The 55,310-nt window shown below is 70.2% G+C and carries 53 protein-coding genes and 1 pseudogene (2 of these 54 running past the window's edge); 27 read left to right on the top strand and 27 right to left on the bottom strand.

Annotated elements, in window-relative coordinates:
- Positions 1-646, bottom strand: the start of a protein-coding gene (gcl, locus tag FFK22_RS01015) for a glyoxylate carboligase (RefSeq protein ID WP_138892797.1). The gene continues 1,112 nt to the left of window position 1, outside the view; the window shows 646 of its 1,758 coding nt (coding positions 1-646); its start codon is at positions 644-646; its stop codon lies beyond the left edge, outside the window.
- Positions 647-849: 203 nt separating this feature from the next.
- On the opposite strand from gcl, the gene FFK22_RS01010 reads away from it, so the two are divergent.
- The gene (locus FFK22_RS01010; protein ID WP_138892796.1) at positions 850-1,104 is read left to right on the top strand and encodes a type II toxin-antitoxin system Phd/YefM family antitoxin; all 255 of its coding nucleotides are present in this window, start codon (positions 850-852) and stop codon (positions 1,102-1,104) included.
- Positions 1,101-1,373 (top strand): Txe/YoeB family addiction module toxin, encoded by a 273-nt coding sequence (locus tag FFK22_RS01005; protein WP_138892795.1) that lies wholly within the window; start codon positions 1,101-1,103, stop codon positions 1,371-1,373. The genes FFK22_RS01010 and FFK22_RS01005 overlap by 4 nt, the downstream gene beginning before the upstream one ends.
- 22 nt (positions 1,374-1,395) lie before the next feature.
- Here the strand turns inward: FFK22_RS01005 and FFK22_RS01000 are convergent, their stop codons facing one another.
- Genes FFK22_RS01000 through FFK22_RS00990 form a run of 3 tightly spaced genes read right to left on the bottom strand, consistent with a single transcriptional unit; the run spans position 1,396 to position 4,853 of the window.
- On the bottom strand, positions 1,396-2,196 hold the full coding sequence (locus FFK22_RS01000; RefSeq protein WP_138892794.1) for an IclR family transcriptional regulator: 801 nt from the start codon (positions 2,194-2,196) through the stop codon (positions 1,396-1,398).
- 19 nt (positions 2,197-2,215) lie between these two features.
- Complete coding sequence (gene guaD / locus FFK22_RS00995; protein WP_138892793.1) at positions 2,216-3,580, bottom strand: guanine deaminase; 1,365 nt, start codon at positions 3,578-3,580, stop codon at positions 2,216-2,218.
- A 13-nt stretch (positions 3,581-3,593) separates the two neighbouring features.
- Complete coding sequence (locus FFK22_RS00990) at positions 3,594-4,853, bottom strand: urate hydroxylase PuuD (RefSeq protein WP_138892792.1); 1,260 nt, start codon at positions 4,851-4,853, stop codon at positions 3,594-3,596.
- Positions 4,854-5,014: 161 nt separating this feature from the next.
- Between FFK22_RS00990 and FFK22_RS00985 the strand changes: the two genes are divergently transcribed.
- Positions 5,015-5,926, top strand: a complete 912-nt coding sequence (locus FFK22_RS00985) for a LysR family transcriptional regulator (RefSeq protein ID WP_138892791.1) — start codon at positions 5,015-5,017, stop codon at positions 5,924-5,926.
- On the opposite strand, the gene FFK22_RS00980 is transcribed toward FFK22_RS00985, so the two are convergent.
- From FFK22_RS00980 to uraH, 9 genes are all read right to left on the bottom strand, one after another.
- Positions 5,904-7,037: a cysteine desulfurase family protein gene (locus tag FFK22_RS00980; protein ID WP_138892790.1), complete on the bottom strand. Its 1,134-nt coding sequence runs from the start codon at positions 7,035-7,037 to the stop codon at positions 5,904-5,906. The genes FFK22_RS00985 and FFK22_RS00980 overlap by 23 nt on opposite strands.
- A gap of 411 nt (positions 7,038-7,448) precedes the next feature.
- Positions 7,449-8,528 carry a BMP family ABC transporter substrate-binding protein gene (locus FFK22_RS00975; RefSeq protein ID WP_306770057.1) on the bottom strand — a complete coding sequence of 360 codons (1,080 nt, stop codon included), beginning with the start codon at positions 8,526-8,528 and terminating at the stop codon, positions 7,449-7,451.
- An 81-nt stretch (positions 8,529-8,609) separates the two neighbouring features.
- Complete coding sequence (locus tag FFK22_RS00970) at positions 8,610-9,533, bottom strand: ABC transporter permease (protein WP_138887591.1); 924 nt, start codon at positions 9,531-9,533, stop codon at positions 8,610-8,612.
- Positions 9,533-10,618 (bottom strand): ABC transporter permease, encoded by a 1,086-nt coding sequence (locus tag FFK22_RS00965; protein WP_138887592.1) that lies wholly within the window; start codon positions 10,616-10,618, stop codon positions 9,533-9,535. Before FFK22_RS00965 ends, FFK22_RS00970 begins: the two co-directional genes overlap by 1 nt.
- Positions 10,608-12,179 (bottom strand): ABC transporter ATP-binding protein, encoded by a 1,572-nt coding sequence (locus FFK22_RS00960; RefSeq protein ID WP_138887593.1) that lies wholly within the window; start codon positions 12,177-12,179, stop codon positions 10,608-10,610. Before FFK22_RS00960 ends, FFK22_RS00965 begins: the two co-directional genes overlap by 11 nt.
- Positions 12,089-13,048 (bottom strand): xanthine dehydrogenase accessory protein XdhC, encoded by a 960-nt coding sequence (gene xdhC / locus FFK22_RS00955; RefSeq protein WP_138887594.1) that lies wholly within the window; start codon positions 13,046-13,048, stop codon positions 12,089-12,091. Before xdhC ends, FFK22_RS00960 begins: the two co-directional genes overlap by 91 nt.
- Positions 13,049-13,448: 400 nt before the next feature.
- A complete protein-coding gene (gene xdhB / locus FFK22_RS00950; protein ID WP_138887595.1) occupies positions 13,449-15,803 on the bottom strand; it encodes a xanthine dehydrogenase molybdopterin binding subunit in 2,355 nt (784 codons plus the stop codon).
- The gene (gene xdhA, locus FFK22_RS00945; protein WP_138887596.1) at positions 15,796-17,268 is read right to left on the bottom strand and encodes a xanthine dehydrogenase small subunit; all 1,473 of its coding nucleotides are present in this window, start codon (positions 17,266-17,268) and stop codon (positions 15,796-15,798) included. Before xdhA ends, xdhB begins: the two co-directional genes overlap by 8 nt.
- Positions 17,269-17,271: 3 nt before the next feature.
- A complete protein-coding gene (gene uraH / locus FFK22_RS00940; RefSeq protein ID WP_138887597.1) occupies positions 17,272-17,649 on the bottom strand; it encodes a hydroxyisourate hydrolase in 378 nt (125 codons plus the stop codon).
- A 222-nt stretch (positions 17,650-17,871) separates the two neighbouring features.
- Between uraH and puuE the strand changes: the two genes are divergently transcribed.
- From puuE to FFK22_RS00920, 4 genes are read left to right on the top strand one after another with little or no spacing between them, the layout of a single operon-like run.
- Positions 17,872-18,789: an allantoinase PuuE gene (gene puuE, locus FFK22_RS00935; protein ID WP_306770056.1), complete on the top strand. Its 918-nt coding sequence runs from the start codon at positions 17,872-17,874 to the stop codon at positions 18,787-18,789.
- Positions 18,786-19,298, top strand: a complete 513-nt coding sequence (uraD, locus tag FFK22_RS00930) for a 2-oxo-4-hydroxy-4-carboxy-5-ureidoimidazoline decarboxylase (RefSeq protein ID WP_221938295.1) — start codon at positions 18,786-18,788, stop codon at positions 19,296-19,298. The genes puuE and uraD overlap by 4 nt, the downstream gene beginning before the upstream one ends.
- Complete coding sequence (locus tag FFK22_RS00925) at positions 19,295-20,551, top strand: allantoate amidohydrolase (protein ID WP_221938294.1); 1,257 nt, start codon at positions 19,295-19,297, stop codon at positions 20,549-20,551. Before uraD ends, FFK22_RS00925 begins: the two co-directional genes overlap by 4 nt.
- Before the next feature lie 16 nt (positions 20,552-20,567).
- Entirely contained in the window at positions 20,568-21,800 is a 1,233-nt protein-coding gene (locus tag FFK22_RS00920) for an ArgE/DapE family deacylase (protein WP_221938293.1), read from the top strand.
- Between the two features lie 74 nt (positions 21,801-21,874).
- Here the strand turns inward: FFK22_RS00920 and FFK22_RS00915 are convergent, their stop codons facing one another.
- A complete protein-coding gene (locus tag FFK22_RS00915) occupies positions 21,875-22,519 on the bottom strand; it encodes a TerC family protein (RefSeq protein WP_138887599.1) in 645 nt (214 codons plus the stop codon).
- A 239-nt stretch (positions 22,520-22,758) separates the two neighbouring features.
- Here FFK22_RS00915 and FFK22_RS00910 point away from each other — a divergent pair, with 239 nt between their 5' ends.
- The 4 genes and pseudogenes from FFK22_RS00910 to FFK22_RS00900 all read left to right on the top strand — a co-directional run bounded on the left by FFK22_RS00910 (position 22,759) and on the right by FFK22_RS00900 (position 25,579).
- Positions 22,759-23,619, top strand: coding sequence for a helix-turn-helix transcriptional regulator (locus tag FFK22_RS00910; RefSeq protein ID WP_186002237.1), 861 nt, complete (start codon positions 22,759-22,761; stop codon positions 23,617-23,619).
- Positions 23,620-23,741: 122 nt separating this feature from the next.
- Positions 23,742-24,110 (top strand): annotated as a pseudogene (locus tag FFK22_RS44745) (NYN domain-containing protein); the annotation flags it as partial.
- Positions 23,995-24,531, top strand: coding sequence for an OST-HTH/LOTUS domain-containing protein (locus tag FFK22_RS44740; RefSeq protein ID WP_373683743.1), 537 nt, complete (start codon positions 23,995-23,997; stop codon positions 24,529-24,531). The pseudogene FFK22_RS44745 and the gene FFK22_RS44740, both read left to right, overlap by 116 nt.
- Positions 24,532-24,709: 178 nt before the next feature.
- Positions 24,710-25,579, top strand: coding sequence for an NAD(P)H-binding protein (locus FFK22_RS00900; RefSeq protein WP_138887601.1), 870 nt, complete (start codon positions 24,710-24,712; stop codon positions 25,577-25,579).
- Here the strand turns inward: FFK22_RS00900 and FFK22_RS00895 are convergent.
- Positions 25,576-25,986, bottom strand: coding sequence for a GFA family protein (locus tag FFK22_RS00895; RefSeq protein WP_138887602.1), 411 nt, complete (start codon positions 25,984-25,986; stop codon positions 25,576-25,578). The two genes, FFK22_RS00900 and FFK22_RS00895, sit on opposite strands and share 4 nt — an antisense overlap.
- Before the next feature lie 131 nt (positions 25,987-26,117).
- On the opposite strand from FFK22_RS00895, the gene FFK22_RS00890 reads away from it, so the two are divergent.
- The 5 genes from FFK22_RS00890 (at position 26,118) to FFK22_RS00870 (ending at position 31,853) form a co-directional block, all read left to right on the top strand.
- Complete coding sequence (locus tag FFK22_RS00890) at positions 26,118-27,122, top strand: sugar-binding transcriptional regulator (RefSeq protein ID WP_221938291.1); 1,005 nt, start codon at positions 26,118-26,120, stop codon at positions 27,120-27,122.
- The gene (gene deoC, locus FFK22_RS00885) at positions 27,115-28,104 is read left to right on the top strand and encodes a deoxyribose-phosphate aldolase (RefSeq protein ID WP_221938290.1); all 990 of its coding nucleotides are present in this window, start codon (positions 27,115-27,117) and stop codon (positions 28,102-28,104) included. The genes FFK22_RS00890 and deoC overlap by 8 nt, the downstream gene beginning before the upstream one ends.
- Positions 28,105-28,116: 12 nt before the next feature.
- A complete protein-coding gene (locus tag FFK22_RS00880) occupies positions 28,117-30,510 on the top strand; it encodes an aldehyde dehydrogenase family protein (RefSeq protein WP_138887603.1) in 2,394 nt (797 codons plus the stop codon).
- Positions 30,511-30,729: 219 nt separating this feature from the next.
- Entirely contained in the window at positions 30,730-31,461 is a 732-nt protein-coding gene (locus FFK22_RS00875) for a 4'-phosphopantetheinyl transferase superfamily protein (RefSeq protein WP_138887604.1), read from the top strand.
- A 23-nt stretch (positions 31,462-31,484) separates the two neighbouring features.
- Positions 31,485-31,853, top strand: coding sequence for a VOC family protein (locus FFK22_RS00870; RefSeq protein ID WP_138887605.1), 369 nt, complete (start codon positions 31,485-31,487; stop codon positions 31,851-31,853).
- A 4-nt stretch (positions 31,854-31,857) separates the two neighbouring features.
- Here the strand turns inward: FFK22_RS00870 and FFK22_RS00865 are convergent, their stop codons facing one another.
- Entirely contained in the window at positions 31,858-32,592 is a 735-nt protein-coding gene (locus FFK22_RS00865; RefSeq protein WP_138887606.1) for an SDR family oxidoreductase, read from the bottom strand.
- Positions 32,593-32,679: 87 nt separating this feature from the next.
- Here FFK22_RS00865 and msrB point away from each other — a divergent pair, with 87 nt between their 5' ends.
- From msrB to FFK22_RS00850, 3 genes are all read left to right on the top strand, one after another.
- Positions 32,680-33,078 (top strand): peptide-methionine (R)-S-oxide reductase MsrB, encoded by a 399-nt coding sequence (gene msrB / locus FFK22_RS00860; protein WP_138887607.1) that lies wholly within the window; start codon positions 32,680-32,682, stop codon positions 33,076-33,078.
- Positions 33,079-33,194: 116 nt separating this feature from the next.
- The gene (locus FFK22_RS00855; RefSeq protein WP_138887608.1) at positions 33,195-33,572 is read left to right on the top strand and encodes a PRC-barrel domain-containing protein; all 378 of its coding nucleotides are present in this window, start codon (positions 33,195-33,197) and stop codon (positions 33,570-33,572) included.
- 19 nt (positions 33,573-33,591) lie between these two features.
- Positions 33,592-33,774 carry a hypothetical protein gene (locus FFK22_RS00850; RefSeq protein WP_138887609.1) on the top strand — a complete coding sequence of 61 codons (183 nt, stop codon included), beginning with the start codon at positions 33,592-33,594 and terminating at the stop codon, positions 33,772-33,774.
- Between the two features lie 435 nt (positions 33,775-34,209).
- On the opposite strand, the gene FFK22_RS00845 is transcribed toward FFK22_RS00850, so the two are convergent.
- The 5 genes from FFK22_RS00845 to msrA form a co-directional block, all read right to left on the bottom strand.
- Positions 34,210-34,434, bottom strand: a complete 225-nt coding sequence (locus FFK22_RS00845; protein ID WP_221938289.1) for a hypothetical protein — start codon at positions 34,432-34,434, stop codon at positions 34,210-34,212.
- A gap of 102 nt (positions 34,435-34,536) precedes the next feature.
- Positions 34,537-36,768 carry a molybdopterin cofactor-binding domain-containing protein gene (locus tag FFK22_RS00840; RefSeq protein ID WP_221938288.1) on the bottom strand — a complete coding sequence of 744 codons (2,232 nt, stop codon included), beginning with the start codon at positions 36,766-36,768 and terminating at the stop codon, positions 34,537-34,539.
- The gene (locus FFK22_RS00835) at positions 36,765-37,271 is read right to left on the bottom strand and encodes a (2Fe-2S)-binding protein (protein WP_138887610.1); all 507 of its coding nucleotides are present in this window, start codon (positions 37,269-37,271) and stop codon (positions 36,765-36,767) included. The genes FFK22_RS00840 and FFK22_RS00835 overlap by 4 nt, the downstream gene beginning before the upstream one ends.
- A 9-nt stretch (positions 37,272-37,280) precedes the next feature.
- On the bottom strand, positions 37,281-38,651 hold the full coding sequence (locus tag FFK22_RS00830; RefSeq protein WP_221938287.1) for a cytochrome c: 1,371 nt from the start codon (positions 38,649-38,651) through the stop codon (positions 37,281-37,283).
- A 117-nt stretch (positions 38,652-38,768) separates the two neighbouring features.
- On the bottom strand, positions 38,769-39,479 hold the full coding sequence (gene msrA / locus FFK22_RS00825) for a peptide-methionine (S)-S-oxide reductase MsrA (RefSeq protein ID WP_138887611.1): 711 nt from the start codon (positions 39,477-39,479) through the stop codon (positions 38,769-38,771).
- Positions 39,480-39,665: 186 nt separating this feature from the next.
- Here msrA and FFK22_RS00820 point away from each other — a divergent pair, with 186 nt between their 5' ends.
- Complete coding sequence (locus FFK22_RS00820) at positions 39,666-40,406, top strand: phosphotransferase enzyme family protein (RefSeq protein ID WP_138887612.1); 741 nt, start codon at positions 39,666-39,668, stop codon at positions 40,404-40,406.
- Between the two features lie 100 nt (positions 40,407-40,506).
- On the opposite strand, the gene FFK22_RS00815 is transcribed toward FFK22_RS00820, so the two are convergent.
- Positions 40,507-41,493, bottom strand: coding sequence for a methyltransferase (locus FFK22_RS00815; protein WP_138887613.1), 987 nt, complete (start codon positions 41,491-41,493; stop codon positions 40,507-40,509).
- A gap of 187 nt (positions 41,494-41,680) precedes the next feature.
- Here FFK22_RS00815 and FFK22_RS00810 point away from each other — a divergent pair, with 187 nt between their 5' ends.
- The 4 genes from FFK22_RS00810 to FFK22_RS00795 all read left to right on the top strand — a co-directional run bounded on the left by FFK22_RS00810 (position 41,681) and on the right by FFK22_RS00795 (position 44,966).
- Complete coding sequence (locus tag FFK22_RS00810) at positions 41,681-42,592, top strand: helix-turn-helix transcriptional regulator (RefSeq protein WP_138887614.1); 912 nt, start codon at positions 41,681-41,683, stop codon at positions 42,590-42,592.
- 131 nt (positions 42,593-42,723) lie between these two features.
- Positions 42,724-43,638, top strand: coding sequence for an NADP-dependent oxidoreductase (locus tag FFK22_RS00805; RefSeq protein WP_138887615.1), 915 nt, complete (start codon positions 42,724-42,726; stop codon positions 43,636-43,638).
- A 111-nt stretch (positions 43,639-43,749) separates the two neighbouring features.
- Positions 43,750-44,385 (top strand): nitroreductase family protein, encoded by a 636-nt coding sequence (locus FFK22_RS00800; protein WP_138887616.1) that lies wholly within the window; start codon positions 43,750-43,752, stop codon positions 44,383-44,385.
- Between the two features lie 35 nt (positions 44,386-44,420).
- Entirely contained in the window at positions 44,421-44,966 is a 546-nt protein-coding gene (locus tag FFK22_RS00795) for a carboxymuconolactone decarboxylase family protein (protein ID WP_138887617.1), read from the top strand.
- Positions 44,967-45,280: 314 nt separating this feature from the next.
- Here the strand turns inward: FFK22_RS00795 and FFK22_RS00790 are convergent, their stop codons facing one another.
- Complete coding sequence (locus tag FFK22_RS00790; RefSeq protein WP_221938286.1) at positions 45,281-46,828, bottom strand: PBSX family phage terminase large subunit; 1,548 nt, start codon at positions 46,826-46,828, stop codon at positions 45,281-45,283.
- A gap of 305 nt (positions 46,829-47,133) precedes the next feature.
- Here FFK22_RS00790 and FFK22_RS00785 point away from each other — a divergent pair, with 305 nt between their 5' ends.
- From FFK22_RS00785 to FFK22_RS00775, 3 genes are all read left to right on the top strand, one after another.
- Entirely contained in the window at positions 47,134-48,120 is a 987-nt protein-coding gene (locus FFK22_RS00785; RefSeq protein ID WP_138887618.1) for a sensor histidine kinase, read from the top strand.
- Positions 48,117-48,437 (top strand): hypothetical protein, encoded by a 321-nt coding sequence (locus FFK22_RS00780; RefSeq protein ID WP_221938285.1) that lies wholly within the window; start codon positions 48,117-48,119, stop codon positions 48,435-48,437. Before FFK22_RS00785 ends, FFK22_RS00780 begins: the two co-directional genes overlap by 4 nt.
- A gap of 234 nt (positions 48,438-48,671) precedes the next feature.
- Positions 48,672-49,283: a hypothetical protein gene (locus tag FFK22_RS00775; protein WP_138887619.1), complete on the top strand. Its 612-nt coding sequence runs from the start codon at positions 48,672-48,674 to the stop codon at positions 49,281-49,283.
- Positions 49,284-49,523: 240 nt separating this feature from the next.
- On the opposite strand, the gene gyrB is transcribed toward FFK22_RS00775, so the two are convergent.
- The 4 genes from gyrB to dnaA form a co-directional block, all read right to left on the bottom strand.
- A complete protein-coding gene (gene gyrB, locus FFK22_RS00770) occupies positions 49,524-51,983 on the bottom strand; it encodes a DNA topoisomerase (ATP-hydrolyzing) subunit B (protein ID WP_138887620.1) in 2,460 nt (819 codons plus the stop codon).
- A gap of 15 nt (positions 51,984-51,998) precedes the next feature.
- Entirely contained in the window at positions 51,999-53,201 is a 1,203-nt protein-coding gene (gene recF / locus FFK22_RS00765; protein ID WP_221938284.1) for a DNA replication/repair protein RecF, read from the bottom strand.
- Positions 53,202-53,264: 63 nt separating this feature from the next.
- Entirely contained in the window at positions 53,265-54,398 is a 1,134-nt protein-coding gene (gene dnaN / locus FFK22_RS00760; protein ID WP_138887621.1) for a DNA polymerase III subunit beta, read from the bottom strand.
- A gap of 183 nt (positions 54,399-54,581) precedes the next feature.
- A protein-coding gene (dnaA, locus tag FFK22_RS00755) for a chromosomal replication initiator protein DnaA (RefSeq protein WP_138887622.1) crosses the window boundary here: on the bottom strand, positions 54,582-55,310 show its 3' portion. 663 nt of this gene lie beyond the right edge of the window; the window shows 729 of its 1,392 coding nt (coding positions 664-1,392); its start codon lies beyond the right edge, outside the window; it ends in the stop codon at positions 54,582-54,584.

Raw genomic sequence — 55,310 nt, 5'->3', positions numbered from 1 at the left:
CATTGATGATGCCGCCGCCGGCGACGATCAGCGGCTTCTCCGCCGCCAGCAGCATGTCGATGGCGCGGGCGATGGCGCTGGGGTTCGGCGCGGGCCGCGACACCGGCAGCGGCGCGTCGGTCTCGGGATCGTAGTCGATGATCTCCTTCTGCACGTCGATCGGCAGGTCGATATGCACCGGGCCGGGCCGGTCGGAGCGCATGATCTGGAAGGCGCGGCGGAACACCCAGGGCACTTGCGCGCCCTCCATCACCGTGATCGCCCATTTGGTCACCGGCCGGGCGATGGCGGCGATATCGACCGCCTGGAAATCCTCCTTGTGCAGCTTGGCGCGCGGCGCCTGCCCGGTGATGCACAGGATCGGGATCGAATCCGCGATGGCGGAGTACAGGCCGGTGATCATGTTGGTGCCGGCCGGGCCGGAGGTGCCGATGCAGACGCCGATCGCCCCGGCCCGGGCGCGGGTATAGCCCTCGGCGGCATGGGTGCCGCCCTCCTCGTGCCGCACCAGCACATGGCGGATGCCGCTGTCCTTCAGCGCCTCGTAGAAGGGCAGGATCGCAGCACCCGGCACGCCGAACGCCACCTCCACGCCCTCGCTGCGCAACACATGCACCGCCGCTTCCATCGCCGTCATCTTGGGCATCATGCCCTCCCGTTCGAAGGTTCTCGGGAGGATGGTGGCGGGCGGAGCGGGGCGGGGCCAGCGGCGGCCCGAAACATTCCAGGGCGTGGAAATCGGCAGTTAGGAACGGTCTTTTTCACCTGGTGGAAGCCGCGTCCCCGTATATGGAGGGATTGCGGAGACCGTCTCTGTACATATATATGTACAGATTATTGGAGATGCTCATGACCCACGTCACCCTCACCGAGCTGCGGGCCAACATGGCCAAGCACCTGGATCAGATCGAGGCCGACCGGACGGAGCTGGTCGTGACCCGCCAGAACCACGAGCCGGTGGTCATTCTGCCGCTCTCCGAGTTCGAGGGGATGCGGGAGACGCTTCATCTCCTCAGCACGCCCGCCAATGCCGATCACCTGCGCCGTTCGATCGCCGAGCTGGATGCGGGCAAGGGAATTGAGCGGACCCTGATCGAGGAATGAAGCTCGTCTTCTCCGAGACCGCGTGGGCCGACTACCTGTTCTGGCAGCAGAACGACAAGGCGGTCCTGGGACGGGTGAACGAGCTCGTCAAAGACGCGTCGCGCTCCCCCTTCACCGGCATCGGCAAGCCCGAACCGCTGGGCGGCGATTTCAAGGGCTGGTGGTCGAGGCGCATCACCCGCGAACATCGTCTCGTCTATCGCCTGGCCGGATCGGGCGATACCCAGGTGCTCGAGATCGCCAGCTGCCGCTTCCACTATCACCGCTGAGTCAAAGACGCCGCAGAGACTCTCAGTGTGGCCGGCCGCCGAGCTGCAGGGTCACCTTCTCGGCCGCCTGGCGCACCAGCATGCCGATCTGGCCGATGCGGTCGTCGCCCATGCGCTCGCGCGGGGCGGAGATCGACAGCGCGGCCACCGGGCGGCCGCCGCGGTCGAGGATCGGCGCGGCGACGCAGCGCACGCCGGACAGGTGCTCCTCGTCGTCGATGGCGTAGCCGGAACGGCGGGCGCGGCTGATCTGGTCGCGCAGGCTGGGCAGGTCCGGCACCGTCTTCTCGGTCAGCCGGGTCAGGGCGAGCGCGGGCAGGGTGCGCGACAGCACCGGGTCGGTCTTGGCCGACAAGAGGGCCTTGCCGACGCCCGAGCCATGCACCGGCAAGGGCGTCGACCCCGGCAGGCTGGCCCCCGGGTCGCCGAGCTGGTGCAGGTAGAGGATGGTTCCGCGCTCTTCCACCGCCAGGTTCACCGTCTCGTGGCACAGGCCGAACAGGGTGCGCATCGGTGGGTCGGCCAGGCGGCGCAGCCCCATGCCGTCGGCATAGGCGAGGCCGGACAGGAAGGCCTGCAGCCCGACCATCCAGCGCCGCGTCGCCGGGTCGAAGCGCACGTAATGCGCCTCCTCCAGCGTGGTCAGCAGGCGGTGGACCGTGGGGGCGGACAGGTCGGTGGCCCGGGCCAGCTCGGTCAGGCTCATGCCCTCGGCCCGGCCGGCCACGGTGTCGAGCAGCCGCAGGGCACGAAGCAGGGACCGGACCTGCCCGGTCTTCGGCTCGTCGATGCTGGGGTCGGCGTCGCGATCGATCTCAGCCATGGCGCTCCTGACTGGACGCTCAGGCCGGTGACCGGCTGCGCGTTCCCTCCCGTTCGTGCATGCGGCGCCCCTGGATGTAGGTCGCCTTCACCGACCGATCATCCCCCAAAGTCATGAGGATGAACAGTTCTTCCTCGAGATCGGCCTCGACCGCCTCCATCCGGTGCGCCATGGCGGCGGTGGCGCGGGCATCCAGCACCACCAGGTCGGCGCAGCGGCCGGGGGCGATGGTGCCGATCTCGTGCTGCAGGCCCAGCGCCTCGGCATTGCCGGCGGTGACCAGGTGGAAGGCCTCCAGCGCCGACAGGTTGGTGCCCTGCAGCTGCTGCACCTTGTAGCCCTCGCCGAGCGTGCGCAGCATCGAATAGCTGGTGCCGCCGCCGACATCCGTCGCCGCCGCGATCCGCACCGGCGGGTCGCGCCGCGCCAGCTCGCGCCCCTGTAAAACGCGTAGGGGGAACAGGCCGCTGCCGATGAACAGGTTCGAGGTCGGGCAGAACACCGCGACCGAGCCGGTCTCGGCCATGCGCCGGCGCTCGCGCTCCTCGAGATGGATGCAGTGGCCGAACAGGGTCTTCGGCCCGAGCAGGCCGTATGTGTCATAGACGTCGAGATAGTCGCGGCTGTCCGGGAACAGTTCGCGCACCGCCGCGACCTCCTTCAGGTTCTCGGCGATGTGGGTCTGGACATAGGCGTCCGGGAATTCCCGCGCCAGCGCGCCCGCCGCCTCCAGCTGCGCCTCGGTCGAGGTGATGGCGAAGCGCGGGGTGACGGCATAGCGCTGGCGCCCTTTGCCGTGCCAGCGTTCCAGCAGGGCGCGGCTGTCGTCATAGGAGGATTGGGCTGTGTCCAGCAGGCCGGACGGCGCGTTGCGGTCCATCATCACCTTGCCGGCGATCATGGCAGTGCCCAGCCGCTCGGATTCGGCGAAGAAGGCCTCGGCCGACCCGGGATGGACCGAGCCATAGACCGCGGCGGTGGTGGTGCCGTTGGCCAGCAGCTCCCCCAGGAACCACTTGGCCTGACGCTCGGCATAAGCCTGGTCGGCGTAACGCTGCTCGGCGACGAAGGTGTATTTCTGCAGCCAGTCCAGCAGCTGCGCGCCGTAGGAGGCGATCACCTGGGTCTGTGGGAAATGCAGATGCGCGTCGATGAAGCCGGGCAGGATCAGCTCGTCCGGGTAATGGTCGACCGCGGTGCCGGCCGGCAGCGCCGGCAGCACCTCGGCCGCTGGGCCGACCCGAGCGATCCGGCCGGCCTCGACCACCACCACGCCGTCGGGGATATAGCGATAGCTGGCGGCATCGCCGGCGCCCTTCGGGGCGGCGAGGAAGCTCAGCAGGCGCCCTCGTAGTGCAGTGGGGGGCAGGGCGGTGGTGGTCATATCGAAGCTCCTGTTACTGCACGGCCTGGTCGGGATCGGCCGTCCAGCGCCCGAGGAGGTCGCGCTCCTCCGGGGTGATCTGGCTGACATTGGCCGGCGGCATGGCGTGGGTCAGCACCGCCTGCAGGCGGATCAGGCTGGCGTGGCGGCGGATCTCCTCCGGCGAGTCCAGCAGCACGCCGCGCGGCGCCTCGTTGATGCCCTCCCAGCCCGGCATGGTCGAGTGGCACATGCTGCAGCGGGACACGACGACGTCCGTCACCTGGGCGAAGGACACCGGCTTCGGGTCCGCCGCGGCCGCCTGGACCGAAGCCTCGGGCTGCGTCGAGATCCAGGGCTTGGTCGCGGTCGCGACCTCGTGCTCGCGCGGCGGCGGCAGGGACGACAGCCAGATGATCGCCGCCATGCAGGCCGCGGCCGCGGCCCAGGTCCACCACGGGGTGACCTTGCCGGCGTGGCGCGAATTGAAGAAGTGGCGGATCACCCCGCCCATCACCAGCACCAGCGCTGTCATCACCCAGGCCCAGTGCGACCCGAAGGCCAGCGGGTAGTGGTTGCTGAGCATCAGGAACAGCACCGGCAGGGTCAGGTAGTTGTTGTGCAGCGACCGCTGCTTGGCCTGCCGGCCCAGCTTCGGGTCGGGCGTCTGCCCGGCGATCAGGGCGTCGACCACCTTGCGCTGGTTCGGGATGATCAGGAAGAAGACGTTGGCCACCATCATCGTGCCGATCAGCGCGCCCATCTGCAGCATGGCGCCGCGGCCGCTGAACACCTGGGCGAAGCCGTAGGCCGCCGCGACCAGCACAAGGAAGCCCGCGGCGGCCAGCTTGACGTCGCTGTCGCCCAGAGGCGACTTGCACAACAGATCGTAGGCCAGCCAGCCGAGGGCCAGGCTGATCACGCTGATCGCGATCGCCTCTTTCGGCGAGAACGGTGACACCTGCGGGTCGATCAGGAACAGGTCGGCGCCGCGGTAGTACAGCACGCAGAGCAGGAAGAAGCCGCTGATCCAGGTGGAGTAGGCCTCCCATTTGAACCAGGTCAGCTCCTTCGGCAGCCGGTCCGGCGCCACCAGGTACTTGACCATGTTGTAGAAGCCGCCGCCATGGATCTGCCAGGCTTCGCCGCCGGCGCCCTTCGGCAGGTCCTCGCGCTTCTTCAGGCTGAGGTCCAGCGCGACGAAATAGAAGGACGAGCCGATCCAGGCGATCGCGGTGATCACGTGCACCCAGCGGGCCACGAGGTTGATCCATTCCCAGATGATCGGCTCCATGCCCTCGCCTCCGCCGCCTTGGCTGATTATCCGTTCCCGCCAGCCTAATGGCCATCGCCGCGGCGGGGGAAGCGATGCGGCTACGCAGCACTTTCAAAAGAAAGGCTATAATCCTGCCCGGTGGATGCGCCAGAATCGCCTCCAGGAACAGGGAGCATGGATTGGCGCTGCTGGAGAACATGCGGGTCTTCGTGCGCGTGGTCGAGCTCGGCAGCCTGTCGGCCGCCGGCCGGCAGGTGCGCATGTCGCCGGCCGTGGTCAGCCACCGCATCCAGCAGCTGGAGCAGCATCTCGGCGTCCGCCTGCTGAACCGCACCACCCGCCAGGTGCAGACCACCGAGCACGGCCAGACCTTCTACCGCCACTGCCTGGTGGTGCTGGACGCGATGGAGCGGGCCGAGACCAGCGTCGCCACCACCAGCGGCGTGCCCTCGGGCAGCCTGCGGGTGACGGCGCCGCTCGGCTTCGGCCGCCGCATCCTGGCGCCGCTGGTGCCGCAGTTCCACGAGCTGTACCCGCGGGTCGAGGTCCGGCTGCGCCTGTCCGACCACCTGCTCGACCTGCTGGGCGAGGCGGTGGATTTGGCGATCCGCATGGCGGAGATGAAGGATTCCAGCTTCGTGCTGCGCAAGATCGCCGATTGCCGGCGGGTGCTCTGCGCGGCGCCGTCCTATCTCGAGGCCCATGGCAACCCGAAGGCGCCGGAGGAGCTGGTGGGCCACAACTGCCTGCTGCTGCGCTTCCCGGGGTCGCGGCAGTACCAGTGGACGCTGGAGGGCAGGGACGGCCCATCCAAGGTGCCGGTGCGCGGCAGCTTCGATGCCGATGACGGCGACGTGCTGACGCAATGGGCCGTCGACGGCCGCGGCATCGTCATGAAGCCGGTGTGGGAGGTGGCGGCGCATCTGCGCAGCGGTACGCTGCAGATCGTGCTGCCCGATCATCCGCCGGAGCCGGTGGTGCTGGCGGTGCTGTACCCGCATCGCAGCTTCCTGCCGGCCAAGGTGCGGGTGTTCTCCGATTATCTGGTGGAGCACACGCGGGCGCTGCTCAGCCCCGACCTCGTGCCCTGATCGCCGCGACCAGCCGCGTCGCCGCACGGTCGATATCGGCTTCGGTGGTGCCGCGGCCGAGGCCGAAGCGCAGGCTGCCATGGGCCTCCTCCGGCGCCAGGCCGATGGCGCGCAGCACATGCGACGGCTCCGGGCTGCCGGTGGAGCAGGCCGAGCCGGTGGACAGCGCCAGCTCCGGCAGGTCGAGCAGCAGGTCGGCCGCGTCCAGCCCCGGCACGCTGACATTGAGGCAGCCGGGCAGGCCGTGATCGGCGGAGCCGTTGCGGCGCAGGCCGGGCAGGGCTTGCTGCAGCGCTTGGAACAGCCGCTCGCGCAGCGCGGCCAGGCGCTGCGCATCGGCCGAGCGACGCTGCCGGGCGATGCTGCAGGCGGCGCCGAGCCCGACGCAGAGCGCGGTCGGCAGGGTCCCGGCGCGGCGCCCCTGCTGCTGGCCGCCGCCAAGGAGGAGGGGGCGCAGCGCCGCGCCCTCGCGCACGAACAGCGCGCCGATGCCCATCGGGCCGTACAGCTTGTGGCCGGACAGGCTGAGGAAGGCGAGGTCGAGGGCGCGGACATCGACCGCGCCGGTCGACAGGATCTGCACGGCGTCCGTGTGCAGCAGGGCCCCGGCCGTGACGCAGATCCGCGCCGCCTCGGCCAGCGGCTGGATCGTGCCGATCTCGTTGTTGGCCGCCATCAGCGAGACCAGGGCCGGGCGCCCGGCCAGCAGCGTCTCCAGCGCGGCGAGATCGGCGGTGCCGTCCGGCCCGACCGGCAGGGTGGCGGTACGATGGCCTCGCGCGGCGAGCTCCGGCAGGCAGGCCAGAACGCTGGGGTGTTCGGTCGCCGAGGCGATCACGGGCCAGCCCTCGGGCGTACCGCCCAGCAGGGCCAGGTTGTTGGCCTCGGTGGCGCCGCCGGTGAACAGGATCTCGCCCGGCCGGGCCCCGACCAGCGCCGCCACCTCGGCCCGCGCCGCCTCGATCGCCTCCGCCGCCCGCCAGCCCGGCCGGTGCCGCGCCGCATGCGGATTGCCCACCGCCGCCGGATCGAGCCAGGCCCGCATGGCGTCGAGCACCTCCGGATCCAGCGGGGTGGAGGCGAGGTGGTCGAGATAGAGCGGGGCGGTCATGACGACTCCCCAATCCTGGCTCCGCCGTTCGGGCCACTGCACAATGGAGTCCCCCCTCCCCTCGCGGGAGGGCGTCTACACATCTGCCCGGCGTCATCGGATTGCCTCTCCCGCTTGCGGGAGAGGTCGGGCTCGCGCAGCGAGACCGGGTGAGGGCGGTTCGGCCTCGACACCAGGAGCGGCGTTTCAGGACCGGCCAGATCACATGCTCGCTCGCGGCAAAGCTGTGCTTGCGGCGAGACCGCGATCCCCTCACCCGGACATCCTTCGGATGTCCGACCTCTCCCGCAAGCGGGAGAGGCAATCTGTTCGTAAGCCCGACGCGAGGGGAGGGGGGACTCAAGGGGGGTGCGCATCGGCCACAGGCCGTGTTGGGTTCGCTCGTCGCGAACCCAACCTACGGAGTGCGGCTTAAGCCTCCACGCCCTCGACATACCAATCCATCTTGGCGATCTCGTCGTCGCTCAGGGCCTTGCCCTCGGGCACGACCAGCTCGCCCTTCTGGTTCTTGATCGGGCCGGCGAAGGGGTCGAGCGTGCCGGCGATGATGTCGGCCTTGGTCTTCTCCGCCGCGGCCACGACATCGGCCGGGATCGCCTCATTGTACGGCGCCAGCGTGACCATGCCGTGCTTGAAGCCCCACCAGATGCTCGAGGTCTTCCAGGTGCCGTCGAGCACGGCCTGCACCCGCTCGACATAATACGGGCCCCAATTGTCGACGATCGAGGTCAGCTGCGCCTTGGGCGCGAAGTTGCGCATGTCCGACGCCTGGCCGAAGCCGTGGATGCCACGCGCCTCCGCCACCTGGATCGCCGCCGGGCTGTCGGTGTGCTGGCATAGGATGTCGGCGCCGCCGTCGATCAGGGCCTTGGCGCCGTCGCTCTCCTTGCCCGGGTCGTACCAGCTGTTGACCCAGATCACCTTCACCTTCATGTCCGGCCGGATCTTCTGCGCCGCCAGCGTGTAGGCGTTGATGCCCATCACCACCTCGGGGATCGGCACCGAGCCGATATAGCCGGTGATGCCCGACTTGGTCATGTGGCCGGCGATGGTGCCGCACACCGCGCGCCCCTCATGGAACCGGGCGTTGTAGGTGCTGACGTTGGGCGCGGTCTGGTAGCCGGTGGCGTGCTCGAACTTCACCTTCGGCAGCGACTTGGCGGCCCGGATCGTCGGGTTCATGTAGCCGAACGACGTCGTAAAGATCAGCTCGTTGCCGGCCTGGGCCAGCTGGCGCAGCACGCGCTCGGCGTCCGGGCCCTCCGGCACGCTCTCGACATAGCTGGTCTTCACCTTGTCGCCGAAATGCGCGTCGATCTCGCGGCGGGCGATGTCGTGGCCGTGGGTCCAGCCATAGTCGCCGATCGGGCCGATATAGATGAAGCCGACCTTCAGCGGCTCCGCCGCCCAGACCCGGCCGGGCAGGATCGTCGTCGCCAGGGTGGCCGCAGAGCCCGCCAGCACCGACCGGCGGGAGAAGCGCATCGACATTGAAGACCTCCTTGTTGTGATTCACCGGATGATAGCGATCCGGGATTGGAAGCGCGATTGGGATCGCGCTCCTGTTTCAGCCTAGATGGACGGGCGGAACGGCTTGCCCAGCGCCGCCGGCGCCTGCAGCCGGCCGCGCCACGGCCCGGCGGCGATGATCACCAGCACCGCGATGGTGGCGAGGTAGGGCAGCATGGTGAAGACCTGCGGCGGGACGTCGATGCCGCCGATGCCCTGGGCGTGCAGCTGCAGGATGGTGACGCCGCCGAACAGATAGGCGCCCAGCAGCACCCGCCATGGCCGCCAGGACCCGAACACCACCAGCGCCAGCGCGATCCAGCCGCGGCCGGCGGTCATGCCCTCGATCCACAGCGGCGTGTAGGACAGCGACAGGAAGGCCCCGGCCAGCCCGGCCATGGCGCCGCCGAACAGGCAGGCGAGATAGCGCACCAGCAGCACCGGATGGCCGATCGAATGCGCCGATTCCGCGGATTCGCCGACCGCGCGCAGCACCAGCCCGGCGCGGCTGCGCTTCAGGAACCAGGCGACGCCGAAGGTCATGGCGACCGACAGGTAGACCAGCGCGTCCTGGCCGAACAGCAGTGGCCCGACGACCGGCAGGTCGGTCAGCACCGGCAGCGACAGCTTCGGCAGCGGCGCGATCGGGTGGCCGACGAAGCCGGAGCCGAGCAGGGCGCTCAAGCCCACGCCGAAGATGGTCAGGGCCAGGCCGGTGGCGACCTGGTTCGCCATCAGGGTCAGGGTCAGCACGGCGAAGATCAGCGACATCGCCGTGCCGGCCAGGGCGGCGGCCAGGATGCCCAGCGCCGGCTGGCCGGTGGTGAAGGTCACGGCGAAGCCGGTGACCGCGCCGATCAGCATCATGCCCTCGACGCCGAGGTTGAGGACGCCGGAGCGCTCGACCACCAGCTCGCCCAGCGCGGCGAGGAGGAGGGGGGTGGCCGCGGTGATCACCGTCGCCGCGATCAGGACGAACATCTCCATCACGACACCGTCACAGGTTTGGCCTGGGCCGAGGTCCAGCGCAGGCGGTAGCGGACCAGCATGTCGGCGGCCAGCAGGTAGAACAGCAGCATGCCCTGGAATACGCCGGTCGCCGCGGTCGGCAGCCCGGCCGAGACCTGGGCGTTCTCACCGCCGATATAGGACAGGGCCATGACCAGCCCGGCGGCGACGATGCCGATCGGGTGCAGCCGGCCGAGGAAGGCGACGATGATGGCGGTGAAGCCGTAGCCCGGGGTCAGCTGCGGGATCAGCTGGCCGATCGGGCCCGCCGCCTCGAAGGTCCCGGCCAGCCCGGCCAGGGCGCCGGACAGCAGCAGGCTGAACCAGGTCACGCGCTTGCGGCTGAAGCCGGCGAAGCGGGCGGCGGCCGGGGCCTGGCCGACCACCTGGATCTGGAAGCCGAACACGGTGCGGCCCATCAGGAACCAGGCGCCGACCGCGACCAGCCCCGCCACCAGCACGCCGAGATGCAGCCGGGTGCCTTCGACCAGGATCGGCAGCACCGCGGCATCGGTGAACATCCGGGTCTGCGGGAAGTTGTAGCCGTCGGGGTCCTTCCATGGCCCGTAGACCAGGAGGCCCAGCACCTGGACGGCGACATAGGTCAGCATCAGGCTGGTCAGGATCTCGCTGACGTCGAAGCGGGTCTTCAGGAAAGCCGGGATCGCGGCATAGGCCATGCCGCCCAGGGCGCCGGCGACGCACATCGCCGGCAGGATCCACCAGCCATCCTCGCCCCAGAAGGCGAGGGCGACGGCGCCGGCGGCGACGGCGCCGATGATCAGCTGGCCCTCCGCCCCGATATTCCAGACATTGGCGCGGAAGCCGATGGCCAGGCCGGTGGCGATCAGGATCAGCGGCGCCGCCTTCACCCCCAGCTCGGTCCAGCCGTAGAAGCTTTCCACCGGCACGATCAGGAACTGGTACAGCGTCTCGGCCGGATCCAGGCCGAGCGCCAGGAACAGCAGATAGCCGCTGGCGACGGTCAGGGCGATGGCGATCAGCGGCGTCAGCCAGACCATGGCGCGGGACGGTTCCCGCCGGGGTTCGATCCTAAGCGACATGGACGGCGTGCTCCTTCTCCTCGGCCGTGGCCGGCTCGGTCCCGTGCAGCCCGCCCATCAGCAGGCCGATCTCGGCGACCGAGATCTCGGCAGTCGGCCGCGCCTCGGACAGCTGGCCGAGATTGATCACCGCGAGGCGATCGGTGACCTGCAGCAGCTCGTCGAGGTCCTGCGAGATCACCACCACCGCGGCGCCGTTCTGGGCCAGGGTCATCAGCGCCTGGTGGATCGCGGTGGCGGCGCCGGCGTCGACGCCCCAGGTCGGCTGCGACACGATGAAGACCTCGGGCGTCTGCAGCACCTCGCGCCCGACCACGTATTTCTGCAGGTTGCCGCCGGACAGGCTGCCGGCCGCCGCCTCGGCGCCGCGCGCCTTGACGCCGAACTCATGGATCACGCGCTCGGCATAGCGGCGGGCCAGGCCGGCGCGGATCAGCCCGCCGGGCGCCAGCTTCATCCGGTTGCGGGCGCTCAGCAGGGTGTTGGCCGCCAGGCTCATCTCCGGCACCGCGGCATGGCCGTTGCGCTCCTCCGGCACGCTGCACAGCCCCAGCAGGCGGCGCTGCTCCGCGCTCATCGCCCCGACCGGCCTGCCGCCGATTCGGATCGCGCCGGCAGGCCGCACCCTGCGCTCGCCGGACAAGGCCTGCAGCAGCTCGTTCTGGCCGTTGCCGGCGATGCCGGCGATGCCCAGGATCTCGCCGGCGCCGACGGTGAAGCCGATCTGTTTCAGTGCCGTGCCGAAGGGGCCGTCGGCGGGCAGGCTCAGCCGGTCCACCACCAGCTTCGCCTCGGATTCGCCGCGGGCGCCGCGCCGGGACAGGGTGCGCAGCTCGGCCCCGATCATCATCTGCGCCATGCTGCGCGCGGTCTCGGCCGCCGGGTCGCACGACCCCACCACCTTGCCGCCGCGCATGATCGTGGCCCGGCTGCACAGCGCCTTGATCTCGTGCAGCTTGTGGCTGATGTAGAGGATCGAGCAGCCTTCCGACGCCAGGCGGCGCAGCGTCTCGAACAGCCGCTCCACCTCCTGCGGGGTCAGGACCGAGGTCGGCTCGTCCATGATCAGCAGCTTCGGGTCCTGCAGCAGGCAGCGCACGATCTCGACCCGCTGGCGCTCGCCGACCGACAGGGTGTGGATCTCGCGATGCGGGTCCAGCGGCAGGCCATAGGCCTCGGACACCTCGCGGATGCGCTTGGCCAGCACGCGCCGGTCGGGCGGGCTCTCCAGGCCGAGGGCGATGTTCTCGGCCACGGTCAGCGCCTCGAACAGCGAGAAGTGCTGGAACACCATGCCGATGCCGAGGCGGCGGGCCTCATGCGGGCTGGCGGGGCGGGCCGGCTGCCCGTTCCACAGGATCTCGCCGGCATCGGGCTGCAAGAGCCCGTAGATCGATTTCACCAGCGTCGACTTGCCGGCGCCGTTCTCGCCGAGCAGCGCGTGGATCTCGCCGGGCTGGACGGAAAAGCTTACGCCGTCGTTCGCGACGAGGCTCGCGAACCTTTTGGTGATGCCGCGCAGTTCGATGCGCGCGGGGCCGGCCCCCGAGTTGCGGTCCATGAAGCCTCCTGTTCTGGAGCCGCCCCCGCCGCCGGTTTGTCGGCGGTGGCGGGCACGTCCTTAGCCTTGGCGAAGGCGATGAGCAATTCCGCCGCGACCATGGCGGCGATGACGGGCGGACGCTTGTCCCGCCCGAGGCCCGCCCCGATCGGGCAGGTCAGCTCTCCGGTGCGCCGCGGGTCGTTGCCCCGGGCCCGGAACCAGCGCTCGAAGCGCTCGCGCTTGGTGGCCGATCCGATCAGCCCGACATAGGCGGCGTCGCCGCGCCGCAGGGCCGCCTCGGTGACCTCGAAATCCATGGCGTGGCTGTGGGTCATCACCAGATAGGCGGCGCCGGGCGGGGCCTCGGCGATGACGTCTGTCGGGGTCGGGGTCAGCCGGCGGGTGATGCTCTCCGGGATCTCGGCCGGGAACTCGTCGGCGCGGCCGTCGACCCACTGGATCTTCACCGGCAGCGGCGCCAGGGCGCGGGCCAGCGCCTTGCCGACATGGCCGGCGCCGAAGACCAGGACGCTCGGGCGAGTCTCCGCCTCTTCGGCTTCTTCGGCCTCGATCCGGGCCAGGGTGGCGCCGTCGGCCAGCTCCAGGTCGATCACGACATAGCCGCCGCAGCACTGGCCGATGGCGGGACCGAGCGGGATCTCGACCCGCTGCGACCGCTCCTTGGTGGCGATCAGGGCCCGGGCGGCGGCGATCGCGTCCCACTCCATCCGGCCGCCGCCGATGGTGCCGCGGGCGGCGCCGGCGGTGACCAGCATGTGCACCCCGGCCTCGCGCGGGGTCGAACCGCGGGCCTCAGTCAGCGTCACCAGCGCCGTCGGCTCGCCATCGCCGAGCCACAGCCGCAGGGTGGGGGCGAGGGGGGTCATTTCGTTCCCCTCCCCGAAACTGCCGCTGCTTTGAATCCTCCCCCTCCCCTTGCGGACCTATGGGATTTACACATCTTCCGATCAGTGACATCAACCGCAGGTATGCGAACAGATTGCCTCTCCCGCTTGCGGGAGAGGTCGGACATCCAAAGGATGTCCGGGTGAGGGGATAGCGGCCTCCCCGAAAGCACAGCTCTGCCAGGAGCGAGTGCCTGATCCACCCCATCCTGAAACGCTGATCCTGGTGTCGCGGCCGAGCCGCCCTCACCCGGTCTCGCTGCGCGAGCCCGACCTCTCCCGCAAGCGGGAGAGGCAATTTGATAGCGCTCGGAGGTGTGTGAAGCTGATGGCGCGCGCGGAAGGGGGGACTCAAAAGACATCGGCTGATGAACGAGCGTCATCATCCCACCCCTCCCGCCGCCCTGACCCGCTCCACCGCGTCCAGCACCTTCTCCGGCGTCGCCGGCGGGTCGAGGCGGGGACACAGCTTGTAATCAGCCACGCTGGCCACAGCGTCCGAGATCGCGTGCAGCACCGAGACGCCGAGCATCAGCGGCGGCTCCCCCACCGCCTTGGAGCGGTAGATCGTCTCCTCATGGTTCCGCGTGTCGGCGAGCTTCACGTTGAAGATCTTCGGCCGGTCGCTGGCCACCGGGATCTTGTAGGTGGACGGCGCATGGGTCCTGAGGCGGCCCTTGGCGTCCCACCACAGCTCCTCCATGGTCAGCCAGCCGGCGCCCTGGACGAAGCCGCCTTCGACCTGGCCTTTGTCGATCGCCGGGTTCAGCGATTGGCCGCAGTCGTGCAGGATGTCGACGCGGTCGAGACGATACTCGCCGGTCAGGGTGTCGACCGTGACCTCGCTGACCGCGGCGCCATAGGCGAAGTAGTAGAAGGGGCGGCCGCGGCCGGCGGCGCGGTCCCAATGGATCTTCGGCGTCTTGTAGAAGCCGGCGGCGGACAGCTGCACCCGGCCGAAATAGGCGGCGCGCACCAGCTCGGGGAACGGTACCTCCTGGTCGCCGATCTGCACCACGTTGCGGCGGAACACCACCTGGTCCGGCTTGACCTGCCAGCGCTCGGCGGCGAAGGCGATCAGCCGGTCCTTGATCATCCGCGCTCCGGCCTGGGCCGCCATGCCGTTCAGGTCGGCGCCGGAGGAGGCGGCGGTGGCCGAGGTGTTCGGCACCTTGCCGGTGGTGGTGGCGGTGATGTGGACGCGACGGATATCGACCTGGAACTCCTCGGCCACGACCTGGGCGACCTTGACGTACAGGCCCTGGCCCATCTCGGTGCCGCCATGGTTCAGGTGGATCGACCCGTCCTTGTAGACATGCACCAGCGCGCCGGCCTGGTTGTAGGCGGTGAAGGTGAAGGAGATGCCGAACTTCACCGGCGTCAGCGCCAGGCCGCGCTTGAGCCAGCGGCTGGTCCTGTTCCAGGCGCGGATCTCGGCACGCCGGGCCTGGTAGTCGCTGTCGCGCTCCAGCTCCGCCACCAGCTCCGGCGCGATGTTGTCCTCGACCGTCTGGTGGTAGGGCGTCACGTTGCGGTCGTCGGTGCCGTAGAAGTTCAGCTTGCGGATCTCCAGCGGATCCTTGCCGGTGGCGAAGGCGATCTCCTCGATCAGCCGCTCCCCGGCCACCAGGCCCTGCGGTCCGCCGAAGCCGCGGAAGGCGGTGTTCGACTGGGTGTTGGTCTTCAAGGGCAGCGAGGCCAGCTGCACCGCCGGGTAGAAATAGGCGTTGTCGGCGTGGAACAAAGCGCGGTCGGTGACCGGGCCCGACAGGTCGGCCGACCAGCCGCAGCGGGCGGCCAGCAGCATCTCGACGCCCTCGATCCGGCCGTCCTCGTCGAAGCCGACCGCATAGTCGACCTCGAAATCATGGCGCTTGCCGGTGATCACCATGTCGTCGTCGCGGTCCGGCCGCAGCTTGGCGGCGCGGCCGGTCGCCTTGGCCACCAGCGCGGCCGTGGCGGCGAACAGGTTGGCCTGGGTCTCCTTGCCGCCGAAGCCGCCGCCCATGCGCCGGATCTCGACCGTCACGGCGCTGTCCGGCACGTCCAGCACGGATGCCACGATGTGCTGCACCTCGCTCGGATGCTGGGTCGAGGAATGGACGGTGACGTCGCCATCCTCGCCCGGCAGAGCCAGCGCCACCTGGCTCTCCAGGTAGAAATGCTCCTGCCCGCCGATCCGCATCCGGCCCTTGAGCCGCCGCGGCGCGGCCGCGATCGCCGCCGCGGCATCGCCGCGCTTCAGCGTCATCGGCTTGGTCACCAGCGTGCCGGCGGCCTTCGCCGCGTCGTAGTCCAGGACCGGCGTCAGCTCCTCATAGTCGATCGCGGCCAGGCGGGCGGCGCGGCGGGCCTGGTCGCGGGTCTCGGCGGCCACGGCGAAGACCGGCTGGCCGACATGCTGCACCAGGTCGGTGGCGAACAGCGGCTCGTCGCCCAGATGGTTGCAGCCGATGTCGTTCTCGCCGGGCACGTCGGCGGCGGTGAAGACGCGGACCACGCCGGGCGCCGCGCACACCTTGGCCAGGTCGATCGACCGGATCCGGGCGTGGGCGCGCTCGCTCAGCCCCAGGCACACATGCAGCAGGCCCGCCGGCTCCGGGATGTCGTCGATATAGACGGCCTCGCCGCTGACATGCTTGTGGGCGCTGTCGTGCCGGCGCGGGTCGTGCACCGCGCCGTCGATGCGGTCGGCCGCCGGCTGGGCCTTGGCTTTGGACAAGGTGGTGTCAGGCATGGGCCAGGCTCCGCTCGCCGACCAGCCGCGTTTCGGCGGCGGGATCGGCGGTTTCGGCATGCAGCTTCAGCAGCAGGTTGGCGGCGACCTTGGCGCGGTAGCCGGCGCTGGCGCGCCAGTCGGTCAGCGGGGTGAAGTCGTCCTGCATCCGCGGCAGGGCGGCGCGCACGACCTCCTCGGTCCAGGGCTGGCCCAGCAGCGCCGCCTCGGTCTTCGCCGCCCGCTTCGGCGTGCCGGCCATGCCGCCATAGGCGATGCAGATGTCGGCGACGCGGCCGCCCTCGACCCGCAGCCGGAAGGCGGCGCAGACGGCGGAGATGTCCTGGTCGAAGCGCTTGCTGATCTTGTAGGCGCGGTAGCGGTCGCCGGGCCGCAGCTTCGGCAAGACGACGCTCTCGACGAATTCGCCCGGCTGGCGGTCCTGCTTGCCATAGGCGATGAAGAAGTCTTCCAGCGGCAGCGACCGGCGCTTGTCGCCCCGGCGCAGCACCAGCGTGGCGCCGGCGGCGATCAGGGCCGGCGGCATGTCGCCGATCGGCGAGCCGTTGGCGATGTTGCCGCCAATGGTGCCGACCGCGCGCACCTGCTCGGCCCCGATGCGGCGGATCAGCTCGCCCAGGTCGGGATAGGCCCGGCCCAGCGGCCCGATCGCCTCGGCATAGGTGGTGGCGGCGCCGATCTCCAGCCCGTCCCTGGTCTCGCGGATGCCGCGCAGGTCGCGCACCCGGCCGGTGTAGATCACCGCCGGCAGCACCCGCTGCTGCTTGGTGACCCACAGCCCGACATCGGTGGCGCCGGAGACGATGGTGGCGTCCGGATGCTGCAGCAGCAGCGCGGCGAAGGCCGCCTTGGTGGCCGGGGCGTAGAAGCGGCGGGCGCCGTCGCGGACCACGACCGTCTCCTCATCCTCCAGCCCGGCGAGCCACTCGAAGACGTCCGCCTCGCGCGCGGCGAAGCGGTCGGCCTTCGGCGCGCCCAGCTGGTACATGCGCTCCCCGGCGGCGACGATCGGGGCATAGCCGGTGCAGCGGCACAGGTTGCCGGCCAGGGCGTCGTCGATCCGGCCCTCGCCCGGCACCGGGTCGTTGCGGTACAGCGCGAACAGCGCCATCACGAAGCCGGGGGTGCAGAAGCCGCATTGCGAGCTGTGGCAGTCGACCATCGCCTGCTGCACCGGGTGCAGCGCGCCATCCGCCGCCTTCAGATGCTCGACCGTCAGCAGCTGGCAGCCGTCCAGCGTCGCCAGGAAGCGGATGCAGGCATTGACCGGCTCATAGCGAACCCGGTCGCCGTCGCGCCGGCCGACCACCACGGTGCAGGCGCCGCAATCGCCCTCGGCGCAGCCTTCCTTGGTGCCGGTTTTGCGTTCCTCGATCCGCAGCCAGTCCAGCACGGTCAGGGTCGGATCGACCGTGCGGATCTCGCGCAGCTCGTCGCCCAGGAGGAAACGGATGGTGTCTCGCATGGTTCAGCTGCCGCGATAGGTGGAGTAGGACCAGGGCGAGATCAGCAGCGGCACATGGTAGTGCTGGTCGGCATGGGCGATACCGACGCGGATCGGCACCTGGTCCAGGAAGGGCGGATCGGTCAGAACCACCCCGGCGGTGCGGAAATAGGCGCCGGTGTCGAAGACCAGCTCATAGCGGCCGGGGCGGAAGGCGTCGCCGGCCATCAGCGGCGCGTCGCAGCGGCCATCGGCATTGGTGCGGGTCTCGGTGACCAGGGTGCGGTCGTCGCCATCGAGGCGATACAGGGCCACGGCGATGCCCATGCCCGGCCGGCCATGCGCCGTGTCGAGCACATGGGTGGTCAGTCGCCCCCGGTGGGATGCCGTGTCTGTGGTCATCCTGCCTCTCCGTGTTGCCGCCGGTCCCTGGCGGTCCGGCGCGCCACCGGGCATTATCGCCCCGTTTCAGCTGTGGCGCGCTTGTTGTTTGCACAATGTTTCACGCCGAGACCCGTCCTGCTCAACGGGTGTTCGGCGGAAAGACTTTCAATGCAAACGCAAAAGTGGATGCCGGCGGTGGCGGTATCCTATGTCCGGGATCACGCGTGCGAGGGAGGTCCGGTGTCCGTCTACCCGAGAAACCTGGTCGGCTACGGCCCGACCCCGCCCCAGGCCGCCTGGCCGGGCGGCGCCCGGCTGGCGCTGCAATTCGTCCTCAACTACGAGGAGGGCGGCGAGAACTCCATCCTGCATGGTGACGCAGCCTCCGAGAACTTCCTGTCCGAGATCGTCAATGCCCAGCCGCTGCCGGGCGTGCGCCACATCTCGATGGAATCCCTCTACGACTATGGCGCCCGGGTCGGGGTCTGGCGGATCCTCAGGCTGTTCGAGCGCAAGCAGATCCCGCTGACCATCTACGCCGTCGCCATGGCGGCGGAGCGGCACCCGCAGGTGATCCGCGCCATGGTCGAGGCCGGGCACGAGATCGCCAGCCACGGCTATCGCTGGATCAACTACCAGTATGTCGGCGAGGACACCGAGCGCGAGCACATCCGCAAGGCGGTGGAGATCCTGGAGCAGGTGTCGGGCCACAAGCCGCTCGGCTGGTACACCGGCCGCACCAGCCCGAACACCCGGCGGCTGGTGGCCGAGCATGGCGGCTTCCTCTACGACGCCGACGCCTATGACGACGACCTGCCCTATTGGGAAGATGTCGCGGGCAAGCCGCAGCTGATCGTGCCCTATACGCTGGACGCCAACGACATGCGCTTCGCCGCGGTCCAGGGCTTCAACTCCGGCGACCAGTTCTACGCCTATCTCAAGGACAGCTTCGACGCGCTGTACCAGGAGGGGGCGGAGACGCCGCGGATGATGTCGGTCGGGCTGCATTGCCGCATCGTCGGCCGCCCCGGCCGGATCATGGCGCTGGAGCGGTTCCTCGATTATGCGAAGCAGCATGACGGCGTCTGGTTCTGCCGCCGGGTGGAGATCGCGCGGCATTGGCGGGAGAAGCATCCGTACCGGGAGGCCGCGGCATGAGCGTTCCTCGCCCCAGCACCATGGACCGCGACCTGTTCGTCGTCCGCTTCGGCGGGGTGTTCGAGCATTCGCCCTGGATCGCCGAGGCGGCCTGGGAAACCGGGCTCGGCCATGATCAGGACACAGCTCAAGGGCTCCACGCCGCCCTTTCCGCCGTGTTCCGCGCCGCCGACCATGACCGCCAGCTCGGCGTGCTCTGCGCCCATCCCGACCTGGCCGGGCGGCTGGCGGTGGCGGGCGAGCTCACCGCCAGCTCCAGCGCCGAGCAGGCCAGCGCCGGGCTCGACCGCTGCACGCCCGAGGAGTTCGCCCGGTTCCAGGAGCTCAACGCCGCCTATGTCGAGCGCTTCGGTTTCCCCTTCATCATGGCGGTGAAGGGCCGCAGCCGGGCCGAGATCCTGGCCGCCTTCGAGCGCCGCGTCGGCAACCCGCGCGACACCGAATTCGCCGCGGCCCTGGCCGAGGTGGAAACCATTGCCCTCCTGCGACTGAAGGACCTGCTGCCGTGAGCCTCGGGACAGCGCCGACGCAGAACACCCTCGCCTATGGTCCGGCCTTGATGGAGCGCCTGGACGCCCTGGCCCGCTTCAGCGAGGACCCGGACCGGCTGACCCGCACCTTCCTGTCGCCGGCGCATCGCCAGGCGGCCGACCAGGTGCTGGCCTGGATGCGCGAGGCCGGCATGGCGGCGCGGACCGACGCCGCCGGCAATATCGTCGGCCGCTATGAAGGCGACCGGCCGGGCGGACCCGCTCTGCTGCTCGGCTCCCACATCGACACCGTCCGCGACGCCGGCAAGTATGACGGCAATCTCGGGGTGCTGGCCGCCATCGCCGTGGTCGGCGAGCTGCACCGGCGTGGCGAGCGGCTGCCCTTCGCCGTCGAGGTGCTGGCCTTCGGCGACGAGGAGGGCGTGCGCTTCCCGGTCAACCTGACCGGCAGCCAGACCGTCGCCGGCACCGTCGGCCCGGCGGTGGCCGACGCGAAGGACGACAACGGCCTGCGCCTGGGCGACCTGCTGCGCGACTTCGGCGGCGACCCGGACGGGCTCAAGGCCGAGGCCCGGCGGCGCGAGGATATCCTCGGCTATGTCGAGCTGCATATCGAGCAGGGGCCGGTGCTGGAGGCCGAGGACCTGCCGCTCGGCATCGTCACCGCGATCAACGGCGCCGCCCGCTACAACGCCACGGTCCGCGGCATGGCCGGCCATGCCGGCACCGTGCCGATGGACCTGCGCCGCGACGCGCTGGCCGCCGCCGCCTCGATGGTGCTGGCGGTCGAGCGCTGCGCCCAGGCAGGGCGCGAGGTGGTGGCGACGGTCGGGCAGCTCGACGTCCAGCCCGGCGCCGTCAACGTCATCCCCGGCGCGGTGCGCTTCACCATCGACATCCGCGCGCCGGACGATGCCGACCGCCTGGCCGCGATGGCCGAGATGACTGCGGCGCTGGAGGGCATCGCCCGCGGCCGCGGCGTCGAGCTGACGCTGGACCGCTACCATGACGGCGGCGCCGTGCGCTGCGACCCGGCGCTGATGGACAAGCTGGAGACGGCGGTCCGCCGCCACGGCCTGCCGGCCCGGCGCCTGCCCAGCGGCGCCGGCCACGACGCCATGGCGATGGCATCGCTGACCCCGGTCGGCATGCTGTTTCTGCGCTGCCGCGGCGGCATCAGCCACAACCCGGCTGAATCCATCACCGTCGAGGATGCGGACCTCGCCGTCCGCGTCCTGCTCGACCTCCTCCGCCAGTACGACCATGCCTGATACGAAAGACCTCGCGATGACCGACAGCATCGACACCGCCATTCACGACTATCTCCACGGCGCGCGCGAGCAGCAGGCCCGGTTCCTGGCGGAGCTGGTCAAGGTCCCGTCCGACAACCCGCCCGGCGACTGCGACCCGCATGCTAGGCGGACCACCGAGCTGCTGCGCGAGCTCGGATTCGAGGTCGAGGTCCATCCGGTTCCGGCCGAGCTGGCGAAGGCGCATGGCATGATCAGCGCCAGCAACCTGATCGTCCGCCGCCGCTTCGGCGACGGTCCGGTGATCGCGCTGAACGCGCATGGCGACGTGGTGGCGCCGGGCGAGGGCTGGACCCACGACCCCTATGGCGCCGAGGTGGTCGACGGCTGGATGTATGGCCGCGGCGCCGCCGTCTCGAAATCCGACATCGCCAGCTACGCCTTCGCCCTGAAGGCGCTGGAGGAAGCCGGCCGGCTGACCCGCGGCACGGTCGAGCTGCACATCACTTATGACGAGGAATCCGGCGGCGAGATCGGGCCGAAGCTGATCCTGGAGCAGGGGCTGTCGAAGCCGGACTTCGCCATCGCCGCCGCCTTCAGCTATGCGGTGGTGACCGCCCACAATGGCTGCCTGCATCTCGAGGTCGAGGTGCGCGGCCGGTCCGCCCATGCCGCGCTGCCCTCCACCGGCATCGACGCGCTGGAGGCGGCGACGCCGATCCTGGTGCGGCTGTACGAGCACCGGCGCCTGTATCCGACCACGGTGTCGAAGGTGACCGGCATCGGCTCGCCGCAGCTGACCATCGGGCTGATCGAGGGCGGCATCAACACCAATGTCGTGCCCGACCGGGTGGCGTTCCGGCTCGACCGCCGGCTGATCCCGGAAGAGAACGGCGCGGCGGTGGAGGCGGAGCTGCGCGAGGTGATCGACGACGCGGCGAAGTCCTTCCCGAAGGCGACGGTCACGGTCCGCCGCATCCTCCTGGCCGAGCCGCTGTCGCCGCTGCCGGGCACCGACCGCCTGGCCGAGGCGATCCGCCGCCGTGCCGGCCCGGTGCTGGGGGAGGAGATCCCGGTCAAGGGCGTGCCGCTCTACACCGACGCCCGGCATTATGCCGCGGCGGGGGTGCCGATCGCCCTCTACGGCGCCGGCCCCCGCACCATCGAGGACGCCAACGCCCACCGCGCCGACGAGCGGCTGAAGCTCGACGACCTGTACAAGGCGACGGAGGTCATCGCCCTGGCGGTGCGGGACCTGCTGGCGGAGTAGAAAATCAACTCTCCCCCTCCCCTCGCGGGAGGGGGAGAGTCAGAAGGTACGATTGGTATTTCGGATCGCCGCCCTTACATCGCGCCCTGCAGATGCGGCCACACCTCCATCGCGCCGCGCCAGATCATGTCGATCGACACATAGAGGATGACGGCCAGGCCGACATAGGCGATCCAGCGGTGGCGGTTCAGCAGCTTGGCGATGAAGGAGGCGGCGAAGCCCATCAGCGCGATCGACAGCGCCAGGCCGAACACCAGGATCACCGGGTGCTCGCGCGCCGCGCCGGCCACGGCCAGCACATTGTCCAGCGACATCGACACGTCGGCGATCACGATCTGCCAGGCGGCCTGGGCGAAGGTCTTGCGCGGGGCGCCGTTGCCGTTGGCGTCGTGGCCGGCCAGCGCCTCCTCGGCGGCGTGGTCCTCCTTGGCGGTGTGGCGCAGCTCGCGCCACATCTTCCAGCACACCCACAGCAGCAGCACGCCGCCGGCCAGCAGCAGGCCGACGATGGCCAGCAGCTGCGTCGTGATCAGGGCGAAGCCGATGCGCAGCAGCGTGGCGGCGGCGATGCCGATCAGGATCGCCTTGCCGCGTTGTTCCTTGGGCAGCCCGGCCGCGGCCAGGCCGATGACGATGGCGTTGTCGCCCGCCAGCACCAGGTCGATCATGATGACCTGGAGCAGGGCGGTCAGCGCCTCGCCCGTCAGCAGATGTTCCATGCGAAAACCGTCCTCTTCGTCGTGAGGAGCAGCCTGCATGCCGTTCGGATATGCATGTCGGTGATCGGCAGGCGGGCCACTCCCTTGGGGAGTTCCAGTCCGACATCGCAGATCCCGGAGGAGCTGCCAGAGGGGCCCGGCCTGGTCGCCGCCCATATAGCGACGAGGCCTCGCCGGCTCAAGCGCCGGGTCGTAGACTGCGGCGCGGACGCCGCAGGTCGTCCCAGGAGTGTGGCGGAATGGATACACATGAACCCGTGATCCGGTCCGGGGCGATCGTGCCGGAGAAGGCCGGGCAATGGGCGGGCTTCGCCGCCGGCCTGTTCGCCGCCACCGGCCATGCGGTGGAGGCCGCGCCGTCGCCCGACCTGCGGCTCAGCCTGCATGTCGGTCCGCCGGTCATGGCCCATTGCCGGGCCGAGGGGCTGGTGCAGGACCGGCTGCAGCGCGAGGGCGACATCGACCTGCTGCCGGCCGGCGCCGCCGGGATCTGGGAGGATGAAGGGCCGGCCCGGTTCCTGCTGCTGCGCCTGGCCCCGGCGCTGATGCGCAACGCGGCGGAAGGGCTTGGCCTGGCCTCCGGCCGGCTGGAGATCGCGCCGCGGCTGCAGCTGCGCGACCCGCGGATCGCGCATCTCGGCTGGGCCCTGAAAGCGGAGCTGGAGGCCGGGGCCGAGTCGGACCCACTTTACGCCGACAGCATCGGCCTGGCCCTGGCGGCCCATCTGCTGCGGCGCTACGCGGCGCCGGTGCCGGCGGCCGCTGCCGGCCAGGCGCTGTCGCGGCGGCAGCTCGCGCGGGTGCTGGAGCTGATCGAAGCACGGCTGGACCAGCGTCTGGCCCTGGCCGAGCTGGCGGCGGCGGCCGGCCTCAGCCCGTCGCATTTCAAGCCGCTGTTCAAGGCCTCGACCGGGCTGGCGCCGCACCAGTTCGTGATCCGCCGCCGGGTCGAGCGGGCGCGTTCGCTGCTGCTGGACGGAAGCCTGCCGATGGCGCAGGTCGCGCTCGACGCCGGCTTCGCGCATCAGAGCCACATGGCCCGGGCGATGCGCCGGGTGCTCGGCACCACCCCGGGCGCCCTGCGGCGCGAGCGGGGCTGAAGGCCGTCATGGCAAGACCGGCGCAGGATCGGCTACATCCCGCCCCTGGCCTTGCTATGCTGCGACGATGAGTGGCTCCCGGGACCTCAAGCGTGGGAGCTTTGCCGATCGAGGTGCCCGCCATGGCAGATGAAAACCGCTTGCCCCGATTTGCCATTCTCATCGATGCCGACAACACGTCGCCGCGCATCGCGGCCGGACTTTTCGAAGAAGTCGCCAAATTCGGCGAGGCCAGTGTCCGGCGGATCTACGGCGATTTCTCGAGCCAACGCCTGAAGTCGTGGGCGGATATCCTGCAGAAATACGCGATCGACCCGTATCAGCAATTCGCCTACACGACCGGCAAGAACGCGTCCGATATCACTCTGGTGATCGATGCGATGGACCTGTTGCACAGCGGCCGGTTCGACGGTTTCTGTCTCGTCTCCTCGGACAGCGACTTCACGCGCCTGGCGTCGCGTCTCCGCGAGCAGGGCGCCGATGTCTATGGGTTCGGGGAGCAGAAGACGCCCGAGAGCTTCCGGCAGGCGTGCCGCAGATTCATTTACACCGAGAACCTGTTGTCTGAGGCCGAGGTATCGGCTCCCGAAGAGGGGCCCTCCGCCAAGGCTCTCTGGCCCCCGGCCAAGGCCCATTCCCGTCCTGACGAAGGCCGTCGCGCAGCTGGAGGCGGAGGACGGCTGGGTTGGATTGGCCGCGGTGGGGCAGCGCCTCGCGAACATCGCCTCCGACTTCGATCCGCGCACCTATGGCTATCGCAAGCTCAGCGATCTGGTCCGACAGACCGGGGCGTTCGACATCGACCAGCCGGACGGCAAGGCCCTGCGGGTCAGGATAAGACCGACGCAACCGCCTAGGATCCGTGGTGAGGGGACTGCAGCCGCAACGAGGAAGCGGCCGCAGTCAGCCTGACGGCGGCCGGCGCACCGCTTGCGCCGGATCGAGCGCCGCCGTTCCAGCCAGGTGACCGCCGATGGCGCATGGCCGCCGTCCGTTCCGGCGCTGCGCCGTCCGTTCCGGCGCGACCGGACCGGCGCCGCCGCGGCAAAGTCCCGCCCGACCCCATCCGGGACATAGCGGGAGAAGCATCATGTTCGTCATCATCGGCGCCACAGGCCGGATCGGCGGGGCCGCGGCGCGGGAGCTACGGCGGCGGGGCAGGGCGGTGCGGGCGGTGGTCCGCGACCCCGGCAAGGCGAGCGCGCTGGCTGAGGCCGGCTGCGAGATCGCCGCCGCCGACATCGCCGACACTGGCGCGCTGACCGCGGCGCTGCAGGGTGCCGCGGGCGTGCTGGCGATCGTGCCGCTGGCCCCATCGCGCGGCGACGCCGCGGCCGAGGCCCGGGGCCTGATCGAGAGCCTGTCCTGGGCGCTGGAAGCGGCGCGGCCGCCGCGGACGGTCGCCATCTCCGACTACGGCGCCCAGCATGCGGCCGGCACCGGCATCACCGAGCTGTTCCATCACCTGGAGCAGCGACTCGGAGGCCTGCCCGGCGTGACCTTCCTGCGCTCGGCCGAGCATATGCAAAACTGGGCGCGGTCGCTGCGCCCCGCCATGGCCACCGGCTTTCTGGCCAGCCTGCACCATCCGCTCGACAAGCGCTTCCCGACCGTCTCGGCCCCCGATGTCGGGCTGATCGCGGCGGACCTGCTGGCCGCGGCGGCGGTGCCGCCGCGCATCCTCCATGCCGAGGGGCCGCAGCGCTACACCGCGCTGGACGCCGCCGCCGCTTTGGCCGGCCCGCTCGGCCGGTCGGTCCAGGCGGTGGCCTTGCCGCGCGGCCAATGGGAGCAGGCGCTGGCGGCGGGCGGGCTGAGCGAGGGCTATGTCCGACTGATCACCGATCTCTACGACGCCCACAATGCCGGGCGGATCGAGGTCGAGGGCGGCGAAGTCCGGCGCGGCACCACGCCGCTGGCCGAGGTGCTGGCTGCGCTGGTGCGCCGGGCGGCCGGCTAGCCCGGGAATTCCTCATACTGCGGCAGGTCATCGGCGATGGTGTACCAGGGCGCCTTCGAGCCGACGAAGATGTGCTCGGTCGGCCGGATGGTCGGGTCGTCGACCAGCGTGCCCATGGCGACATGGACATAGGCGCCGTCGCGGACCACCGAGAACAGCAGCGACCCGCAGGCCCGGCAATGCGTGTTGTTGTGGTCCGGCTCGCCATAGATCATCAGCGCATCCCGGCCTTGGGTCACGGTCAGCTTGCCGCGCTCGATCCCGGCGATGGGCTTGAACGCCGACCCGGTCGTCCGCCGGCAGTTCGAGCAGTGGCAGTTCAGGGCGTAGCGGAACGCGTCGGCCACTTCGTAATGGACGGCGCCACAATAGCATTTGCCGGTCAGGATGCGGCTGGTGTCGGTCACGGGCGTTTCCTCCGGGCGATGAGTTTGCGCGGAGGGTAGCGCCGTCCGCCGCTGCTTGACAGGGCAAGGTGACGGAGGTAGCGTCCGCTCATTAGAGCATAGATTGCTCAAATGTTGACGGACGCGCCGCCGTGACCCTCCAGGCCGATCTCGGGCATCGCGTCACCTCCGACGCCCAGCGCGAGCAGTTCATGGTCCAGGCGGCCAAGCTCTATTACGACCTCGACCGCAACCAGAGCGAGATCGCGCAGGAGCTGGGCCTGACCCGCTGGCAGGTCGGCCGGCTGCTGCAGGAGGCGCGCGAGACCGGCATCGTCCGCATCGAGATCGTGGCACGGGGCCAGCGCCGGCCGGACCTCGAGGCCAGGCTGCAGGAACGCTGGGGCCTGCGCGAGGCGATCGTGGTGCCCGGCCCGGCGAATGGCGAGGGCGCGGCCGACGAGGCCATCGCCATCGACGCCGTGGCCCAGGCCGCCGCGCAATACCTCGCCGCGCTGGCGCCCCGGCCGGACCTGGTCGGCGTGTCCTGGGGCCGCACCATGACGGCGGTGGCCAGGCGCCTGCCGCCGCGCTGGAACGAGGGCGTCCAGGTGGTGCTGCTGAACGGCGCCACCGCCATCCGCGGCACCGCCTTCCGCACCAACGCTGTGGCCGAGGGCTTCGCCGAGGCCGGCCCCGGCTCGGCCACCTTGCTGCCGGTGCCGGCCATCGTCGGCAACCCGGCCACCCGCGCGGTGCTGGAGGCGGATCCGGTGATCGCCGGCATCCTCGATGTCGCCCGCGCCGCCCCGGTCGCCTGCTTCGGCATGGGGCCGATGGCCAGCCGCTCGGTCCATGTCGACTCCGGCTATCTCGATGCCGGCGAGATCGCGGCGCTGCAGCGCGCCGGCGCGGTCGGCGACGTGCTGGGCCGTTTCCTCGACGCCGAGGGCCGGATCGTGTCGCCCGAGCTCGATGCCCGCACCATCGGCCTCAGGCCCGAGGCGCTGCGGGAGAAATCCCATTCGATCGGCGTCGCCGCCGGGGCGCAGAAGGCGGGCATCGCCCGCGCCTGCCTCGTCGCCGGCTTCGTCAATGTCCTGGTCACCGACGCGGCCACCGCCGCGCAGCTTCTCAGCGGAGGCACCCATGCCTGATCAACGCGCCGACGCCGACACGGCCGTCCGGAACACCCATCGCAACCCGGGCATGGCGCTGGAGCTGGACTGGGTCGAGGCGGCGCGGGTCAATCTCAGCGCCGCCGAGCGCCGGGCCGCCACCATGACCACGCGGCGCACGGTGAAGAAGGAATACCAGGCCGCCTGGCTGGTGAAGGCGCTGACCTGCATGGACCTGACCACCCTGGCCGGCGACGACACGCCGGGCCGGGTGCAGCGCCTCTGCGCCAAGGCCCGCCACCCGCTGCGCGACGACCTGGTCGAGGCGCTGGGCCTGTCCGACCGGCCACCGACCGTCGGCGCGGTCTGCGTCTACCCGGCCATGGTCGGCGCCGCGGTGAAGGCGCTGGCCGGCAGCGGCATCCCGGTCGCCTCGGTCGCCACCGGCTTCCCGGCCGGGCTGACGCCGCTGCCGCAGCGCCTGGCCGAGATCCGCTACGCGGTGGAGGAAGGGGCGGCCGAGATCGACATCGTCATCCACCGCGCCCAGGTGCTGAACCGGGAGTGGTCGGCGCTCTATGACGAGGTGCGGGCGATGCGCGAGGCCTGCGGCGAGGCGCATCTGAAGACCATCCTGGCCACCGGCGACCTCAGGACCTTGCGCAATGTCGAGGCCGCCAGCCTGGTCTGCATGATGGCCGGCGCCGACTTCATCAAGACCTCGACCGGCAAGGAGGACGTCAACGCCACCCTGCCGGTCAGCCTGGTCATGGTCCGCGCCATCCGCGACTACCTGGACCGCACCGGCGAGCGCGTCGGCTTCAAGCCGGCCGGCGGGCTGCGCACCGCCAAGGACGCGATCGCCTGGCTGATCCTGATGAAGGAGGAGCTGGGCCGGCCCTGGCTGGAGCCGGAGCTGTTCCGCATCGGCGCCTCCTCGCTGCTCGCCGATGTCGAGCGCCAGATCGAGCATTTCGTCACCGGCCGGTACTCGGCCGGCTTCCGCCACGCTTCCGCCTGAGGAGCCCGACCCATGCCCCGGATCGCGGAGATTCTCGACACCATGGAGTACGGCCCGGCGCCCGAGGACAGCGGCATCGCCCGCGACTGGCTGGCGCGGCACGAGAAGGGCTTCGGCCATTTCATCGACGGCAAGTTCGTCGCCCCGGCCGAGGGCGGCCGCTTCGAGGTGCTGAACCCGGCCACGGGCCAAGCGCTGGCGCAGGTGGCGCAGGGCACCGCCAGGGACGTCGACGCCGCGGTCAAGGCCGCGCGCCGGGCGCAGAAGGGCTGGGCCGCGCTGCCGGGGGCCGAGCGCGCCCGCCACCTCTACGCCCTGGCCCGCCATGTCCAGCGCCGCGAGCGGCTGCTCTCGGTGATCGAGACCATGGACAACGGCAAGCCGATCCGCGAGAGCCGGGACATCGACATCCCGCTGGTCGCGCGCCACTTCTACCATCACGCCGGCTGGGCCTCGCTGGTCGAGACCGAATTCCCCGGCTATCGCCCGGTCGGAATCTGCGGCCAGATCATCCCGTGGAACTTCCCGCTGCTGATGCTGGCCTGGAAGGTGGCGCCGGCGCTGGCGGCCGGGAACACGGTGGTGCTGAAGCCGGCCGAGTTCACGCCGCTGACCGCGCTGCTCTTCGCCGAGATCGCGCAGGAGGCCGGGCTGCCGCCGGGCGTCCTGAACATCGTCACCGGCGATGGCTCGACCGGCGCGCTGATCGTCGAGCATGCCGATGTCGACAAGATCGCCTTCACCGGGTCGACCGAGGTCGGCCGCCGGATCCGCGAGGCGACCGCCGGCAGCGGCAAGAAGCTGTCGCTGGAACTGGGGGGCAAGTCGCCCTTCATCGTCTTCGACGATGCCGACCTCGACGCCGCGGTCGAGGGCGTGGTGGATTCGATCTGGTTCAACCAGGGCCAGGTCTGCTGCGCCGGCTCGCGCCTGCTGGTGCAGGAGAGCGTGGCCGATCGCCTCTACGACAAGTTGAAGCGCCGCATGGCGACGCTCCGGGTCGGCGACCCGCTCGACAAGTCGACCGACATGGGCCCGATCGTCGCCCAGGTGCAGCTCGACCGGATCAAGCACTATGTCGAGCTCGGGAAGACCGAGGGCGCGACCTGCTGGCAGGAAGCGGCGACGCTGCCCAAGGGCGGCCTGTACTTCCCGCCGACATTGTTCACGGAGGCCGAGCCTGCTTCGACCATCGCGCAGGACGAGATCTTCGGCCCGGTGCTGACCGCCTCGACCTTCCGCACCCCGGATGAGGCGGTGGCCCTGGCCAACGCGTCGCGCTACGGCTTGGCGTCCTCGGTGTGGTCGGAGACGGTGAACCAGGCGCTGCATGTCGCGGCGCGGCTGAAGGCCGGCGTGGTCTGGATCAACTGCGCCAACATGTTCGACGCCGCGGTCGGCTTCGGCGGCTATCGCGAGAGCGGCTTCGGCCGCGAGGGCGGGCGCGAGGGCCTGTACGAATATCTGGTGCCGGGCTGGGAGAAGGATGCGCCGGCGCTGAAGCCCGTCGCCGCGGCCCTGCTGGCGGCGGTGCCGCTGGGCGGTGACCACGACCTGCCCTCGATCGACCGTACCGCCAAGCTCTATGTCGGCGGCAAGCAGGCGCGGCCGGATGGCGGCTACAGCTATAGCGTGCTCGACCCGAAGGGCCGGGCGCTGGGCCAGGTCGGCCTTGGCAACCGCAAGGACATCCGCAACGCGGTCGAGGCCGCGCACAAGGCCACCGGCTGGGGCGGCCTGGCCGGGCACAACCGGGCCCAGGTGCTGTACTTCCTGGCCGAGAACCTGGCGGCCCGCTCCGACGAGTTCGCCCGCCGGATCGCCGCGATGACCGGCGCCACCGCCAGGGCCGCGGCGGCGGAGGTCGAGGCCGCGGTGCGGCGGATCTTCTTCTATGCCGGCTTCGCCGACAAATATGACGGCCAGGTGCATGACGCCCGCGCCCGCCAGGTGACGCTGGCGATGAACGAGCCCTGGGGCGTGATGGGCCTGCTGTGCCCGGACGAGGCGCCGCTGCTCGGCCTCGTCTCGCTGGTGGTGCCGGCGATCGCCATGGGCAACCGGGTGGTGGTGGTGCCGTCGCCGCGCCACCCGCTGGCGGCGACCGATTTGTACCAGGTGCTCGACACCTCCGACGTGCCGGACGGCGTGGTCAACATCGTCACCGGCGAGCGCGATGTCCTGGCCAGGACTTTGGCTGAGCACGACGACGTCGCCGCCCTCTGGTATGTCGGCCCGGCCGAAGGCGGGGCGGCGGTGGAGAAGGCCAGCGCCGGCAACCTCAAGGCCACCTGGACCAACCAGGGCCGCCGCCGCGACTGGCTGTCCGACACCGAAGGCCAGGGGCGGGATTACCTGCGCCGCGCCACCCAGGTGAAGAACATCTGGCTGCCTTACGGGGAGTAGGGCGGCCGTCTCCGGAACGGCGGGGCCGGCGCCACCCCCTCACCCGAAATCGCTGTCCGATTTCGACCTCTCCCCAAGGAGAGGTGATGAGGGCATGGCTCAGACTCCCCTCTCCTCGGTGAGAGAGAGGGGCCCGGCGCGAAGCGACGGGAGGGTGAGGGGGAGAGCCGCCCGGCGGTATCAGCGCTATTCTGACGGAATATAGGGGCAAGAGGGGCGATGTCCGACATCTGGGCCATGCCGTCGGGCTTCCCCGACCTGCCGCCGGGCCAGGTCCATGTCTGGCGCCTGCGCACCGAGCGCGATCCGGCGGCCGGCCTGGCCGTGCTGTCGGCGGAGGAGCGGCGGCGCGCCGACGCGTTCCGCACCGACCTGCTGCGGGCCCGCTACGTCTGCGCCCATGCGGCGCTGCGGCTGCTGCTCGGCCGCACGCTCGACCTCCCCGCGGACCGGCTGCGCTTCCGCCAGAATGCCTGGGGCAAGCCCGAGCTGGCGGAGGGCGACCTGCGCTTCAACCTCTCGCATAGCGGTCCTTGGGCCGTGGTGGCGCTGGCCCGCGGCATCGAGGTCGGGGTCGATGTCGAGACCGTGTCGCACCCGCCGCCGATGGAGGTCGCCGGCATCGCCTATTCAACGGCGGAGCGGGCGGCCCTGGCCGGCCTGTCCGGCCCGGCGCTGACCGCGGCGTTCTATGCCGTCTGGACCCGCAAGGAGGCGCTGGCCAAGGGCATCGGCCGCGGCTTCTCCTTCGACTTCACCGGCTTCACCGTCAGCACCGACCCGGCCGAGCGGACCAGCCGCCCGAAGCTGCCGCCAGGTCCGGTCGGCGAGGCGGACTGGCACCTGCACGACCTGCCGCCGATCGAAGGCGCGGCGGCGGCCGTGGCCGTTCCGGCAGACGGCATCGGCGTCGCCCCAAGGCGCTTCGAGCCGGGGCTGTGGGGGCTGTAGGATACAGGGATAGGGAGGGGCGCATGCTGGACCATGTTACCATCAGGGTCGGCGATCTCGATCGGTCGCGGGCCTTCTACGACGCGCTGCTGGCGGCGCTCGGCATCGCCCGGCTCTACGCCGATGGCGAGAGCTTCGCCGGCTACGGCGTGGGCCGCAGGGCCTTCTTCTGGATCGGCCTGCATGATGGCGCCGTCACCGGCACCCATGTCGCCTTCGCGGCGCCGGACCGGGCGACGGTCGACCGCTTCCATGCGGCCGGGCTGGCCGCCGGCGGCCGCGACAACGGCGCGCCGAGGCTGCGGCCGCACTACCATCCCGACTATTACGGCGCCTTCCTGCTCGACCCCGACGGCCACAATGTCGAGGCGGTGTGCCGCGAGGCGCCGTGACCCGTCAGGTTGCCAGGAAGCCGCCATCGACCGGCACGATGGCGCCGTTCATCATCGCCGAGCCGTCGCCGAGCAGGTACAGGATCACCTCGGCGACCTCCTCCGGCTGGGCGAAGCGGCCGAGCGGGATGCGGCCCAGCATCGGGCCGGACTTGGCCGGGTCGCTCCACGCCTTCACCGCCATCGGCGTCAGCGTCACCACCGGGTTGACGCTGTTGGTGCGGATGCCGTGCGGCCCCAGCTCCACCGCCATCACCCGGGTGATCTCGTCCAGCGCGCCCTTCGAGGCGCAATAGGCGGTGTGGTCCGGCAGGCCGATGGCGGAGGACACGCTCGACACGTTGACGATGGCGCCCTTCTGGCCGCGGCGGATCAGATCGCGCGCCACCACCTGGGCCACGATCATCGGCGCCCGGGCGTTCACCGCCATGATCTGGTCGAAGTTCTCGACCGAGGTGTCGAGGAAGGATTCCAGCGTGGTGGTGCCGGCGCAGTTGACCAGCGCGTCGACCGGCAGCGCCTCGGCCGCCGCCCGCCGCGTCGCCTCGGCATCGCCCAGGTCGACGGCGATGGTGCGGCAGCCGGTCTCCTGCGCCAGGCTCGCCAGGTCATCCGGGCTGCGGGTGGCGGCGATCACCTCGGCGCCGCGCCGGTGCAGAGCCACCGCCGTGGCCCGGCCGATGCCCTTGCCGGCGCCGGTCACCAGCACCCGCCGCCCGGCGAAATCCTGCCCGCCCATGCCATCCTCCCTGTGTCGACTCGCGATGCCACCCTATATCAGGGTCGGAACGCCGGCGCCTCCCCGGACCGGCTCAGGAGATCGAGCATGCCCGAACCCTATCCCGTGACCCGCAGCGATGCCGAGTGGCGCCAGATCCTGACGCCCGAGCAATACCAGGTGATGCGGCACCACGGCACCGAGCGGCCGGGAAGCTGTGCCCTGCTGCACGAGCACCGGCCGGGCGCTTTCTGCTGCGCCGGCTGCGGCAGCAGGCTGTTCGCATCGAATCTGAAGTTCGAGAGCGGCACCGGCTGGCCCAGCTTCAACGACCCGGTGCCGGACTCGGTCGAGACCACGGTCGACCGCAGCTTCGGCATGACCCGCGTCGAGGTGCATTGCGCCACCTGCGGCAGCCATCTCGGCCATGTCTTCGAGGACGGCCCGCCGCCCACCGGGCTGCGCTATTGCATCAACGGCGTGGCGCTGGACTTCCAGCCGGAGTGAGCCTCGGGCGGGCTTGCGAAGATGATCCCGCGCCCCCGAAAATCGCACAATCCTGATAGGAACCGACAGGCCGTCTCCTCCCGTTATACGTGTATCGAAACGCGAGGAGACGGGCCATGGAACATCGTGAAGAGACGACCGCGCTGATTTCCGGCGACAAGGTGGCCGGGACCGAGGTCTACAACACCGCGGGCGACCATCTCGGCGAGATCCACGACGTGATGCTCGACAAGCGGTCCGGGCACGTCGCCTATGCCGTGATGTCGTTCGGCGGCTTCCTCGGCATCGGCGAGAAATATCACCCGCTGCCCTGGTCGACGCTGGACTACGACACCAGCCAGGGCGGCTATGTCGTGAACCTGTCGCGCGAGCAGCTGGAAGGGGCGCCGGTCTACGCCGCCGACACCCCGCCGCGCTGGAACCGCGAATATGAGCAGGACATTCACGACTATTACGGCATCAGCCCATACTGGACCGGTCCGTTGCCGCGCTGACGGCCGCCAGGAGGTCGCCGTGCCGGAGCACGTCGTCGACGTGTTCGACGAGAACGGTACCCTGGTGACGAGCTACACCGTCATCCTGGCCGGCGACGCGCCGGATGAGGCGTATGAGTCCGAGGCTCTCCGCATGGCGGCCTTCGACGCGGCGGTGCCGGCCGACCGGCTTGCCGGATTGACGGCGAAGGTCCGGTGGTAGCGCGGCGCCGTTGATCCGGAGACACCCTCACGGGAGGAGCCACCACGCCCTGACGGGCGGCTCCTCGAATTGAGGTCGAGCCCGTACGCTCGGACGGGACCTCAATCGAACGTCTTCGAGCGCTTCCCCCGCAAGCGAGACCGTTTCGAAACCCCCAATCCGTCATCCCCGCGAAAGCGGGGATCTCTTCAAGCTTTCACCGGATAGGGATTCCCGCTTTCGCGGGAATGACGGTGAAGAAATAAGTCGGTGTCCGAAAGGTCTCGCAAGCGAGTCAGTTTCAGCACTCCCTAAACCATCATTGCGACCCCGGCCTTGAGCGGGGGGAGCAACTCGTCCTGACCTCATCCCACGATCGAGCGCCGCCGTTCACAGAATCAGGTTCGGGCCTGCGGAGAAGCCGTCTCCGCAGGCCCGAACGGTAACGATCCCGGATCAGCAGCGACCGACGGTGCGGCAGCTCGTCAGGCCGCCGACGGCCGCGCCGCCGACACCGCCGATGATCGCGCCGGTCCCGACATTGCCGCCGGTGATCGCGGCCGTGCCGGCGCCAAGTCCTGCGCCGAGCGCGCCGCCCGACAGCGCCCGCGTGCCGGGGTCGCGGCCGCAGGCTGCGAGTGACAGTGCCGCGGCGAGGATGATCATGGCTGGCTTCAGCATTACGAACTCCGTACCTGTGTCCCACCAGTCTTGGAAACGATGTGGACTGGGCGACCGTTCCCAGCTTGCGCCGGCAAACGGAGCGGGTGTGGCATGAAATCCTCACACCCCGATGGCGGCCTTGATCCGGGCGGCGGTCAGCGGCAGGTCGCGCAGCCTTTGGCCGGCGGCATCGGCGATGCCGTTGGCCAGGGCTGCGCTGGCGGGGCCCTGGCCGGTTTCGCCGCAGCCCAGGAACGGCGCGCCCGGCCGGTCGACGATGCGGACCTCGACGCTGTCCGGCACCGCGTCGAAGCGCAGGATCGGATAGGTCGACCAGTCGACCGAGGTGATCCGCGCCTGGTCGAAGCCGACGCTCTCATACAGGGTCCAGCTCATCGACTGCAGCACTGCGCCCTCGATCTGGTTGCGCACCCCGTCGGGGTTGACCACCTGGCCGGTATCGACCGCGGCGACGATGCGCGGCACGCGAACTTGGCCGGTCTCGCGCTCGACCGCGACCTCCACCGCCACGGCGCAATAGGCGGCCAGGTTCTTGTAGCGGGCGAAGGCGAAGCCGCGGCCGTGCCCGGGGGCGGCCGGCTTTCCCTGGGCCCCCTGGGCCCAGCCGAAGGCCTCGGCCGCAGCGGCGATCACGTCGCGGGCGCGCGGGTCGTCCAGATGCTTCAGCCGGAACTCGACCGGGTCGGCGCCGGCGGCCAGCGCCAGCTCGTCCATGAAGCTCTCGATCGCGAACACGTTCATCTGCGCCCCGAGCGAGCGCAGGGCGGAGATGCGCAGCGGCATGTCCGGCAGGAAGTGGTGCACCACCCGGGCGCTGGGCAGGGTGTAGAGCGGGATGGCGTTGCGGTCGCCGCCGCCCTCCGGCTGCGGCAGCGGCCGGGGCGCCGGCACCGGGAAGGGCTTGGCCAGGTGCCGCGCGGCCAGCAGGCTGCCGGCCGGGCCGGGGCGCATCGAATGGGTGTTGCTCCACACCCCGTAATCCCAGTCGGCGATGCGGCCGGCCTGGTCCAGCGTCGCGCGGGCCTGGGCCACCATCGCCGGGCCGAAGGGCTCCCAGGCGTGCTCCTGCTCGCGCATCCACTGCACCCGCACCGCGCGGCCGGGCAGGGCGGCGGCCAGCAGCGCGGCATCGGCCGCGGCGTCGTCGGCGCCGTTATGGCCGTAGCAGCCGGAGCCCGGAACATGGATGCAGCGCACCTGCTCGATCGGCCGGCCCAGCATCTCGGCGATCGCCTTGCGGTCGGGATAGACGCCCTGGGTGTGGGTCCACACCGTCAGCAGCCCGTCGGCCTCCTGCTGCGCCACGGCGCAGGACGGGCCGATCGATCCGTGCAGCAGATAGGGCCGGGAATAACTGGCCTCCAGCGTCCGGCCGGGGGTGGATGGCGTGGCGCCGTAGCGCTCGAGGATCGGGAAGTCCTTGGCCGGCAGCGCCAGCAGCGCCTCCGGCAGCCGCGCCTGGTCCGGCAGCGTCGAATCCTCCTGCCATTGCGCCGCGGCGGCCAGCAGCCGCATCGCCTTGACCGCCTGGAACTCCTGCTCGGCCACCACCGCCAGGAAATTGCCGTCGCGCACCACCTTGACCACGCCGGGCAAGGCCTCGGCCGCGCCCAGGTCCAGCGCCGCCAGCCGGGCGCCATAGCTCGGCGGCCGCACGATCCGGCCATGCAGCATCCCGGGCAGGCGCAGATCCTGCACATAGGCCTCGCCGCCGGTCACCTTGGCCGGGATGTCGATCCGCGGCAGCGGCTTGCCCATCACCCGGAAGGCGGCGGGGTCGGTCAGCCTCGACTCCGGCTGCGCCTGGACATGCAGCGACAGGCCGGCGGCCAGGGCGCCGTAGGAGCGGCGGTTGCCGTCCGGCGCCACCACATTGCCGGCCTCCAGCTGCAGCTGGTCGGCCGGGATGCCCATCTGCCGCGCCGCCTCGGCCAGCAGGATCTCGCGCATCTGGGCCGCGGCGTTGCGGATGGCGGTGCCGCTGTCCTGCATCGAATGGCTGCCGGCGGTGTAGCCTTCGTTCGGGGTGCGGCCGGTGTCGGCGGTGACGATGGTCGGCGTCTCGAAGGACAGGCCCAGCTCCTCCGCCGCGATCTGCTGCAGGGCGGTGGCGATGCCCTGGCCCAGCTCGGCCTTGCCGGTGAAGACGGTGACCGCGCCCTTGGGGTCGATCCGGATCCAGGAATCGAGGAAGGGCGCGTCCTCCAGGCTGCCGGGCAGGGCAGGCTGCGGCGCCGCCTGCTGCGCCCGGGCGGCGGGGGCGAGGGCGAAGCTGACCACCAGGCCGCCGGCGCCCTGCAGCATGCTCCGGCGGGACAGGCCGGCGCTCACAGCACCGACTCCCGCGGTGCCGGGCCCTGCGGTTCGGCCGACGCACTCCGCATCTCCTGCGCGGCGCGGCGGATCGCCCGCAGGATGCGCATATGGGTGCCGCAGCGGCAGAGATGCGGCTGCAGCGCCCGGCGGATCTCGGCATCCGAAGGGGTCAGGGTCTTCCGCAGCAGCGCGTGGGCCCGGATCATCATTCCGGGGATGCAGTAGCCGCACTGCGCCGCCTGCTCGGCGATGAAGGCGCGCTGCAGCGGCCCGGGCTCGTCCTCGGTGCCCAGCCCCTCCAGCGTCGTCACCTCCTTGTTCTCCGCCAGCAGCACCGGGACGACGCAGGAGAACACCACCTCGCCGTCGACCAGCACGGCGCAGGAGCCGCACTGGCCCAGGCCGCAGCCGTATTTGGCGGCGTTGAGCTCCAGCTCGCCGCGCAGCACGTACAGCAGCGGCGTGTCGGGATCGGCGGCGATGCTCTGCCGGCGGCCGTTGACCTTGAGCTCGATCATGACCTCTCCCTAGCGGTTGGCGGCCGCGGCGGCGGCGACCTCGCCGTCCCTGGCGGCGCGGACGGCGTCGCTCAGCCCGGTCCAGCCCGGCCGGTCGCTGAAGCGGCCGCGCAGATAGGCCAGCAGCGTCTCGAGCTGCCGGTCCGACAGGGCGGCGGCGAAGGCCGGCATGATCGGGCCGCGGGCGCCGCTCGCCGCCGGGACTCCATGGCGGATGATGCGGATCAGATTGGCCGGGCTGTCGCCGGCGATGGCGGAGCTGAGCCGCAGGTCGAGGCCGCCGAAGGGCGAGGGCCGGCCGCTCTCATGGCAGGCGGCGCAGGTGCCGGCATAGATCGCGGCGCCGGGATCCTGGGCCGGAACGGCGGCGGCGATGGTCTGGCTGCCGGCCGATTGCGGCCGGGTGCCGGGACCGGCCGGGTCGGCGGTGGCCGCCGCCAGGGCGTCGCCGCGCCTGCGGGCCTCCGCATCCGGCAGCCCCATCACCGAGGCGACATAGGTGGCGATCGCCCGCACATCGTCTTCCGGCACTGCCGCCAGGCTGTCGGCCACCGGGCCCATCGGCCCCTGCGCCGTGCCGTGCTGCCCGTGCCAGCCGTCGCGGAGGTACTGGAACAGCGACTCCGCGGTCCACGGCACCGGCGCCGGCGACAAGCTGCCGATCGGCACGGCGTGCCAGCCCTCGGCGTCGCCGCCGGCGAAGCGGCGGTCTTTCTCCTCGGCGCCGAACAGGTTGCGCGGCGTGTGGCAGGCGCCGCAATGGGCCAGCCCCTCGGCCAGATAGGCGCCGCGGTTCCACTCGGCGTCATGCGCCGGGTCGGGCTTGAGCGGGCCGGGCTGCAGGAACAGCAGCTTCCAGCCGGCCAGCACGAAGCGCTGGTTCAGGGGCCAGGGCAGGTCGTTGGCCGGCGCCCGGGCCTGCACCGGCTGGCGTGTCATCAGGAAGGCGTACAGCGCCTGGTTGTCCGCGTCGGACACCAGGGTGAAGTGGTCATAGGGAAAGGCCGGGTACAGGTGCCGGCCGGCACGGTCGACGCCCTCGCGCATCGCCCGCTGGAACGCCGCCTCCGGCCAGCGGCCGATGCCGGTCTCCGGGTCGGGGGTGATGTTGGTGCTGTAGATCGTGCCGAAGGGCGTCGGCAGCGCCAGGCCGCCGGCGAAGGGCTTGCCGCCCGGCGCGGTGTGGCAGGTGGCGCAATTGCCGATCGCGGCCAGCTCGGCGCCCGTCTCGACCAGCGCCGGGTCGAAGCTGGCCGCCGCCGGCGGGTCGACCGGGTTGATCGCCGGCCGCCAGGCATAGGCGGACAGCCCCGCCGCGCCGGCCACGACCAGCAGCAGCCCGACTCCCAGCGCGATGCCGCCGGCGCGCAGCAGCCCCATGGAGATCCGTCCCTTGCCCGCCGGCCGGTCCTCTCACGGGCCTTCAGCCGGTGCATTCCTGATTATGGCAATGCTCGGACGAGATTTCCGTCCTGGCCAGGGGCGATTTGTCGCCTCTCAGTTCGTCTGCGCCGAGACCAGCACCGGGTCGGCCCGATACAATTCCGGGAACAGGCGCTGCAGCGCCTCGACCTTCGGCAGGTCGTTGATCACGATATAGGGGCTGGTCGGGTGCAGCGTCAGGTAGTCCTGGTGGTAGCCCTCGGCCGGGTAGAAGGCGTGGCCCGGCTCGATCCTGGTGACGATCTCCGCATCGAACACCCCGGCCCGGTCCAGCTGCTCGACATAGGCCTTCGCCAGCCGCGCCTGCTCCGCATCCGCCGGGAAGATCGCCGAGCGGTACTGGGTGCCGCTGTCCGGCCCCTGGCGGTTCAACTGGGTCGGGTCATGCGCCACCGAGAAGTAGATCTGCAGGATGCGGCCATAGCTGATCTGGCGCGGGTCGTAGGTGATCTTCACCGATTCCGCATGGCCGGTGCCGCCGCCGCTGACCGTCTCGTACTGCGCCGTCTGCGCGTCGCCGCCGGCATAGCCGGAGACGGCGCTGGTGACGCCCTTGACGTGCTGGAACACGCCCTGCACGCCCCAGAAGCAGCCGCCGGCCAGCACCGCGGTCTCGGTCGCCGCGCCGGCGCTCTCGTCGACCGCGGGCGGCGGCACCAGCCGCGCCTCCTCGGCGGCGGATTGGGTCACCGCCAGCCCGGCGGCGACCGCCAGCAGCGACAGGGCGCCGGCCAGGGCCGGCAGGGAAGGGAAGCGCTTGGTCACGATCCGGATCTCCCATTCGGGCCCGTCGGGGCCTCGACACCCGGTTCGCCGAATCCGGCCGCGGGGTTACGGCCGCCCCCGGAGCGAAGCCATTATGATGGCGGCAGAGCAGGACGGCACCGACGCCGTCGCGGAGCTGAGAAATTCCTGTACTGTCGCCGAAGTCTGCAATCAGGTCGGTCGAAGATGTCGCCAGCGAGATGGGACGCACTCGGGCAGTGGGGTGACGATGCGGCCCGCATCGAACCGCTCGCCGGCGGCGTCGCCAACGAGGTGTGGAGCGTGCGCGTCCATGGGCGCCTCGCGGTCGGTCGTCTCGGCGCCAGGAGCGACGCCGATCTCGCCTGGGAGACCGGGCTCCTCCAGCACCTCGGCCGTGCAGGCCTGGCCGTGCCGATGCCGATCCCGACGACGGACGGCCGGCTGTTCGCGGACGGTCTGGTGGTGATGACCTATGTCGAGGGCGGGCCGCCCGAGACGGCGGCCGACTGGCGTCGCGTGGCCGACACGCTCCGCCGGCTGCATCGGTTGACGCAAGGCTGGCCGCAGCGCCCGGGCTGGCGGGGGTCGACCGACCTTCTGCACGCCGCGGCCGGAACGAAGATCGACCTTGCCGCGATGCCGCCGGAGGGCGTCGCCCGATGCCGGGCGGCGTGGGCGCGGCTCGTCGGGCGCCGGACCTGCGTCGTCCACGGCGACCCCAACCCCGGCAACATCCGCATCACCGCGGATCGGGTCGCGCTGATCGACTGGGACGAGTCGCATGTCGACGTCCCCGACCTCGACCTGGTGCTGCCCCACAACGCCGCCGGCCTCGACGGCGCCGCGCATGACATCGCCGCGCAGGCATCGGCCGCATGGCAAGCCGCCGTCTGCTGGGACGACGATTACGCGATCCGGCGGCTTGCCGAAGTCCGCGCAGTCTGAGCGGCGGCAGCGAGAGGCCGCGTCGGATCCCGCCACACTTGTCACTCCGACCGTCCCGGCGTCCGGCGCCTGCCGCGCCGCGTCTGATCTCCCGCCGCGATCAGCCCGGGAGGCGCGCCCGGAACAAGGTGCAGCCATCCGCCAGGCGCGACCGGGAGATATCCCGGAATCCGGCCTCGGTCATCCACGCGCGATACTGGCCCTCGGTGTAGGATTCGCCGTGGCGATAGAGGTTCAGGAAGGTGAGGTTGAGAAACACGCCCTCCGGCGGGCCGAGGCGGTCGTCATCGACGACACCCGACCCGGCAATGGCGATCTCGCCTCCGGGCGTGAGGCAGCGCGCCGCGTTCAGGATCGAACAGCGCGCCTGGTCCGGCGGCAGGACCTGGACGACGGCCTTCAGGATCGCCAGGTCGTGCCGGCCGCTCGATGGCGCGACGGTGATGTCCCCCGCTTCGACGACCACGTCGCCGGCGCCGTATTCCGCCAGGATGTCCGGCGCGACCGCCGCGACCGTCGGCAGTTCCATCAGCGTCGCCGCGATCCGCGGCCACCGCTCGCGCAGCCCGACCAGAATGGTCCCGGCGCCCCCGCCGATGTCGATCGCCGACCCGACCTTCGAGAGATCCATTTCCTGCGCCAGATTTCGGCCGAACATCAGCCCGCCCGGCGCCAGCATGCGGCTGAAGGCCGCCGCGGCCTCAGGCCCGGCTTCGGAAAAGTCGTGCAGCGCCGCCGGCCGGTTCTGTCGCAGCGACTCCGCGGTCAGCAGGTCGGCGCCCCAGATCTCGCGCAGCAACGCATGATCGCCGCCGCGATAGGTCGGCTTGGACGCGTCGAGGAAGGCCGATGCCTCCGCTCCGTTGCGGAATCGACCATCCTCGACGTCGAGGAGGCCGATGCTGGCGAGCGCGTAGAGCAGCCGCGACAGGCGGTCGGGCTCGACGTCGAGCGCGGCCCCGAGGCTGCCGGCCGTCATCGGGCCGCCGCCGAGCCGGGTGAAGATGCCGAGTTCCAGCCCGGCGCGGAGCGCCAGGGCGGGGGGCACCGCTGCGATCAGGGTGTCGATCCGGTCAGGCTCCGCCATGTCACATCCCCTTGCGCCGGGTCGCCCGGCCCTTCTGAGGGCTGGCGGATCCACGGGCTGATCCTATAAGCAAGTTGCCATGCGCAACACGAGCAGATCGCGGGCCGGAAGCGGGCAGGGAGAGCGGACGGATCCGAGGACCGCCGTCTCCGCCCCGAAGCTCTCCACCGCCGACCTCGACACCCTGATGCAGGCGCTCGAGATCGATGTCGTCGCGCTCACCGAGATGCTGATTCCATCAGGTTATCGCGCCGAGATGGGGACGATCGACGCGCCGGCGATCCATTACACGGTCAGCGGCAGGGGACGGATCTCGATCGGCAGCGGGCCTTCGATGCCGCTCGAGCCCCATCTGCTCATCATCAAGCCTCCGAATACCCCGTTCGCGATCGAAGTCGACGGGGCCGGCGGCCCGAAGCGGCTCATCTCCCGCGATTGCTGGAAGCAGCATGACGGCGTGTTGCGCATCGGCATGCCGGCCGAGCCACCCGAGGTCATCCAGATCTGCGGCTTCTTCAACGCATCCTTCGGACCATCCGTCGGCTTGTTCCGCGAATTGCGGGAGCCCGTGGTCGAGAAATTCGAGCCGACGGACAAGATCGACCTGAAGCTTCGCGAAGCGATCGAGGAGCTTTGCGCGCAGGAAATCGGCATGGGCGCCATGACGGCGTCCCTGCTGAAGCAGGTCATCGTCGCCCTGGTGCGGCGGTCGATGAAGTCCTCCCGCAGCTGGACCGATCGGTTCTCGATTCTGGCGGACCGGCAGATCACGCGCGCCTTCGCCGACATGGCGGCGCGTCCGGGGGCCGCCCATACGGTCCGGAGCCTGGCGCAGAGCGCGGGTCTGAGCCGGTCGGCCTTCATGGCGCGGTTCTCGGAGATCTTCGGCCGTTCGCCGATGGCCGTCGTCCGGGATCTCAGGATGCGGCAGGCGGCGCTCGATCTCAGGACGACGTCGGCCCCGGTCGAGGTCGTGGCCTACGACGCCGGCTACCAGAGCCGCTCGAGCTTCGTGCGGGCCTTCCGCAAGGCCTACGATGTCGATCCCAGCGAGTACCGGCAGAGCGCGAAGACCGACGAGGCCGACAAGGGCGCCTGAGCCGGGCGCGCTCGCATACAGTCCGGAATGCGTGTCCGCTCGTCCAGGGACGCCCGGCGCGGGTTCCATCGCGCCGGCACCGGTGGCAGCGTGGCTTCGGACGATGACGAGCGACCGCAGGCAGGTGGACGATGAAGGCGATCATTGTGACGGACCAGGCGGCGGGAACCGCCGGGATGACGCTGGCCGAGCGGCCCGAGCCGCAGGCTGCGATCAACGACGTCGTCGTTGAGGTTCATGCGTCGGGATTCGTCCCGACGGAGCTGGCGTGGCCCTCGACCTGGACCGATCGCCTCGACCGTGACCGGACACCGTCGATCCCCGGGCACGAGCTGGCCGGGGTGGTCACCGCTCTCGGCTACGGCACGACGGGTCTGTCGGTGGGACAGCGGGTGTTCGGCCTCGCCGACTGGTATCGCGACGGCACGCTGGCGGAGTATACGGCGATCGAGGCACGCAACCTCGCTGCGCTGCCGGGCGACGTCGACTTCACGGTGGGCGCCAGCCTGCCGATCTCGGGCCTGACCGCATGGCAGGGGCTGTTCCAGCACGGCCGCCTTCAGGCGGGGCAGAGCGTCCTCGTGCACGGCGCGGCCGGCGCCGTCGGGTCGATGGTGACCCAGCTCGCAAAAGAGGCCGGCGCCCACGTCATCGGCACCGGACGCGCGGCCGACCGCCAGGCGGCGCTCGGTTTCGGCGCGCAGGAGTTTGTCGACCTCGACAACGACGTCCTCGAAGACGTCGGCGCCATCGATCTGGTGTTCGACGTCATCGGCGGCGACATCGGAAAGCGGTCCGCCGGCCTGATCCGGGCGGGGGGAACACTGGTGTCCGTCGTCGGGCCGGCCGAGGCGCGGCCCGCCGACGGCTTGGCGATCGACTTCGTCGAGTCCGATCGTGCCCAACTGGGCGAAATCGTCCGGCGGGTGCGGGACGGACGCCTGCGGCCGCATATCGGCACCGTCGCGACCCTCGACGATGCCGTCGCCGCCTTCAACCCGACCGGGCGACGCCCGGGCAAGACGATCATTCGCATCCGTCCCTGAACGACACGCGCCTATCGCTGCATGAGGCCGGCCGGGCGCTGCCCGGAACGGCCGGCTGCGCCCTGTTGGACGCGCCCGGGACGACCTGGGCAGCGTTCCGAAGCCATCACCATGACCAACGGAAACACCATGACCAACGCCGTCATCGACTGCATTTTGAGCCGCAGCGCCACCAAGTACTACGACCCCTCCGCCGCCCTGAGCGACGACCAGATCCGCGAGCTGGTGCGGATCGGCACCACCGCGCCGACATCCTTCCATCTGCAGAACTGGCGCTTCATCGCCGTGCGCACGCCCGAAGCCAAGGCTCGGTTGAAGCCGATCGCCTGGAATCAGCCCCCCATCACCGAAGCGGCGGTAACCTTCATCATCTGCGGCCAGCTGGCCGATTCCAGCGTGATACCGGCGCGCCTGGCACCGCTGGTGGAAGCGGGCATCATGCCGGCGACGATGGTGCCGGATTGGGAAATCCCCGCACGTGGCCTGTATCTCGAATACCCGCAGCGCCAGCGTGACGAGGCCGTGCGCTCCGGCGCCATCGGCGCGACGGCGATGATCTATGCGGCTCGCTCGCTGGGCCTGGGTTCGACGCCGATGATCGGCTTCGATGCCGAAGCCGTGCACCGCGAGTTCGGGCTGGCCGAGGACGAAGTGCCGGTCATGCTGCTGTCCGTCGGGGCGGAGCGTCCGGGCAACTGGCCGCAGAAGCCGCGCCGTCCGGTGGCCGAAGTGCTGGATCTCGTATGACTTCCCGTATCATCAGCAACTCGCGGAGACTATAGATGGCAAGAGCCGCGGCTCTAAAGCCGGAACAGGTGCCGGCCGCTTCGAAGCCGACTCTCGATACGTTCACCCAAAGCATCGGGTTCACCCCGACCATGATGGCGACCTTCGCGCAGAGCCCGATCGCGTTCAACGCATGGGCCGCTCTGCTCGGCTCCCTGAGCAAGGCGCTCGACGTGAAGACGCGTGACAGCATCGGCCTCGCGGTTTCAGAGGTGAATGGCTGCGACTACTGCCTGACGGTCCACAGCTTTACGGCCGAGCACATGGCCAAGCTGCCGGCCGCCGACATCATCCTGGCTCGGAATGGCCATGCCAGCGACCCGAAGCGGGACGCTGCCGTCCAGTTTGCGCGCAAGGTCATCGCCACTCGCGGCAAGGTGAGCGACGCCGACCTGCAAACCGTCCGCGCTGCCGGCCACACGGATGCGAACATCATGGAGATCGTCGCGCTGGTGGCCATGTACTCCCTGACGAACTTCTTCAATAACGTGTTCGATCCCGAGCAGGACTTCCCGACCGTCCCGCCGGCCGGCTCGATCTGAGATCTGCCCCGTATGCACCCGCGGCGGTCCGGTTGAGCTTTTCGGGTTTCAGAACTAAGCGCGGCGCTAAATTTTTATTGTCATTGCCGTCCTCGGGCTTGACCCGAGGATCAACCCGGCAATCCAGGGGGCACCGAGAACTGCTTTGAAATCCCCTGGATCCTCGGGTCAAGCCCGAGGATGGCAATAAAATAGAATTTCGGTGACGCTGCACTTTCAGTGGAGTGGACCCCTTGGGTGAGACAGGGTAGCTGGCAAGCCCAGGTCTCCCACCCGCACGATCCCGTCGTCGCTGCGCCCGGCGGTGATGCCCGTCACACCCACTTCATCGAGCTGTCATACCCGCCCCGCCGCAGCCCCTCGACGGCATAGCGCAGGGCGTCGACCGCGTGGTTCTCGCGGTCCTCCAGCTCGGCCAGGATCACGCCGGTCTTCGGATGGGTGCGATAGCTGTACAGCGCCAGCTCGTCGCTCAGGTGGCGGCAGCGCGGATGCACCCGGATGTCGTGCGCCTTCAGGAACTCGACCCCCTCCTTCACCGATCCCGCCCCCTTGGTCGACCCGGTGATGCTGCCGAAGCCGTTGCGCTGCATGTAGCTGATCGTCTCCGGCCGGGAGCTGTCGGCGATGATCGGTCCCCGCCGCGATCCCGGGATGGCGTCGAACAGGTCCGGCGTCCGGTCGATCTCGCAGCCCACCCGGTACGCCTCGTGGTCGACGAACAAGGTCCGGCCCACGACGAAGCAGCGCACCAGCACGGTCGGGTCGCGGGCGAAGCCCCAGTCGGCGCCGAACAGGAAGCGCGCATCGGCCGGCGTCTCGAATCCCTCCACCTTCCAGTTCCTGAACACCCGCGCCTCGCTGAAGGTCTGATAGCCGCCCAGCCAGACATGCTGGTGCTTGTCCGGGTCGCGCGCGCGGTCCCACTCCATCTCGGCCTGCAGCACCGCCGGGAAATGCGGGTTGTCGGACCAGTTCACCCGCACCAGCGCGGCATCGGGCGGCGGCGGGCCGGCGCGGAACAGCGCGTCGACCGGGTCGCTCGCCTGGGTCGGGTTCCAGGTGAACCACAGCTCCGACCCCGGCTTGCGGATGGTCGGGCGCAGCAGGTCCAGGCTGCGGATCGACAAGGCTTGTGCCTCCTCGACCCAGGCGATGTCGTAGCCCTCGAGCGACTTGATGCTCTCCGCCGTGTGGTTCTGCATGCCCTGGAAGATGATGCGGCCGCCGCCGGGCCCGAGGATGCGGTCGGCCTGCACCCGGAAATGGCGGCCCAGGCCCAGCGCCTGGATCTTGTCCTCGATCAGCCGCTTGACCGACTGGTCGAGCGAGCGCTGCACCTCGCGGATGCACACCGCCCGCACCGGCGCCGCCTCGACGCAGCGCCGCACCAGCAGCTCGGCGAAGGCGTGCGACTTGCCGGAGCCGCGGCCGCCATAGGCGCCCTTGTAGCGCGACGGCTTCAGCAGCGGGTCGAACACGGGCGCGAGAGCGGACGGCGGCAGGATGATCGCGGCCTCGCCGTCCTCCGGGCGGCAGCGGAAGTCGTGATACGCTTGGTCCAGCCGCAGCAGGTCGGCCACGGCGCGACCGGCGCGACAGGCGAGGCCGGCGGCGGCGTCCGGGGCCAGCCGGGCTTCGGCCGTATCGGTCAGCCGGTGCACTAGCTTCGACCCTCCCCGATGACGCCGCCCGGCCACCGCCGCGAAGCAGTGGATCAGGACCCACGGCGGCATCTCCCGGCCCCGCATCCCGGCGTCGCCGAGACGCCGGCGGGCGCAGTTCGCCGCCCTGGCATCGCGGCGCAGCCGTCCGGCGAAGCCGGTCCAACCCGGCTCGCTCCTCGTCACCTTCTTCCGCATTCCCGGCCTCGCATAAATAAGCCCGCCGCGGCTGGGCCGGGCGGGCACAACTGTCTGACTGTGCCTGAATCATGCGGCGTGACGGGCCGTCGTGTCAAGAACAAAAAGGGAACATAGAGTCGGGGCGGTTGCCCGCATCCGGGCCTGGCGACCCGGAAGCGGACGCCTCTGCCATGTTGCCTGGCGGTGAAGCGCCATCCATATTGCTGCTCGAACGAGGAGCAACGTTCGTGTCCCGCTCGCTACTCCGATGCGGTGGGGCGATCGCTGCTCTGAATTGCCGGATGCGAGAGGGACCGGCGCATATGAATCTGGTCGATCTCTACCGTCTGATGCGCAATGCGCATATCCAGGCTCAGAGTATCGTCGATACCATTCCTGAGCCCCTGCTCGTTCTTGACAACAGTCTGCGCGTCGAGGCCGTCAGCCGAAGCTTCTACGACACGTTTCAGGTCAGCGAGGAAGAGACGGTCGGCCGGCCGGTCTATGAGTTGGGCAACGGGCAGTGGGATATTCCTGATTTGCGCCGTCTGCTCGAAGAGGTCGCGGCCAGGAGCACGGCGGTCGTCGAATTCGAGGTCGATCACGACTTCCCGAGCATCGGCCGGCGAACGATGCTGGTCTCCGCGCACCGGCTGTTCCAGCCCGACCGGTCGAGCCGGAGCATGCTGGTGTCGATCGTCGATGCGTCGAAGAGCCGGCAGCGCGAAGCCGAATCGGAGCTGCTCGTCGGCGAGCTGAGGCATCGGATCAAGAATCTGCTCGCGATGATCCAGGCGCTGGCGCAGCAGACCATGACCGAAGGCCGTTCCGCAGAGCAGTACCGCGACGATTTCCTCGGCAGGTTCAGATCCCTGGCGGCGGCCCAGGACCTCGCGTTCGGAGGTGAGGGAGAGACCGGGCTGCGCAGCCTGGTCGAGCAGACGATCCAACCCTTTGCCGGCAAGGGGAAGGTGGTCATCGAACCCGGACCGGCGGTGGGGCTCGCGCGTTCGCAGATCGTGCCCATCAGCCTGATCCTGCATGAGCTCGCAACCAACGCCCTGAAATACGGCGCGCTGTCGGCGCCCGAGGGCCGCGTGCAGATCGGCTGGCGCATCGAGCGGGACAGCGCGCCGCGCCTCCGCGTTCATTGGCAGGAGCATGACGGACCTCCGGTGACGCCACCGGCCACGACCGGCTTCGGCACGCGTCTCATCGAATTCGCCGCATCGCGCGAACTTGGCGGGCGGGTGGAACTCGACTACCAGCCGTCCGGTTTGACAGTGGAGATCCTGCTCCCGATACCGTGATCCTTTGGGCCGTTCCCGTGGCGAAAACGATACTTATTGTCGAGGACGAGTTCCTCATCGCCATGGACCTCGAAATGATTCTCCGCCGGCATGGCTGGCTCATTCTCGGACCCGCTGCCACCGTCGCGGAGGCATTGCGGCTGCTGCAGGCGGAGCTGCCATCCGTGGCCATCCTCGACGTGCCCTTCGTCGTGTCGAGCGCCTATCGGCAGCCTGAAGCCGTCGGCGGCGAGATCTTGGCCGGAGCAACCAACGTCGGCAAGCCGGTCGACGAATGTCGGCTATTGGCAGCCCTTGGGGGTGTCCTGCGATCTTGATCGGGCGAGGCACGGGCCGGCACAGGGGGGCTGAGCTCGAAACTGAACGGATGCTCCGCTGGTCGCTTATCTGAGTGCTTGCACCAGACGCTCGTCGATACGGTCCAGAAGCCCCCGGCTTGCGGCAACCCGCCGCGAGAGTCGGCCGCGGTCGCGGAACCAGCCTGCAATGGTCGCTTCAGTAAACACATTGTGCAGTTGTATAAACTCGCGATCCCGTTCATGATATGTTCTATGAACAACGCGCAGACCGATCAGGGCCAGGCATCCTCCCCCGCGGAGGAGGGGGATCTGTGCGTGCTGGCGGAGCTGGTCGAGATCCAGATGTCGATCGCCCGGGCGACGCAGCGTGAGGCCCTGCAGGCGCCGCAGCCCGGCGTGGATTATTGCCAGCGGATCGCCACCATCTCGCGCTCGGTGCGGCTGACCCTGCTGCTCAAGGCCAAGCTGTCCCAGCAGGCCAAGGAGAAGCGCAAGGCAGCGGCGCAGCGGGAGGCGGCGCAGGAGGACTGGCACGCACTGCGGGTGAAGCTGGCGATGACGTCGGCGGCCTATGCGGTGTCCAAGGACGGCGACGAAGCCGATCGCCGCAACGCCGAGATGGCGGAGCAGTTTGAGCGGCCGGAGGTGGCGGAGCTGATCGAGGCCAGCCGGGCGGAGGTCGTGGTGGCGGCGCTGTGCCGGCGCTGGGGCTACCCGGTGCAGGCGGAGCGCTGGCTGGAGATGGCCGACGCGGCGATGGAGGATCTCGACTTCCTGCCGGACGAGGACGGCGAGGACTCGCCCGAGCCCCGTCCCGCCGCTGCCCGCGGCCGCCGCAAGCCCAAGCCGCCGGACACGGGGTAAGCCGCTCGCGCACTCGCCGTCGTCACCACCGTTCCGCATCCATGAGCGCAGCCTTCCACACTCCCCCTCCCCCTGCGGGAGGGGGCTGCGCGCGTCCGCGCGCGAATGCGCAGAGCCTCGTCGTCAGGGCCGAGGCGTCAGGGTTCGGGCGGCGCTTCCTGCGGGGCGGTTCTACCGACCGCCCAAAATTCTGACCGTCATGACGACGGAGGCGGAGTCCCTATCCCGAAGGCCGCCGGGTCACACGTCCAGGTTCGTCACCTTGAGCGCGTTCTCCTGGATGAAGTCGCGGCGCGGCTCGACCACGTCGCCCATCAGGGTCGAGAACACCTCCTCGGCGTCGTCGGCGTGCTTGACCTCGACCCGCAGCAGCACCCGGGCGTTCGGGTCCAGCGTGGTCTCCCACAGCTGGTCCGGGTTCATCTCGCCCAGGCCTTTGTAGCGCTGCACCGCCAGGCCCTTGCGGCCCTGCTCCAGCACCCGGTCGATCAGGTCGATCGGGCCGGTGATCGGCCATTCCTGGGCGGCGCCCTTCGGGTTCATCCAGGTCAGCACGCCCGGCCGCTTGTACAGCGCCTGCAGCTCTCCGGCCATGCGGTCGAGCTTGTGCGCCTCGACCGAGCGGATGATGTCGGAATCGATGATCCGGCCCTCGGTCACCCCGCGCAGGGTGCGTCGGAACACCAGCCCGCCCGGCTGGTTGCCCTGCGGCGGCAGCTGCGACCCCTGCCAGCCGCGCTCGAACTCCGGCTCCAGCGCGTCCAGCCGATGGGAAATGTAGGTTGCCGTCTCCGCCGCCACCGCCGGGTCGTTGACGATGCGCGACGCCAGCGCGCCGGCGATCGCCACCTGCTCGACCACCATGCGGCTGCCGACCTTGCGGATCAGCGGCGTCAGCTGGTGCTTGGCCTCCAGGGCCTGCTCGATCCGGTTGCGCAGGTCGTTGCCGGCGACCTGGGCGCCGTCGAACGGGGTGAAGACCAGGTCACGCATGCCGCTGTCGATCAGATAGGCTTCGAGCGCGTCGTCGTTCTTCAGATAGATCGCTTCCTTGCCCCTGGCGGCGCGGTACAGCGGCGGCTGGGCGATGTAGAGGTAGCCGCGCTCGATCAGCTCCGGCATCTGCCGGTAGAAGAAGGTCAGCAGCAAGGTGCGGATATGGCTGCCGTCCACATCGGCGTCGGTCATGATGATGATGCGGTGGTAGCGCGCCTTGTCGGCGTTGAACTCGTCGCGGATGCTGGTGCCCAGCGCCGTGATCAGCGTGCCGATCTCGGCCGAGCTCAGCATCTTGTCGATCCGCGCCCGCTCGACGTTCAGGATCTTGCCGCGCAGCGGCAGGATGGCCTGGAACTTGCGGTCGCGGCCCTGCTTGGCCGAGCCGCCGGCGCTGTCGCCCTCGACCAGGAACAGCTCGGATTCCGCCGGGTCGCGGTTCTGGCAGTCGGCCAGCTTGCCGGGCAGGGAGGCGAAGTCGAGCGCGCCCTTGCGCCGGGTCAGCTCGCGCGCCTTGCGCGCCGCCTCGCGGGCCGTGGCCGCCTCGACCGCCTTCTGGATCACCCGCTTGGCGTCGTTCGGGTGCTCCTCGAACCAGGTCGCCAGCATCTCGCCGACCACCGCCTCGACCACCGGCCGGACCTCGGAGGAGACCAGCTTGTCCTTGGTCTGGCTGGAGAATTTCGGATCGGGCACCTTCACCGACAGGACGCAGGTCAGCCCTTCGCGGGCGTCGTCGCCGGTCAGTGCCACCTTCTCCTTCTTCAGGATGCCGCTGTCGGTGGCGTAGCTGTTCACCTGCCGGGTCAGCGCACCGCGGAAGCCGGCCAGATGCGAGCCGCCGTCACGCTGCGGGATGTTGTTGGTGAAGCACAGCATGGTCTCGTGGTAGCTGTCGTTCCACTGCATCGCCACTTCGACCGTGATGCCGTCGCGCTCCGACGTCACCGTGATCGGCTCGCCATGCAGCGGCTGCTTGGCCTTGTCGAGATAGTTGACGAAGGCCTTCAGCCCGCCCTCGTAATGCATCTCGACGACCCGGGGCTCCGGCCCGCGGGCATCGGTCAGGGTCAGCTTGACGCCGGAGTTGAGGAAGGCCAGCTCGCGCAGCCGGTGCTCCAGCGTGCCGAAATCGAACTCGGTCTTGGTGAAGGTGTGCTTCGACGGCAGGAAGGTGACGTGGGTGCCGCGGTTCTCGCCCTGCGCCCCGACCGCCGCCAGCGGCGCCTCGCTCTCGCCGTCGCGGAAGCGCATGTACCATTCGTGGCCGTCGCGGAAGATCCGCAGGTCCAGCGTCTCCGACAGCGCGTTGACCACCGAGACGCCGACGCCGTGCAGGCCGCCCGACACCTTGTAGGAGTTCTGGTTGAACTTGCCGCCGGCATGCAGCTGGGTCATCACCACCTCGGCGGCGCTGATGCCCTCCTCCTCATGGATCGCGACCGGGATGCCGCGGCCGTTGTCGGTCACCGACACCGAGCCTTCGGCGTTCAGCGTCACCGTGACGGTGTCGCAATAGCCGGCCAGCGCCTCGTCGATGGCGTTGTCGACGACCTCGTACACCATGTGGTGCAGGCCCGACCCGTCATCGGTGTCGCCGATATACATGCCCGGCCGCTTGCGCACCGCCTCGAGGCCGCGCAGCACGGTGATGGAGCCGGCATCATAGGCCGCTTCGTCGTTCGGGATCGCAGAGTCCGACATACTTCTTCATCCGTTTCAATCGGCCAGCCGGGCCGTCACCCGGGCGTCGTCGACGCCGAGGTGATGGGCCCGGTCCCCGAGCGGCGCGAACAGCGCCGGATCGGTGCCGGTCATCCAGGCCTGGGCGCCGAGCGCCAGGATCTCCTCGTACAGCGCCGCCCGACGGGCCTCGTCGAGATGCGCTGCAACCTCGTCGAGGAGCAGCAGGGGCGGGGCGCCGCGTTCTCCGGCGAGCAGGCGGGCATTGGCAAGAATGATGCCGATCAGGAGCGCCTTCTGCTCGCCGGTCGAGCACTGCGCCGCCGGCATCGCCTTGGTCCGGTGGTGGACGGACAGGTCGCTGCGGTGCGGACCTTCCGTCGCGGCCCCGGCCGCGGCGTCGATGCGGCGATTATCGCACAAAAGGTTACGAAAAGCCTCTTCCGCATCGACCGCCGGCCGATCCCCGAGCCACGCCTCGATCCGGCCGTCGATGGCCAGCTCGGCACGGGGGAACGGCCCTTCGATCATCAGCGACTCGGCCCCTCGCAGCCGCGCCACCAGCTCGCGCCGAGCGGCGGCGACGGCGGTGCCGGCGGTCGCCATCGTGTCCTCCAGCGCCGCCAGCCAGGCCGGGTCGGGGCGGGGGGAATCCTTCAGCAGCCGGTTGCGCTCGCGCATCGCCCGCTCATAGGCGCCGAGCTGCCCGGCATGGTCCGGGTGAAAGCCGAACACCAGCCGGTCGAGGAAGCGGCGGCGCTGGCTGGCGGCGTCGCCGAACAGCCGGTCCATCTGCGGCGTGAGCCACACCATCGGCGCCCGGGCGCCGAGCGCCGTCTGGCTCTGCGCCGGCCGGCCGTCGATCTGTACGGCGCGGCGGCCCTCGCCGGGCTCCAGCCGGGTGCCCAGCGCGATCTCGCCGGTCGGCGTCAGCAGCCGGGCCGCCACCGCCCAGCCGGCGGTTCCCGTCGCCTGGCGGCGCGTCACCTCCGGCAGCGGCGCCCGGCGCAGGCCGCGGCCCGGCGACAGGAAGGACACGGCCTCCAGCAGGTTGGTCTTGCCGGCGCCGTTCGGCCCGGTCAGCACCACCGGGCGCGGATCCAGCTCGATCCGCAGCTGGCCGTAGCAGCGGAACTCGGTCAGCGTCAGGCGCGTCACCGCGATTCGGGCGGCCCCCGCTCCCGAGGTACGCCCGGATGAGGCAGCCGCCGCCTGCTCCGGCATGGGGTCCTGGGACATGTGGCTCAAGGCATCCGAAGCGGATGCTTCGCCCCAAATGCCCGCATTCCTCGGTTCAAGCCGTCACACCCGCATCGGCATCAGCACGTACAGCGCGCTGGAATCGGCGGTGTCGCGGACGATGGTCGGCGATCCGGCATCGGCCATGGCGAAGCGGGCGCCGTCGCCCTCGATCTGCTGGGTGATGTCGAGGAGATAGCGGCTGTTGAAGCCGATCTCGATCTTCGACGCCTCGTAGCTGACCTCGATCTCCTCGGTGGCGCTGCCCTGCTCGGCCGAATTGGCCGACAGCGTCAGCGACCCGTTCTCGATCGTCAGCTTCACCGCCCGGCTCTTCTCGGTCGAGATGGTGGAGACGCGGTCGACCGCCTTGGCGAACTCCTTGGCGTCGACCTCGAGGATCTTGTCGTTACCGCTCGGGATCACCCGTTCATATTCCGGGAAGGTGCCGTCGATCAGCTTCGAGGTCAGCACCACGCCGTCGCCCGCGGCGCCCGGCAGGGTGAAGCGGGTCTTGGTCTCGGACAGCTGCACCTCGACCGTCTCGCCGCTCTCGTCCAGGAGCTTGCGCAGCTCCATCACCGTCTTGCGCGGCACGATCACGCCGGGGATGGCGTCGGCGCCGTCCGGCAGCGGCATCTCGACCCGGGCCAGGCGGTGGCCGTCGGTGGCAACGGCGCGCAGCACCGGCACGGTCTCCGCCTTGGCCGCGTGCAGGTAGATGCCGTTCAGGTAGTAGCGCGTCTCCTCGGTCGAGATCGCGAATTTGGTCCGGTCGATCATCACCCGCAGGTCGCCCGCGGCGATGGTGAAGCGGTGGCTCAGGTCGCCGCCCGCCATGCTCGGGAAATCCTCGACCGGCAGGCAGCCGAGCCGGAAGTTCGAGCGGCCGGCGCGCAGCGTCAGCGACCCGCCGTCGGGGTTGGTCTCGATCTCGACCTGGCTGCCGTCCGGCAGCTTGCGGACGATGTCGTACAGGGTGTGGGCCGGGGCGGTGGTGCCGCCCGGCGCCTGGATCTCCGCCGGCACGGATTCGACGATCTCGAGATCCATGTCGGTGGCGGTCAGGCGCAGCGCGCCGCCTTCGGCGCGCAGCAGGATATTGGACAGGATCGGGATGGTGTTGCGCCGTTCGACGACGCTCTGCACATGGCTCAGGCCCTTGAGAAGGGCAGCGCGCTCGATGATCAGCTTCATCCCGATTCCACTTCGACGATGCCGGCCGCCGGACAGTTCATCGGGGCGGGCAGGGGCCCGGCCGACACGGCGGGGGCGCACTATAGCCGAAAGCTTGCGGCGGTGGCGAGAGGCAGGCGCAGGGCCGGACACGGCGCCGGCCAGATTTTCCGGCCGTCGGTCCGGACCAGGGTTCAGGCCGGGTCAGACCTGCAGCATGCGGCGCAGCAGCTCGACATCCTCGGCGAAGGAGCGGTCCTCGCTGCACAGCTCCTCGATCCGGCGCACGGCATGCATCACCGTGGTGTGATCCCGCCCGCCGAACTTGCGGCCGATCTCCGGCAGCGAGCGGGGGGTGAGCTGCTTCGACAGGTACATCGCCACCTGGCGCGGCCGGGCCACGGTGCGGGCGCGGCGGGCCGAATGCATGTCGGCGACCTTGATGTTGTAGTGCTCGGCGACCCGCTTCTGGATCTCGTCGATGGTGACCCGGCGGTCGGAGGCACGCAGCAGGTCGTGCAGCAGCTCCTGGGTCGATTCCAGGGTGATCGGCCGGTGCACCAGCTCGGCATGGGCGGTGATGCGGTTCAGCGCCCCCTCCAGCTCGCGCACGTTGGAGGTGATCTTGTGGGCCAGGAACTCCATCACCTTGGCCGGGATCTCGACCCGAGCCGTCTCCGCCTTGGCGTGCAGGATGCCCAGGCGCAGCTCGTAGGTGGTGGGGTGGATGTCGGCGACCAGGCCCCAGCCGAGGCGGGAGCGCAGCCGCTCCTCCATCCCCTCGAGGTCGGAGGGCGACTTGTCGGCCGAGATCACCACCTGGCGGTTCTGGTCCACCAAGGCGTTGAAGGTGTGGAAGAACTCCTCCTGGGTGGAGTCCTTGCCCGAGATGAACTGCACGTCGTCGATCATCAGCACGTCGACCGAGCGGAA

It is taken from the genome of Mycobacterium sp. KBS0706 (assembly GCF_005938675.2).
Taxonomy (GTDB): domain Bacteria; phylum Pseudomonadota; class Alphaproteobacteria; order DSM-16000; family Inquilinaceae; genus Inquilinus.
This window is presented reverse-complemented; position numbering and strand designations above follow the sequence as displayed.

What these genes read in the sequence shown, in the direction of transcription:
- deoC (WP_221938290.1), top strand. Translation starts at nt 27,115, where the DNA reads ATGCCTGATCAACGCGCCGACGCCGACACGGCCGTCCGGAACACCCAT.
- FFK22_RS00870 (WP_138887605.1), top strand. Translation starts at nt 31,485, where the DNA reads ATGCTGGACCATGTTACCATCAGGGTCGGCGATCTCGATCGGTCGCGG.
- FFK22_RS00975 (WP_306770057.1), bottom strand. Translation starts at nt 8,528, where the DNA reads ATGTCGATGCGCTTCTCCCGCCGGTCGGTGCTGGCGGGCTCTGCGGCC.
- FFK22_RS00965 (WP_138887592.1), bottom strand. Translation starts at nt 10,618, where the DNA reads ATGTCGCTTAGGATCGAACCCCGGCGGGAACCGTCCCGCGCCATGGTC.
- FFK22_RS00970 (WP_138887591.1), bottom strand. Translation starts at nt 9,533, where the DNA reads ATGGAGATGTTCGTCCTGATCGCGGCGACGGTGATCACCGCGGCCACC.
- FFK22_RS00800 (WP_138887616.1), top strand. Translation starts at nt 43,750, where the DNA reads ATGACCAACGGAAACACCATGACCAACGCCGTCATCGACTGCATTTTG.
- FFK22_RS00835 (WP_138887610.1), bottom strand. Translation starts at nt 37,271, where the DNA reads ATGATCGAGCTCAAGGTCAACGGCCGCCGGCAGAGCATCGCCGCCGAT.
- guaD (WP_138892793.1), bottom strand. Translation starts at nt 3,580, where the DNA reads ATGACCACCACCGCCCTGCCCCCCACTGCACTACGAGGGCGCCTGCTG.
- recF (WP_221938284.1), bottom strand. Translation starts at nt 53,201, where the DNA reads ATGTCCCAGGACCCCATGCCGGAGCAGGCGGCGGCTGCCTCATCCGGG.
- FFK22_RS01010 (WP_138892796.1), top strand. Translation starts at nt 850, where the DNA reads ATGACCCACGTCACCCTCACCGAGCTGCGGGCCAACATGGCCAAGCAC.
- FFK22_RS00875 (WP_138887604.1), top strand. Translation starts at nt 30,730, where the DNA reads ATGTCCGACATCTGGGCCATGCCGTCGGGCTTCCCCGACCTGCCGCCG.
- FFK22_RS00785 (WP_138887618.1), top strand. Translation starts at nt 47,134, where the DNA reads ATGAATCTGGTCGATCTCTACCGTCTGATGCGCAATGCGCATATCCAG.
- FFK22_RS00865 (WP_138887606.1), bottom strand. Translation starts at nt 32,592, where the DNA reads ATGGGCGGGCAGGATTTCGCCGGGCGGCGGGTGCTGGTGACCGGCGCC.
- FFK22_RS00915 (WP_138887599.1), bottom strand. Translation starts at nt 22,519, where the DNA reads ATGGAACATCTGCTGACGGGCGAGGCGCTGACCGCCCTGCTCCAGGTC.
- FFK22_RS00775 (WP_138887619.1), top strand. Translation starts at nt 48,672, where the DNA reads ATGAACAACGCGCAGACCGATCAGGGCCAGGCATCCTCCCCCGCGGAG.
- FFK22_RS00855 (WP_138887608.1), top strand. Translation starts at nt 33,195, where the DNA reads ATGGAACATCGTGAAGAGACGACCGCGCTGATTTCCGGCGACAAGGTG.
- uraH (WP_138887597.1), bottom strand. Translation starts at nt 17,649, where the DNA reads ATGACCACAGACACGGCATCCCACCGGGGGCGACTGACCACCCATGTG.
- FFK22_RS00980 (WP_138892790.1), bottom strand. Translation starts at nt 7,037, where the DNA reads ATGACCGCCCCGCTCTATCTCGACCACCTCGCCTCCACCCCGCTGGAT.
- FFK22_RS00790 (WP_221938286.1), bottom strand. Translation starts at nt 46,828, where the DNA reads ATGCGGAAGAAGGTGACGAGGAGCGAGCCGGGTTGGACCGGCTTCGCC.
- gyrB (WP_138887620.1), bottom strand. Translation starts at nt 51,983, where the DNA reads ATGTCGGACTCTGCGATCCCGAACGACGAAGCGGCCTATGATGCCGGC.
- dnaN (WP_138887621.1), bottom strand. Translation starts at nt 54,398, where the DNA reads ATGAAGCTGATCATCGAGCGCGCTGCCCTTCTCAAGGGCCTGAGCCAT.
- uraD (WP_221938295.1), top strand. Translation starts at nt 18,786, where the DNA reads ATGAGCGTTCCTCGCCCCAGCACCATGGACCGCGACCTGTTCGTCGTC.
- xdhB (WP_138887595.1), bottom strand. Translation starts at nt 15,803, where the DNA reads ATGCCTGACACCACCTTGTCCAAAGCCAAGGCCCAGCCGGCGGCCGAC.
- FFK22_RS00880 (WP_138887603.1), top strand. Translation starts at nt 28,117, where the DNA reads ATGCCCCGGATCGCGGAGATTCTCGACACCATGGAGTACGGCCCGGCG.
- FFK22_RS00900 (WP_138887601.1), top strand. Translation starts at nt 24,710, where the DNA reads ATGTTCGTCATCATCGGCGCCACAGGCCGGATCGGCGGGGCCGCGGCG.
- FFK22_RS44740 (WP_373683743.1), top strand. Translation starts at nt 23,995, where the DNA reads ATGCGATGGACCTGTTGCACAGCGGCCGGTTCGACGGTTTCTGTCTCG.
- FFK22_RS00795 (WP_138887617.1), top strand. Translation starts at nt 44,421, where the DNA reads ATGGCAAGAGCCGCGGCTCTAAAGCCGGAACAGGTGCCGGCCGCTTCG.
- msrB (WP_138887607.1), top strand. Translation starts at nt 32,680, where the DNA reads ATGCCCGAACCCTATCCCGTGACCCGCAGCGATGCCGAGTGGCGCCAG.
- FFK22_RS00805 (WP_138887615.1), top strand. Translation starts at nt 42,724, where the DNA reads ATGAAGGCGATCATTGTGACGGACCAGGCGGCGGGAACCGCCGGGATG.
- FFK22_RS00830 (WP_221938287.1), bottom strand. Translation starts at nt 38,651, where the DNA reads ATGGGGCTGCTGCGCGCCGGCGGCATCGCGCTGGGAGTCGGGCTGCTG.
- FFK22_RS00820 (WP_138887612.1), top strand. Translation starts at nt 39,666, where the DNA reads ATGTCGCCAGCGAGATGGGACGCACTCGGGCAGTGGGGTGACGATGCG.
- FFK22_RS01005 (WP_138892795.1), top strand. Translation starts at nt 1,101, where the DNA reads ATGAAGCTCGTCTTCTCCGAGACCGCGTGGGCCGACTACCTGTTCTGG.
- FFK22_RS00910 (WP_186002237.1), top strand. Translation starts at nt 22,759, where the DNA reads ATGGATACACATGAACCCGTGATCCGGTCCGGGGCGATCGTGCCGGAG.
- FFK22_RS00845 (WP_221938289.1), bottom strand. Translation starts at nt 34,434, where the DNA reads ATGCTGAAGCCAGCCATGATCATCCTCGCCGCGGCACTGTCACTCGCA.
- FFK22_RS00990 (WP_138892792.1), bottom strand. Translation starts at nt 4,853, where the DNA reads ATGGAGCCGATCATCTGGGAATGGATCAACCTCGTGGCCCGCTGGGTG.
- FFK22_RS01000 (WP_138892794.1), bottom strand. Translation starts at nt 2,196, where the DNA reads ATGGCTGAGATCGATCGCGACGCCGACCCCAGCATCGACGAGCCGAAG.
- xdhA (WP_138887596.1), bottom strand. Translation starts at nt 17,268, where the DNA reads ATGCGAGACACCATCCGTTTCCTCCTGGGCGACGAGCTGCGCGAGATC.
- FFK22_RS00815 (WP_138887613.1), bottom strand. Translation starts at nt 41,493, where the DNA reads ATGGCGGAGCCTGACCGGATCGACACCCTGATCGCAGCGGTGCCCCCC.
- xdhC (WP_138887594.1), bottom strand. Translation starts at nt 13,048, where the DNA reads ATGACCCCCCTCGCCCCCACCCTGCGGCTGTGGCTCGGCGATGGCGAG.
- FFK22_RS00810 (WP_138887614.1), top strand. Translation starts at nt 41,681, where the DNA reads ATGCAGGCGCTCGAGATCGATGTCGTCGCGCTCACCGAGATGCTGATT.
- FFK22_RS00920 (WP_221938293.1), top strand. Translation starts at nt 20,568, where the DNA reads ATGACCGACAGCATCGACACCGCCATTCACGACTATCTCCACGGCGCG.
- FFK22_RS00960 (WP_138887593.1), bottom strand. Translation starts at nt 12,179, where the DNA reads ATGGACCGCAACTCGGGGGCCGGCCCCGCGCGCATCGAACTGCGCGGC.